This is a genomic window from Arthrobacter flavus (genome assembly GCF_039526005.1).
Classification (GTDB): domain Bacteria; phylum Actinomycetota; class Actinomycetes; order Actinomycetales; family Micrococcaceae; genus Arthrobacter_D; species Arthrobacter_D flavus.
The window spans coordinates 232903-284132 of sequence record NZ_BAAAIJ010000051.1 but is presented as its reverse complement, the minus strand read 5'-3'; the positions used below and the strand labels follow the sequence as shown (position 1 = coordinate 284132).

The following is a 51230-nucleotide window of genomic DNA, read 5'->3' as shown; positions in this document are numbered from 1 at the left end:
AAGAACATCCATCTCAGCAGGGCCACGAGCCCCTATACGCTTACGACACGAACCCGGCTTTCACCACGAACCACGGAGAGCCCCTTTAAGTGAAGCAGCAAGACGCTCAGCTGGTGTGTCCCAGTAGAGGGATCTACGGGGTCGCTCGTTCAACTCCGTCGCGACTTCGAGAAGATGTGCGACGCCGTACCGGTGGTTTTCCTTTACGAAACAGCATGGTCCAGTGCGGCTACGACGGGGGACGCTTTCATCCGCCTGTCCATGAAGTATCCGACGACCTGGTTCGAGCGCAGGTCTTTCATCCCGCAAAGGTGGAGCATGCCCTCGTCCATGGGGTGTTGGTGATGCCGGCCAGCCATTCCTGGTTGGGCGCCACCAGAGTGACCCCCGGTCCACGAGGTCATCGTGGACCGGGGGTCACTCTTGATCCCGGAGCGGAGCCTGAGGTGGGCTAACCGAGAAGATGCCAGTTCATGAAAACAGCCGCCAGATCCTTCGCTCATTCACCAGCCGGTGAGCGCCATCGTCGATTCATCGGCAGTGAACGGGGCTCACCACGTTCATGCTTGATTAGTAGTCCGTTCCCGGCGTGAACATAACGGTTGATGGTATGGCAATACGTTGAGCATGGTTAGCGTGGTCGCCCCCTTGCAAAGCCGCGAATAAGTCCTCACGGCGTAGCCATATTCGGATCCCACCGATTAAGCGTTGACCAAATCAAAGGTGCTCTCGTGAGTCAGCGTTCCTGAGAAGGTACCGGTAAAGCTTAAAAACCAAGTCGGCTCCAGACTACGGTCGACTACTGATCGCCACCCAATCAATGGCTTCTCGCTACCTCGCAATATTCTTCTCCCGACTTCTGTAGCACTAGATTTCATTTTGGCGATTTCGCGGCCACCCAGATCGATGGCAAAAGAGTTGCTGCCGGACTCGACTACATTCAGATCTCCATTGACATTGAAATGGACAGAATAGTCGTGTAGCTCATCATCATCAGCAACGATAGTATCCTTAACACTCAGCCTTTTTCCTGGCTCGTACAGCAACTCACGGGTGTGACGCCACCCGGTTTGCGGAACTTCGGCCAAGATTCGAAAAACCCCGTTATCGGTTTCCGCGGAAATAAGTCCGGAACCATAGGGCGATCGACGGCGATCGTGATTCTTTCCGTCAATGGCCACGGTGTTGTGTGCCCAGACTGATTCGACAAATTGCCGTTTAGGATCGGCATAATAGTATCCTTGTGCTCTAAGCGGCGAGCTAGACGGCAATTGTGGCCCGTATCCGTACCGACCTCCGTCCACCAGAATTTCTAAGCCTTCGTCCCACCACACCAGCGAGAGGTCGTCACAGTGTTTATGCGCCCTCGAGTGAAATCCCGCTGCGAGGGCTAGATAGGAGCCCTCCGAAAGCTCAGAAGTCTTCAACGGTGCCGGTGTTCGACATATCGCGTACCCCGTCTCCTTCAATACGTACAGTTCCTCGCTGCTCGGCGAGCCCTCTAATCCGTCAGTGGTTATAAATCGCGTCGACATGTCAAGCGCCTTGGACTTTCGCGCCAACATGTTCCTGCCGGGCGAGTCCCCAAATTGCAGCATTCTGCCATTTGGCTGAACGAACCACCCTAAGGCTTCTGAAGCCTTCTTGATCCGATGCGCTACCTCTGAGTCTCTGATGACCCCTTGGTCGATCGCTTGCTGGAAAGAACCAAGCAGCATTCGATGATAGTCCGGCGAATGTTCAACGTGCCCTCCGTCGCCGTGAAACTGCTGCTCTGCCATTATCCTCATGCGGCCTTCAGCCTGGATCAAGAGTCTGTCCATATTTGGAACGCACATTGTGGATTGAGCAAGAACAGTTTGCCCTAAAGCTGCATAGAATCCGTGGTTGTTACGGGAAACGAAGGACTCCTCAGCTTCATGTGCGTCCTGGTGGGCTAGGACCAGCTCAAATATCCCCTTAAGCAGCTGGGACTCGACTTCTGCTTGCACAGCAAGATGCAGAAGACCTACTAGCCTCGGAGAACGAAGTGCAAGCGCCATATCGTACCAAGCCATCGAACTTGCAGCCACCGAGAATATCGCATCATTCTTCCAAGACGCTACTATCTCGAGCGCCCACCGCAAAAGAGATTGATCTCCTGTACTGATGTACTCACGAATCACAGGATCCAAAAATTCCCACGTGTGCAAGGTGAAAGCCCAGGTCCGGTTTTCTGTGGCTACATTCATCCAGTCAGTTGCTGGAGATAACTCTATGGGAGGGAACTCTTCAAATTTCCAGCCCACATCTCTTATTTCTCCCGATGACTGACCTTTCGAATAAAACCACTCGGCTACACCATGGGCCGGGTTTTCACGGAGCCACGAGGTCCAATCACTAATCTGGCTCTCTGTGACTCGGGTTACCGACGGATGCGTGGAGCGTTCTTTCTTCTTATTACCTTCAACAGCACCCAAAATGTCGGCATATAATCCAAGAGACCCTTCACCATTGATATCGTTGGTTGCAATAAACTTCCCCAGAGGACCGGCCAACGGGTTTAGGTCCTCGACCCACTTTAGTGAAGGTACTAAAACAAAGTCCGATAGCCCAATCGTCTCCGATTGGATTGAACGCTTCCATTCGATCAGGTCCGGCGGGTGTTGATAACACGCGGTCGATCGCATCGACTCACTGCGGCGTGGCCGAGGCTCTCTATCTGGCTCAGGCACAATCCATAATACTTTTGTTCCTGCGTGTGCAGCGGCTCGAATGACGGCGTTCGCCGAGTACAGGTCTGCGTCAACCTCCACGAGACATGGTCTAGTTTCCTGCAAGTATTCGAAAACCCTGTGAAATAGCTCCGAGTTCCCACCTCCAATCGCTTCAGGACCCTCTATTCCAGGCACCTTTTGGATAGGTGAAGAAGAATTATCATCCCCAATAGTGTCTTCGTTGCACACCGAAAATAGGTCGAGGTCGTACCCAAGCTCTTGGTACATCCTGGACTTATCTCGGATTTCCGCCAGGTCAGTATCCGAACGATGACGCTGCTGGACGTAAACTACCCGAGAACTCAATCTTGGCGCTCGGGTCGATGCTAGCCCTCTCGCCTGGTGGTCGCGAGATCCCCGAAGCACTTCAACATCTTTTCTAATTGCGGCCAGGGCTTGCAGGTCCGTTTGTTTTTCCGAAAGATCAGAAATTACATTGATGGCTGCTTCCGCCATCTTCAAATGTCCCGACTTTCTTAGTAGCCGGAACAAGATACGCCAAGATGTCAGACTGTAGGACCTCGGTTCACCAACATGTGCAAGAAAGGCTGGCATCAAACATGCATCGTCAACGCTATCTCGCAGTTCATCTTCAGAAAGAACTCCTTTCTGTTCTCGACCGAGGCGCTGCATTCGGTCGAAAAGCTGGGCGTGCTCTTCATCGAGAATTGCGCGTAAACTATGGATATTCAACTTGGACGCTCCCCTAAGCTACAGCACCAACGGCCCAGCACTAGATCTGGATCGGATGGTATTAGCAAATCACTGCTAGCCGGATTCAACTAAGAAACTACGGATCGTTCTCTCTTCAAATCATTATAAACTAATTGATAGGCCGGAACATTAGACGACCACGAGCGCTTTTCTTTCACCCAACGGGTACCACGCTCCCCCATCTGTCGTCTTTGGGCGGGGTCCTCGACTAGTTCGGTTAATACTTGCGCCAAACTGTCGGGATTGTCTGCGGCGAATATTCGAGCCGCCCCAGCAGAATCTTGGGCGATTTCCACTAGTGCGGCCACATCTGACATCACTACAGCCCTGCCCGTAGAAAATGCTTCAAACGGCTTTAGTGGAGTGACCAATTCGGTGACTCGAGTTCTCCTGCGCGGTACAACAAAGATGTCGATAGCATGGTAATAGCTAAGTACCTCTTCGTGTGGAATTCGTCCAGTGAAAACTACGTTCGGAATGCTGTTTTTCTCCGCGTGGGTACGGAGACGATTCAGATGAGGCCCATCTCCGACTATCAACAAATGAACGTTCTCCTGGGTATCGGACAATTTTTTATACCCATCAAGTAACGTTTCAATGCCCTCGTACTCGACTATAGATGATATGTAGCCTACAACGACTTGGTGATCGTCGATACCCAGGGTTTCGCGGGCTGAAGATGGTCCTGTCGGCGGGGGGAAGTCCTCCGGATCAACGGCATTCCTGGCCAGAGTTATGTGCTCACTCTTGACCGCTCCACCAGGGCTTTCTTCGAGAATGAATCTTTTCATGGTCTCGGCCAGGGTAATCACACGGTCAGCACGCTCGCGAACCCGCCGTTCACTCTGGCGACGCAGCTCGTAAAGTTCCGGTGCACCGTACATACGCATGTGAAGATCGATGTCGTCCCAGCTTTGTGCTTTCGCGATTCGGGATAGCCAGGTCTCCTCCCAGAAACCCCGAGCTTCGTAGACCACGGGCACACCGGTGGCGCTTGCTACATGCGTGGCCAAGGCACCGTTCGTGAAATCCGAATGGGCGTGGATCACGCTCGGGCGGACCTTGGTGACCAGTGTGTAGAGCTCCTCCGCATTGCGCCTCATCCAGTCTGAGCGGGCCGCTTTGTTCTTCGATGGACCGGCAAGCATCACTGTGCGGACATTGCCAAAGGTATGGTCTACCTCTTCGTCCAGACCATCTTCATGATTGCCACCCACTTGCACTGCAATGATGCACTTAGTCCCCCCTGCTGATAGAGCCTCCGTCGTGTATCGCGTCCGGACGGTATAGCCCGTTTGCTTCTCTGGGAGAGCTTTTCCTACGAAGTGTAGTACTGGTCCGGCTGGGTCGAAGGCCGAAGCGGGCGCAAGGTCCGGCAGCATCCCCCACGGATCGCGATGAAATTCATATTCAGCATTGAGCAGGTCACGAGCAGCGCTGTCTTTCACACTCTGGGTCCTGAAGACCACTTCGTCCAGCGCCCTGATCGCGTGGACAAGGTATCCCGTCCTTCGACCGTGCCAGAAAATACGTCGGAGTTGGGAAGTCGTCAGATCCGAATAGAGATCAAAATGCTGAATGATCTCCTTGGCCTCCAACATGTATTCGCCATCGATAAAAAGCTTTACTGCCTCTACGGCTTCTTTACGAGTGAACAGGACTGACAGCGGCGTGCCATCGTATAGGGCCCTTCGAAGCGGAAGAAGCCACACGTATGGGTCCCGTTCCTGCGCTTTCGACCGCGCAGCGGGCTCTACGACTACTCCGTGTTTATGGAGACCGGGCGCCGCCGTTATAGCCGATGCACGGTTGAATTCAACACCACGAACCGTCATGGTGCCTCGACCCGTAGTCCTCAGGGAAATCACTAGCGATGCAGTCCCAGGCACCGGAACATACAGCACACGCTCAAGGTTCTCAATGGGCAATCTGGATGTTCTCGTCCCAGAACTGTCGAATTCATGGATAACTAGCTGGACATGGACGCGATCTTCGGTCCGCGCGTTCAGAGCGACAGTATATGAAGTGTTTTGGGAAACGGGCACCCCTTGCCCATCAGAAAGCACTTCAAGATCAGACACTTCAGCATTCAGCACGGTGTGTAGCGTAAATTTCTCAACTTTTGTTAGAGAAAAGTTCCCTGAATCATTTAGATTGACGGAGACCGGTTGGTTCTCACAGATATTCCATCGGTTCCCCCACTCCGGGTCTGCTATAAATCCGGGAATAGGAAGATTTTCTAAAGTTTTCATGCTCGCGCGCTGCTCCTTGCTTCTTTCGAACGCATTTTCTCGAGACCACCAGTCAAGGGTGCGCTGGCGCGCAGGTGTATCCAGCATCGCCGACGACCATCTGCTCATTCTACGTGGTTGTAACCGCCTAGCAGTCCACGTTTTGAACGATGCGAGTCCTTGCCTTGCGATCCGCTCTGGGCTTCAAGAAAACTGAGGTTATTCGATTTCAAGACTCCAGCACACCCAGATCGATGCGCCCCGCCGTTTCGCCATTCCCATCTGAGTCAGGGAAGATGGGTCGAAAGTCCGCACTGCCTCTAGGAGCACCCCATGGTTGAGTACGCCACCCACGAGCCCGCTGTGGAGTTCATTCCTTCAGATGTGTCCTCTATCGACACACAGCCAGACTTCAGTCATCTGCGCTTCAGCCGTGGCTATGTCCTCCACGCGCCAGGCTTGAATCCTGACGTTCCCACGTTTTGGAAGACTCGGCCTTTTGCGGGCAGGACCTTCCGATGGGATCCACGAGTTGGGGTATCCGTTGTCTCGGACGGCGAGAATGAAATTCTTCTTTGCGGGCACAGTCTTGATCCAACTCTGGAAACAACTGATCTCGGGTTGATTTCTAAAAATCTGCATCTGGCCCTCCGTGAGTCACGTCGAAAGTACCTGAACGCGCTCGAAGAACTGTTTGGACAATATGTGGTGCTTGATTACCACCAGGGTATCCTTCGAGCGCAAACCGATGCCATCGCGTCCCGTGCCATCTTTCATGACACCGAAGCGGCGATCATCGCTTCGCACGTAAATCTGGTGGGTAAGACACTTGAACGGGAGCCGAGTATCTACGTGAAGTGGGTCGGCCGTCCCACTTCTTTGGATTTCCCTGGACGCACGACAGAATTTGATGGAGTCTGGCTGTTGACGCCAAACACAGAGCTTACTTTGGGCAGCGGCCTAGTTCGTCGTGTAGGCCCGCTCCCCTACGAGCCGCTTACTGTCGCCCAAGCAGCAGACCAGATGATGCCGATTCTCGAAAAGCAGGTGAAGGTGCTGAAAGAGAGCGGTCGTGAGATTCTGGTCTCGGCGAGTGCAGGCGTAGATTCGCGTACCTCCCTAGCCGCCTTTGCTCGCCCAAACGTGGATGACGCGGTCCGAACATTCACCTACACCAAAGCACCAAACTCGGGACGGCAAAGTGCCGAGCTCAATAGGGACAAACTCGCAGCTACAATGTCGGCCGATCTGCTGCTGAGCCACCAGATGTTCGACCTAAACACGGCTGAGCAACCTCCGGCCGACTACGTGACCATGCTTGGTGAGCTCAGTTCCCGACGCTCTAACACGGTTATTTCCTGGGTGTATCATTCACATCTACCCCACAACGCGTTGCATATTCGCGGCCAGATTAACGGAGTGGGTAAGTGGCATTTCGCCCAGCGGCTCCATTTCGCCGAAAGCATGGAGATCTCTCCACGACGCATGGCAAGTTTGACTAAGCGAGGTAAGGACGTCAAGCGCCCTCTGACCGATCCATGGTGGACGCTAGGCGAGCGTGGTTTTCGGGAGTACATCAAAACGACAAAGTTGAGGTCCGCACCAGCAGGGTACCGCATGACGGATTTGTTCCTCTGGGAACACCGCGTAGCGAACTGGAATCACGCTCATATCGTGGAATCAGATGTCACCTTCGACACATACCAATTGTTCGGTTCCCGCAAGATGATAAGGCTGATGCTATCGGTCCCAGAGATCGATCGTGCACAGCTGTCCTTGTTCCGGGAGATCATTGGAAGGATGGAACCGAGTTTGTTGGATTACCCCTTGAATGGACAACCCTGGGATCCTCCAACCTACGAGCTTCCTCTCAGCAGCTACCAGCAAGGAGCCGCGGTCACCGCAGCAGAACAGAGCAGTCTGCGTCAACGGCTCGCCGCCGCTAATGGAACGCTTAGATGGCGCAAGGAGGAGATCGCGCGCCTGCGTTCAGAATTGGCCTCAGCTAACGCTGAGAAGGAAGACCTGCGGTCCATTCTCGAAAACCTTCGGGGGTAAGCTTCGAATCTGTCTCATGAATCGAAGTAGAAGCCCTGCATGACTACACCGTTCCATCGCTCTTTGCTGCCCTCGTCCACGGCCAATCTCAAAGACTCGGAGCGAAGAAACTTCCGAGTGCCCTCCTCGGTGCCCGATAAAAGCAGCCGCCCTACGCCACCCACCTCTTCTACTCGGCCCGACACCCCAGCGCGGCGTGCCGCGAGGTGAACCAGGTTTTTATCTGGTGCTGAAAAGGAACTCGGGCCACGAAGCCCATAAGACAACCTCGTCGGGTAGGCATGGGACGGCATCGTGTTCGCAGTCACTTCGTTCGCCGAGGCACCCTGCAGTGGCGCGAGTAACTGTTCCAAGTTCAGCCCTAGCTTCCCGATTTGGGGAGCTTGACGCCTCATAGAGGATGGAAAAAACGCGTCAAGAATATGAAGCGGCACGTCTTGCCCGGTCCCTTCCCACGGGTACATATTGATCTCTATTTCGGGCCTTGAGTTCATCTCGATCACACGGAAGCTGTCCTCGACGGGAGTCCTGCTGGAATCAAAAAGGACATCCACACCCGCGATTGCCAATCCAGGCACTGCAGCCACAGCCCGGACGGCGGCGTCTTTGACCGCGTCCGGTAGCTCAACGGTCTTGTCGATACTGTCGCCACCCTGGCTGGCGTTTGCTTTGCCCCGAAGCATCACCTCGCAGCCCGTTGAAGGGACATCACTCAAGTTGTAGCCATGACGCTTCAAATACTGGTCAACCTCTCGGTCACGTTTGATCAGCTTCTTGCAAAGATAAGGATTTGCTAACCTGACCGAGTTCTTTTGGTCGATTAGCTCTTGGATGGTGCTGGTGCCGTCACCGACCACGTTTGCCGGACGGCGGAGGCATGCTGCCACGACACGATCTCCCACGACAAGCACCCGGTAGTCCTCTCCTGTGAAGTGACTTTCAAGAACCAGCTTTTCCCCATCCGCACATCGTGCCGCCAGATATTGGAAGGTCTCAACCAGTTCCACAGGCGTGCTCAGATTAGTAAAGACATCCCGTCCCATACTCCCGCGGAGTGGCTTCAGCACTAAAGGATACCCCGTGTCCTCTGCGAAGATCAGGAGTTCTTTTTCGGCGTCAGCAGCAAATGGGTCCAGCACCCGGCTCGTGGGAACCGGGACTCCTGCCTCATGGAGACGGGAGTTCGTTAGGTGTTTGTTTTGCTCCACGGCAATAGCTGCGCGCGTCGTCAACGATGGCCGTGTCTTGTCAAACCGAATTCGGGTGCTTCCGTCAGACAGCTCATATCTCCTCAGCTGGCTGTCGAAGAATCGAACTTGGAGGCCCCTACGCCATGCTTCTAAAGCAATTGTGTAGCCTCCAAGCCTTGTACCGAAAGCCTCACGAACGACGTCAGCTTCAAACTGGGATGGCCAGGATGACGCCAATTGATGTCCCCCAGTAGCATCGAGTGGTTCGATCACATCGCTCCCCATGAAAGCACCGGAGTGCATCCGACCCGCCTGACCAGCTTCGCCATTCTAGAGGACTGAATCATTGCGTGCGCTGACTCCGAGCCCGGCCAAGCGTCTCAAGTACGCCTCCGGAGTACATTCCTGCTGGATAAACGCCACTGCGCGTTGCTGCTGCAACCCATAGTTGTCCGAGTCCCATAGTTCGTTGATGACGTCCTTCACCTGGTCCGGCTCCGCATAGACCGCTGCATCCTTAAACACTGGCGCAAAGTGACGGGGCAGAACACAAACTACGCCGTAGCTCATGGCTTCGAGGATGGCCATGCCGAACGCTTCAAGCCAGCCGTCACTGTGGAAGTAGACGAAGAAGTCGAGTTTCTCCGAAAGGTATTCCTCGACGCTGATCTCGTTGAACGCGTAAATTTCCCAGGACGGCGGGTTCCGAGAGAGAAAACCCTTCTGAACGGGCACCTTGGTACCGCCAAGAATGCAGACGTTTGCAGAACCGTCAGCTGGATAAACCTGATTGAAGACTTTTCGATCTGAAGGCCATTTGGCCGCGTCATCTCGGGCGTGCCTGCCAATGACCGGCCGACCAGTCCTGTACCGATTCTTGAAGGCTTGTTCCTTGAGCTCAATGATTCCCTTCCAGGAAAAGCTCGTTAGATCCGACGCCGGCATTAAGGGCGCGATCATCGCCCCAATCTGCTCACTTTGCGGGGCCCATTGCGGTCTGACGCCAAACAACCCCTCGACATTGCGAGTAACCACGCCGATGTCATAGCTGCGCCGTTCGCCGCTAGGTTCGAACGGCGGATGGTTGGAGACAATTACCGCCCGTTTAGGCCTCAACCCGGCGTCTCCATCCTGCACGACTTGTACCGCGGTAGGCCACCGCACGACTAGGAGATCGGTTTCAGCGGGGGTTTCCAAGGACAACCGGTCCACCTGACCAGTGAGGATTAGGTCGTCAATCTTACGGCTAAACTGACGCCTCGAAGCCGAAGGGATCAGACCGTTCTGGAGCGGAATGACACCTACCTTAAGGCCGGCGTTCAGGCAGACGGAGATCTCGTTGAAGAGCGAGGTCGAGTTGCCAGCGAGGAAACCGAACTCTGATGCGAAGACGACATCGTACTTCGTCGGCCCAGTTAGTCGGGCTCCCGGGAGATAAGAGGCTGGAGCTACGAAACGGCGATCGGCAGCGGACTTAGGCATGTAGGGCGATTCGCCCGATTCGCGGATCTCCCGGTGCCAACTCTTATAACCACGTAAGTACGCTCGGCGCTCGGGCGCGAGGTAGCCTACCCCCATGTCATCGCGGGTAAGGTTGGCACCATCCATAAGAGCGAAGGCTAAAGGGGCCCTGGTGATCGGCTCAACTGTGATGCCGTAGTAGTTCTCGATACGGCTCTTGAACTCCGAGTCGCCCGATTTGCGGACGGTGTCCCAGTATCCGAGGTCCTTCAGGACAGGATCACGTCGAAACATCAAAGACGCCATCGAGGGATAGAACACCCGTCCAGTAGCGGACCGCAGCATCAAAGTGAGTTGCTCGTCCACACGCACCCAGTTGGTCATATTCGCCACTCGCTCAGGAGCCTTCATGAAGTCACGAACCTGCAACTCAATCTGCTGGGGGTGGTGCCAATCGTCTTTATCCGCCACCGTTACCAAATCCCCGGTCGCCAGATCAAGTGCTTCATTCCGGACGGAATATGACCCACGGTTCACCTCACTAAGCACCAAACGAATGCGCGAGTCCTGGTCCGCAAGGTCCTGAAGCTGCTGTCGGTACCGAGTGGGAGAACCGTCAGCGTTCTGCTCGGGTGAACAATCGTCAATCATGATGATCTCAAGCTTGCGCCAGGTCTGCCTCAGCAGAGAATCCACCGCAACGTTAGTGGCCGCGCTTGGCTCATAGATTGGCATGATCACCGTTACCAGTGGCTCGTCCGGGCCGATCTCGGCTGGGGGTAAATCTGTGGTGAGATCGTAAAAACTTATCTGATCCTCCTGCATCGAGATCGGGGCGATGCTGTCCTCTTCTAGCATTTGATTGAACCCGGCAAGCCAGGCAGTTGAGTAGCTTGAAATTCCTGTTGCATGAGGGTTTATCGCGTTTAGCGCCAACAAGTTTTGGGAGAAGTCATGATCGATGTCGCTATCTTCCGCTGCGAGCACGCGGGCGGATTCTTCGAGCTCGCCTCGCCACCGAAGGAGCTCCCCATAGAAGGCACGATCAGAGCCGCTGATACTCTCCAAGCCCCGCCATTCCTCAAGCATTAGATACAGTGTCAGAGCATCGAGCTGATCGGTCTCATCACGCGGCGCGGCGAAGAGAAACCGTGCCATGGCGAGCACGCCGGATTTCCAATGATTCTCCCTTAGCAGCTCAACGGCTGACTTGCGAAAGAGTTGCGCCCGGTAGGACTCGAGAATTCCATGAAGCTGACCAAATTCATACTGACCCTTGGAAGCGGCATATGCCAGGATGTCACGCGCTCCGCCATTGCGATTTCGGATTGCATTAATCGTGAACCATTGGAGCCGACCTGGATTGGTACGCAACTCCTCGACCCAATACCAGACCGCCCCTCGAACCGGCGCGAGCGATTCGCCGCCGCTGTGCCTCTGCGAGAAGATCGACGCTTCTAACTCTTCGAGGCTTATTTTTGCCTTGGAGTGCTTGTAAGTTCCCAAGAACGATTCGACGAAGTCTTTTCGTCCCGCTCGCCGAGCATTTTTTACGAGTTCGAGCGCATACGAAGAGGAGGAAGACTGAAGCGCCTGCGCAAGCAAGAATTGGTTGGAGGCGTGAAATTCTCGGTCCTCCCACAACACCTTTTCCCCGCGGCTATGAACGGCCAGCAACTGCAGATGAGTAGTGCGTCGCGTCAGAACCGAGTAAGGAAGTGCAACCCCGTATCCCGCGCGCGAGATCCCGTGCTGCAGTTTTGTGTGCTTATTCTTCAGGGATGCTGAACTGCGGTGAGTCTGCGTATCCCCTTCCTCCGTGGTTTCTCGAAGGACCAATTCCACGGGGTAGTCAAGCCCCGCTGTATGAAACGCCCACCCAGTCAAAACCCCACCATCAAGCACTGTTTTGGAGCACAGGAACTTTCCTTCGGCATTTAGGACGATAGCCTCCGGGAGAGCTTCGGGCCGGCGTCCCGTGCTATCTCCCAATCGGAGATCATAGGTGCTGGCAATGTCGGACCCCGGGGTGAACAGCTGGATCGGCTCGTTGAACCTGCCCTCGAGTGGTATCTCGCCCGCATAACGCCGAGTCCCCTCGGCCGCTGAGTTCCCCTCAACAGGCTCGACTAACGCCGTCAAGGTTACCTCAGCCTCGCCCAACCGGATGACCAGCCGTCGATGCGAGGTGTCCCCCGCCAGAGTGATCGACGCATAACACTCTGTGAACTCCAGGTGGGACACGCTAATACCGGGGCGAACTCGGACAGCACCAGCCCAAGTGGACGAATCATCAGGTGCGTGTGGTTGCAACCGCTCCGCTTCGCGCGCTGCATCCTCGCTATACTCGGCCGATAGCTCAAGCAACTGGTCCAACACAGAAACCGATGCGTGCGGCTCACCACCGATAAAGACCTGCACTTGATGCTCCCGGCCATCGAAGAAATCCGAAGCAATCTGGGTGCCGAACATGTAACCGAACGGCGCATTCAATTTCACTGCATCGCGCTTCCACGGCAGCACATGGCGGTCAGCCCTCGAATGCGCTATCGCTTTACCGTCCACGGTAATCCGAGCATATGCTGGCTGATTCTCTGCGCTAGCCCACCCTGCGATCTGGCCAAGCGGCGTGAGAATGAAGTCCGCGCTAAGGCCTTTCTCACCCTCGATCCGCGAATCAGTCGTGCTCATCCGCTTCCGAAGAAGAACATCCCCTGTCCTTCGATGGACAAGTGCGACGTCGTGCTCCTCCCCAGTCCAGAACAGCGGGGGCAGACTGCCCAGGAAGCCTACGTTACGAGTGCTGAAGTCCTCAGCAGATAGTTCGTCACGAAAGATGTTGCAGGTGAGAGTGGAGACCGTCTCCCCGTTAATAACGAGGTCCAGGACCGTACTGCCCTTGTCGGTTCCCGGCTCGTACACCCAACCGCTGATCCGGTGGGCCTGATAGTTGACAATCTTGAACTTCATAAACCTGCAATCTCGTGAGATGCCATTCGGCGAGGAATCGACCCATACTGCGATAGCCAGGGTGACCGAGAGCCCGATCAAGCATTGAGTCGGGCGCTAACGGCTTTCACACCCGACAGTACCTTGCCCACACTCCTAGCGTGGGCAAGGTACAAATTTTTCTGAAGTTGCCTTTAGCTCTTGCGGCCGAGTGTTCTTACGACCCAGCCGGAGTCTTCCCAGGTATCAGTGTTAAGAACGTTCCGACCGTCAACAATTCTTCTATGAGAAACCAACGAACCGACAATCTCGGGGTCCATCTCAACAAACTCGTCCCACTCGGTCAACAGCAATACCACGTCGGCTCCAGCAACCGCATCTTTGTAAGATGCGCAGTAGTTTAGGCGGGGAAACCGCTTTGAAGAGTTCTCGTTCGCCTGAGGATCATAAACGTTGACGTCTGCTCCACTGTTATACAACCTCCCGGCAACATCCAGGGCTGGGGAATCGCGTACATCGTCACTATTCGGTTTGAACGCCGTCCCAAGGACTGCCACGGAGGCACCCTCTAACCCGTCCAATAACTCACTGACAATGTGGACCACACGATCTCGACGCCGAAGGTTAATCTCATCCACTTCGTTCAGGAATCTCATCGTGCTATCCAACCCCAGCTCTGAAACACGCGCCTGAAGGGCACGAATATCCTTCGGCAGACAGCCGCCTCCGAACCCAACACCCGCGTTCAGGAACCGACGACCAATTCGTTTGTCGTAGCCGATCGCGTCTGCCAAGACTCTTATGTCGCCACCGACTGTCTCAGTTACCTCTGAGAAAGCATTAATGAACGATATCTTTGTAGCGAGGAAGGCATTCGCAGCCACCTTGACCAGCTCTGCTGTTTCGAAGTCAGTTGATATGAACGGCGTTTCGCGGCCCAGAGCATAAGCATAGACAGCGCGAAGCTTTTCGACGGCTGAATCCGAATCAGTACCAACTACCAGACGGTCCGGCCGAAGAGTATCTTCTACGGCGAATCCTTCGCGCAGGAACTCTGGGTTCCATGCGAAATCAATCTTCACACCGTTTCTGGCTTCCGATTGAGCAAGATCCTTCAGACGACGAGCGGAGCCGACAGGCACTGTCGACTTGCCTACTATTAGGGTGTCGCGTGTAGCGGCCCGAGCGATAGCAGAGACCGAAGCATCCACATAGGTCATGTCCGCCCCGTGCTCACCCGCACGCTGTGGCGTACCAACCGCGATGAAGTGAACATCAGCAAACTCGCCCGCCTCTGCGAAAGACGTCGTAAACCGTAGTCGCCCACTCGCAACGTGCTTCCGAAGAAGTTCGGGGAGGCCTGGCTCGTGGAATGGCAATTCACCCCGGCTCAGGCTGTCGATTTTCTCTTGATCAATATCCACTCCCAGTACCTCGAAGCCGAGTTCTGCCATTGACGCCGCGTGGGTGGCACCAAGGTACCCAGTGCCGATCACCGAAAATTTCATATCACTCATTTCTAATATTCTAAGATTTTAAGACTATTCACAGTAGACTATTTGCCATAGAGAAAGGACAGTTTTGGAGCTCTTCGTCTCACAACCTCATCGAAGGCAAGCCTGCTGCTTCTAAGTTCAGCGCCCAAAGACATAAACGCGGCATAGAGATTCCTAGAATTGTACCCGACCATCGAGGGCACAGCCAGATCCGCCTCAGACATTGACAAGCTACCCCAGGTGCCCATTCGATGCTCCCAGTAAAAAATGTCATTAGGATCGAGCCCATGAATTGCTTCACTGGAAAAGCTTGTCGTCTGAATCATTTCTTCAAAAAAAGACCTCGTCACAGAGGATCCGGCGTTTATATCATACGTATCAGACAGCTGTACTGGATTAATTCGACGAATCTGTTTGGTCATTTGCTGATAAAACCCCCTGAGAATCTCACCTCCAAAGCCACGAATAAAAACCGAGTTCATAGGATCGAGATTGTGTGACCATAACTTCTCGACCCAAGCAGAACCTGCGCCCCGGTAATATCCCGTCGAACGCCTGAAAGCATATCCCATATCAGTGTCAGAATCGTTCAGCGATTGGCGGTTCGAGAGGGGCCATACCTTGACCTTCAGATCATAGGCATTCGCTAACTCAGCCGCTTTGCGAGAATCGTCCGAAGATACCTGCCTACCATCCTGACTACGAATGTATGTGAATATGAACGGATTATCTTGGCATACAGCAGCAAATATTCCTCGGCTATCTGAGCCACCAGTGAGCCCTACGACAGGCCTTCGCCCAGAGTGCCGGAGATAACTGGCTAGACCAGCGAGGTGGGCATCCAGCATGTCTGTCGCTGAATCAGCACTGGATCGGGCTAGAGAATTTGGGCGAGGCCAAAAACGTTGGACTTCCTGTGACGGATAACTGATTGAGGTGTTGGGTGTTAGCTGTCGAACATCGTCATAGGATGTCGCCACTCCTGGCAAGTATTTGACATCTTTCTGGACATAATTCTTAGATGTCAGAAAGGGAATAATGAAGTCTGCAAATCCCACACCGGCGATTTTTGCTACGAGTTCCGCGTGCGACGCAACGACAGAAACCCCTCTTTGGGTGTAAAAGACCGATCTGGATCCCATGGCGTCTTGAAATATCTCGAAGACACCATTCATTTCGATAATTAGCACGAATCGCCCCGCTAGGCAGTCCAACTTCGATAAGAATTCTCTACGCTGGGGGTAGGACTTTACTAAGCTGTCAAGGATCGGTGCTTCCTCAAACATCCCTGACTCTGGATCAAAACACATACCCAGGAGGAACGCCCGCACACCTCCAGATTGCGCCTCGTTCATCGGAGTCTCGGGATGGACCGCCAAAATCGAAGATCCGAAGTTCACGCGACGCCATGCACTTGGACATACCTCTGGAGATTTCGATTGACTAAGTACAAAGCCGTTGCGATAGAGCAACCCACCAACGTCGGCCGGATGTTCTCCTGTAGAGCTATACATTGCGAACACCCCTTGTTGATATCTCGATGACCGTGATTGCGTACGGATCATCAGACTGACGAACGTTCAGGCCAAAAGGCCGCATGCCACGACGACATCTCATTCAATAACCAACTTCCCCCCGAAAAACTCTTCATGAGCTTCGGATATATGCCTTCGGAAATACGACCTAGGGGGCGGAGCATGACCTTTTTCATATCGTGCAACGACAAACCGCCCTCTACCGGAAGGGGTCGGACCCGCACCTTCGGGCGAGACGCCCTGGGCCAACGCGAAGGGCACATAGTGACCTTCGTAATGAAATGGATCCCCGATGTTCTGAACGAAACGGAAGTAGTTTAAATTTTCCGTACCGTCGTACAGCCTGCGAAGATTGATTCGCATCCCAAAATCTCTTTCAATACGATCGAACGACCCAAAGTTCGGGAAAACAACATCAGAGAACTTTCGAACATGGCCAGGATGGTATGCGGCGATCGTGGTTTGAGGTGAGAAAGCAACTGCGCAGGAATCAGCAATTTTACGGGACATGGATAAGGCCGCGAATCCCCCGGCACTGCTGCCGACAAAGAGCACCCGTTGGTATGATCCTATTACTTTAATGTGCCGCACAAGCGCGCTATACCGTTCGACCAAATCATCTTTTTGTTGACCGAAATACCAGCCAATTTCTAGATTTGCGCTCTGTGAGACCGTTGAGTCACTGAGGTACAACTTAGATGCCCGAACGTTTTGCAGGGTGCTGCGCCATTCAAACCGGGGGAGAACGAACTTGTTTCGTCCCAGTGCACCGTGAAGCACTACCACCAAGGTGCTGGAGCTCTCCGGCTCATAAAGGAAATCTAAGTCCAGTCCGGCATCGATAGAGCTAGGCGATATATATCGGGTCTTATGATTACCTGGATGGACGATTTCGGATATACCGGCAACTCTGAATATTGGCACTTCATGCCGGCTGTCCCAGTTTGTAGACGAAGGTTCCGTATTTTCAGGATGATCGACCATATCAACTCCCTACATTCACAAAGTGGCCACGATTATGTTCGAGTATCCGAAACACATGTGACATGAGTGGTTCACTCGGGCCCTCCTCGGGCGCACCTGCCTCCGCAGCTGTCTCGGAATCTAAGACCCTACCCTCGGGCAGAGGAATTATGTCGCTATCTGCCACCAGCCTAGACAAAATTTTGTTCGCGGAACTCGAAGTTGGCACCCATACTGGACGGACGCCAAATTCCCTGAATAGATTCTGCGACACGGTTGACACCTCAAATGTATGTCGCTTCTTCAACGAATCATACGGTGGCGTTTCCGTAGTGACGTAGACCGACCGGGGGACTACTGCCCCTGATGCAAACAGTTCAAATTGGAAAGCACTCGGATCTTTCACTATTATCGTTCTAACTTCGGCTTCATCGGTCTGTTGCACCCGGGTCAGCCGACCACTAGAGAATAGTTCTTGGAGCCGGTCGTTCACCCTGGTGGCTGACGAGCGCCCTGTCGCGATAGACGGATGATCCATAAGCCCCACCTCATGTCCTGCCTCCAAAAGGACTTCGAGGCACTCCATCAACTCTTGGGCGTCTTCGGCACTCTCGGCAAAATCAGCCACAAAGAGGACATCCAAGTGCGGATGCTTAGGTTGATTTGGTAGGAATCTCACCGGTGCAGGGAAGGGACGCCTGTCCAAGGGAAATGGCAGATAGCCACTTTCATGACCATCTCGTACCTTCCGGTGCCAGTGCTCATATGCGGATCGATACGAGATTCTGTCTGGCGCCCTGAACCCGAGCCTGAAGTCATCGACTGAGAGATTCGCTGTACCGACCAAGGAAATCGTCAGCGGGGCTTCGGACACCTCAATTGGCTCGGCTCCATTGATCAGCTGTTGGTAACGAAGGATGAACTCAGTGTCGGCTGCCTTTCGCACGGTATCCCAGTAGCCCAGCTTTTCTCTAACCAGTTGGATTGGAAATAGAGCCGAGACATGAGCGGGCGTAATGTAGGCACCTTTCCATCCTCGATATTGGAAGAAGAGCGCTTCATCGACCCGAGCCCACCGGGCGCTAACAAGCCTGGTATCAGAGTTCATCTCAGCCTTCTCAACAAGAAGCTGGATTTTTTGGGGGTGCTGCCAATCATCTCCATCAAATACAGTTAGGTATTTCCCGGTTGCACGCTCATAGCCAATATTCCTCGAAGTGTATGCACCTGAGTTCGTCTCATTTTTCACAATGGTTACGCGGCTATCGAGGACAGCCCACTGATCTAATGCGTCCGAGTACTCGCCGCCCGAGCCATCGTCGACGACAATAATCTCTAAATTGCGATACGACTGGTCAAGTGCAGACCTAATAGCCAGGTGGGTGGCCGCATCCGGCCGAAAGACCGGCATAACGACTGAGACGAGGGGTCCTTCGGTAATCGGTTTTACATCCCCCGCTTCCAATCTCAGAAAAGCGGACTGAGACCCGGGAGCCAACTGAATTTGGGTAAGGCCTGCCGAGTCGTATACCCGGTTTATGGCGGCAATCCAATCACGTTCGAGTTCACCCGACTCTCGGCCGGGATGCTCGACGTTAGCCATGTACAGCATCCGGTCAGATCCGCTGACACCCTCACCATCTAGAAGGTGAAGAAGGTCCCGAGCCCTGGCCGATTGCCCAGTTCGGGACAATGCGTCCAAAAAAAACTCGCTACGCTGCCTGCTTTGGAACTGGCGAGGGCCATCAAATTGATAGACCAACCAGTAAAGCGTGGCTACATCCTCAAGATCTTGAGGTAGACAGTTTTGACGGAAACACAGATCCCCAAGTTGAAGGAGGCGCATACTCGAAGACCCTCGAAATACCTTGAGGACATTCCGTTTGGGTGTCCCGCCCATTCGGTAAGCTTCCAGAGCACGCCGCACATCGCTCCACGTCCATTGGCCGTTGGTAGCCATTTTCGCTAATAGATCCCGACCTGCAACCGAACGCATGACAGTAAGCTGATGCACCAATTTAGCAGAACTTAGACCGGCCGAATTCGACCAATACTCAAGGGCCCCAATCTCGGCAGAGTAGCTTCTATCTGCATACTCAGCCGCCTTTTCACTCAGCACTCGGGCGTGGACAGCCTCAGTGAGGGTTCTTTGTGCAGCGCGATGGGTCTGACGAGTTGTACTAATTAACCGCCTGTAGCCAACAGCTGCTGCAGCAGCGAAAATCAGGACCAAGAGGCCCGAGGCCAAGGTGAAAAGAATCGGTGAGCCAATTAGAGCGCCCATGATCGCCGAAATTCCCGCAAGCACCGCAACAATGGCGCTCCCGAAATAGACCGAGCGCCGCGTCCCTTTGCCGACGGAAACCCGATATGCAGCGGTCATGCGAACTCTCCTAATACTCTGACATAGTCAGAATGGGAACAAATTGTATGGTGGAAAAGACTGAGGTGTTTCACTCGCAGGCGTCACTATTGGAGAAGATACTTTTCCTATGCATACTTCTTACGGGCGCTTCCCCTGTCCATGATGACTCTATCTGAGGTGGAAGCACGAATCCGTCCCATTGTTGGACCGAGTTCTGAACGAAGATTTCAGTATCCGGAGCCCACGTGTGGCCTCCGTGGTTACCCTCCTGGGCATGCCTGTGCATCATATAGTTTTGACCGTGCCCGCGGTATGTGAGGCCACCGACCGCCTCGACAGCATTCAGGAGGCAGCGGTCCACCGCTCGATGCACCGGGCGCCATCCCCCAACCTCGCGCAACGTCGAGCGGCCTATCAACATGGTTCCACCGGCGACATGGTCTGAATATCGCTCGCCCTCGGGTGGCCGGCGGGTGGTTATGTCCAGTTCCTCGAGATAGACGAACTCGACCTGGGATCCTAATAGATCTGCTCCTGAATAAACCCGCGCCTGCATAAGATCCTCGAGATGATGTGATCCATACCAATCATCGTCATCCATCTTCGCAATATAGCTGCCGCTTGCCGCTTCGACGCCGAGATTCAATACCTCACCAAGCATTAGATTTCCGTCTGCCCTCACTACGGTGACGGGCCGCTCAGCTGCGCTTACCAAATTACTTAGGTCCGCTCCAGTCATATCGAATCCGTGAAGGACTAATACAATCTCCACCTCGGGCCAGGTTTGCTCGCTCACTTGCCGGACCGCCTCTGCCACCCTGCCTGCGCGCTTAGTCGCCAGGATCACGCTGACAGATTCGGTAGCCGGGGCAAGACCTGATCTTTTCACCCAATAAGCCCACCGTTGGCTCGGTGCGAAGTATTTGAGCGCGGTTCGGCGCATCAGAATCGATTTCGACTCTCGAACCATAGCGGTATCTTCCTCGGAGAACGTTGAGAGAGTCTCAACCAGATCCTGCCCGAGCAGAAGACCCTCCCTGTGTTGCGAGGAAATCAACATGGGAACTCCCCCAACCGCTCCCGCCGAAACGAGCCTCGACATTTGGATTAGGTCAATGTCCATCGGAATCCGCGAAAAATCGAGGTAGCTTCGATCCCTCATTAGTTCAAGGGTGAACTCATCGAGGGCTGTTCCCGCCCCGATGCTAGCCAATAATTCCCCTCCGCCGTCGACGAAATCCAGCGCACCTGATTCCCCCAAACGGACTTCAAGACGGCCCTTCGCGGGATAGGGCTCGAAGCCCTGAGGCGAGACAAACCGAGTGTTGATCGGAGGCAATGCGGTGCTCCAGCCGTCGGCACGCGGTGACTCGTCAATCTTCAGAATAGTCCGTGGTCCTCGTTGGTTGTCGGCGAACGTGGCGGTGCCGGATATCAATACATCCACGGGAAAGATGTCGCTTGGGTCTACTCGCAGCGACGACTCCGGCAGGAAGCTCGATAGCGTATCTCCTACTGCCCAGGGAGCATGGGTAGGTTCCGTCACCCCCACCCGAAGCCCGTGCAAAAGGGACCCCGCCTTGCCCGGGGTCTGATGAGTCAGCACAGCCGCTACGGCGCGGTGCACATCAACCCAGGTGCCATCGATCACCCGAACGCAGAGGTAGCCAACTGGACCGGAAGCATTTCCGCAGGCTAGGCCCGTAGCCAGCTGAGAGGCGGTGGGGGGCCCAGCCGCAGGAAAAGGACGAGCTTCACCCCGAATAAGCACAAATACTCGATGGGCTTTTCCCATCTGTCGCAGGAGGGGCAGCCACTCCCACGCCTCGACATATGAGGAAGCAACCAGGATAAAGGAGTCATGCCAACGAGGCTTACCCAGGTCGTCACCAGTTAGGTCTTCGATCCTTGTGAGGTCGAGTTGATGCCAATGAGGGGAGAGCAGATTGAGGCTTGACTCGAGCTCTGTGAGAGCGAAGTTGTGCTTCCCCGTAACGGTAGTCGGTATCATCCGCGCTTCACGAGCGAACCCACCCGAGACGCAAACCTGCCGAAGGCGTATCTCGGGCCCTTACGAATTAGTGACACGAGTCGTCGTACGATCCGCGGGCCAGATCGTGCTGCTTGCTGACCTCTCCGCAGTCGCTGCAACTCCGACTGCAGTGAGCCAATCTTCGCCTCGTAGTCGAATCGTGTTTTCGGGTCACTTAGGTCCCGGACGACCAGAATCTGCTCCAGCTGTCCGGCAGCACCTTTCCGCAGAAACTGCTTCGGGGCTGGTTTCCCCATATACCTCAGCCCGAGACTGGAACCAGAGACCCATCTTTCTCCGCCCCGCTTCCGGACCTCCGCTTCGGCTGTCGAACGATCCTTCGCCCTTCGCAACGGTTCAGCTGCCCAGAGTTCACCGGTCCCGTTAGATCCGTCTATTACCGTTCTCAACAGTTCGCAGGATGCTGCACTCTTGGCTTCGACGGCCGCCTCAATTGAATAACGACCGAAAATTACCCCGGCTGGAACTACGAGTACGAGGTCAGTCTGTAGGTCAATTGCCTCGGGTCCTCCAATGAAACACACACGGCTAAGGCCGGAGATCCAATTCTCAACCTCACCCGGTGGAAGACCGCCTTGCCGGATGATTTGGACGGCACATCGCTGAACCGTCCCGGACATTAGGGTTGCGAGAGTCAGGCAGAGCGCTTTCTCACTGGCATTTCGTGCGTCAACAACGATCACCATACTGAAGTTCTGCACTACTGAAGGGTCGTGGATTGCGCTGAGCGTGACAGCTTCCTCAGCAAACCACGCTTTCATACCGAGCGCTGGCCGATCTTGAATCACCGTGGTTCGAACCCGCTAATTGGCTCAGACACCAATCCGTCAGACGACAGTGCGAGGGTACTGGCGCCGACAATGCCGCGGCCCTTACCTGCGAAGGTTGCGCCAGTCGGCAGGCTAGCGTGCCCTCGCGTAACGCTTGTGGGGTCAAACGTTTCGTACCGCATCCACTACTCCTAAACGAAAACCTGTTCTACGGAGTCTCCGTAGAATGCCACTTCTGATGTTGCCAATATCTCGTTCGCCGTTATCTTCCAGGTGTGTTCCTCTGGGTTCTCTTGGCGCACCTGACAATAGTTGAACTTGTCGGCGGCATAGACGCTCCCGCCACCGTCAAGAACTGAACGCAAAAAACCTGTATCCTCGCCGGTCGTCGTCGGCGGAAAAGGATTCAGTCGGAATACCTCGCGCCGTCCGACAAGGGTGGGTCCAGCGACGAAGTGCGTGAATCGATGTTCGAAGGCTTCGTTCCTGAGGACTGTGAGATCCATCCCTACCAATCGCATAAAGTGAGCGCGCTTTCCGACGACCGAAGCGCCGGAAAAGTCTAAGGCCATCAATTGATCGTGAAGGTACCAGGGAGCATAGATGTCGTCGTCATCCCATTTTGCGACGAACGAACCGTTTGACTTCTCGACCAACACATTGAGGCATTCCCCGAGCGAAAGCTCCTTGGGAAGCTCCACAGCCACAACGTCTTCCAGTTCAAAGAACCTGCACTTTGCGCGGAATGCCTCTTCGTCTAGTGGGAGCCCGTGCAAACCATAAACAAGCTGTATCTTCACATCTCTTTGGGCCGCAACCCCAGCCAACACATGGTCTAGCTGGTCCGGCCTGATACTCGAGACAATCACCGAAACGATCGGGTTGATGTCATCACCAAGCGCAATCCCAACGGCTTCAGTGATCTGCCTTGCTCGGTGCCGATAGGTGTGATGACGCCAGATCTCGCGTTGGCCACGGTGGATCTGCCTAGCGGCGAAGGACGGATTTCGTAGTAGAGCTCTGATCACGCTTGAGGCATCACCGGCATTAGCGACGATCGCCATCTCGGAATCACTGAAGAAGGTATTGATAGCCGGACTCGGCGTTGTCACGACTGACGCTCCGGCCGCGGTCATCTCGAAGACACGACGCGAACACATGGTTGGAGAGTCGACTACCGAGTTGACGTTGAGGAAGATCTTGTAGCGTTTATATGCCGCAATCATTTGAAGGTAATTTAGTTCCCCCAGGACGTGCCTCTGCAACTCCCCCGGGAACTTGTACTCCGGGCTCGCCGCAGCACGCGAGAAAATGTCGAACTTTTTGTGGTCAGCCTCGCAGGCAGACACGGCCGCCGGCAGCAGCATCGCCATTTGCTCTCGTCGTTCGGGATACTTGTGGCTAAAAAACATCCCCGCGAAGGCTACGTCCCGATCGTGCCATCCACGGCGCTGCCGAACCGGATTGTGGATTTTCGGCTGCGCGGCGAACGCCAAAGCTTCGACCCGGTCGTGCCCCAGATCAGCCCGATAACGCGGAATCATATTTGAATCGCTCGTGAAAACCAGATCGCACAGGCGAGCCAGGGGCAGGAAATCTTCGTAATGCGGGGGGTCCTCTTTGTTCCAGAATACGATTGGAAGCCCTTGGGCTTTGGCGATGTCGATCAGCGCTCGCACTTGCTCCCCTGGCCCGGCGCTCCCCTGGAGTTTATACTTCCAGTCTCCTTTGTTCCCATGCCAGGCCGATTCAATGAGGATGAAATCGAGGTTGAGATCCGCCAATGCATCCACACTGATTCCGGGGCGTAACGGGATGCAACTCCATTCCCATTCAAACCCGGCATGGGAGAAGGCATCAAGAATTGTGCCCACGCGAATCTCAGGCTTCGATGGAGTAGCCTCGGCTAGCTCAACCTCGGGGAAACTACTGCGGCGAAGCAATGGAATTGCACCGGCTATGCGCCGCCCTGCATTCTCCTTGGTCTTGGAGGACCAGGAGTTCTGCCGGGCGCGAAAGGCGAACTCGCGATATTGCGTCATGCCACCGTGTCGGAGGTGCCAGATTGCCTGACGGACGTCCCGCAACTGCATCACTAACGGGGACCTTTGGCGCTGCGCCAACCACGATCAACAATGACGGTCTTGAGGGGCGGACGGCTTTGCATCAATTCTGCCCGTATTTTTTGGCCATACTCTTTACTACCTTCGGTCATCCGCCAAACGAAGTTGCGGTACTCCTTAGTGACAGTCTCGGTGTCCCCATCCATGATGAAGTCACCTTTGTCCAGCCAAATGCACCGGTTGCAGTTTGCTTTGATGGTGCTCAGGCTATGGCTGACGAGGAATACCGTTCCAGCCTGCTGACGAATTTCGTCCATGCGTTGCTTTGAGCGCGCTTTAAACTGCGCGTCACCCGTATTCAGGGCTTCGTCGATCAGCAAAATCTCCGGATCCACTGCAGCCGCAATCGCGAACCTCAATCGCGAGGACATTCCCGAGGAGTAGGAGTTCATCGGGTAATTGATTTCGTCCTCCAAACCCGACATCTCGACAATCTGGCTGTACTTGCGGTCGATCTCCGATTCCTTCATCCCCATGGCCAGACATCCCAGACGAACATTCTGAGCACCCGAAAGTGACGAAATCAGCGCCGCATTGACGCCAAGAAGAATGGGCTCACTGGCGGCGTATACACCGCCCTTACTGGGTTTAGTAAGTCCCGCGAGAACCTGCATCAGAGTGCTCTTTCCCGATCCATTCCGCCCAATGACTCCGATTGAGTCTCCCCGGTAGCCAACGAAGGATACCCCTCGAAGAGCTTCGTTAGTTGTTTGCCGCCCGCCCGAGGTTCGGCGACGTAGGGCTCCGACAGCACCTCCGGATTTGCTCTCGTCAGCAGGCGCATAGCGCTTGGTTCGATAGCTGACGGATATGTCATCGACGATGATCGATGCAGCGTTGGCATTCTCAATCCCGCTAAGAGGCTCGTCCATAGGACTCCTCCTGTCGCCAAAAAAGAGCAAATCCTGCGATAATCGCACCAAAGGCCCACAAAGCTAATACTCCCCAAGTTTGGAGATCGGGAGTTGTGTTATAAAGAAGGCAATCCCGCAAAATGTCGATGACACAGAACAATGGGTTCAACTCAAGCACAGCCACCAGAGTTGGGTATGCCGCAAACCTATCGAGACTGTAAAAGATGGCGGAACTGTACATCCAAAGCCGTGTGGCGAACCCGAGCAAGTTGCCCACATCGTGCACCTTCAAAACGAGAGGCGCCAGGAGCATACCAACGCCGAGATTGAACAAATGCTGAAGTGCTATGGCGGGAATGATTAAAAACCATCGCCATGAAATTTCTTCTACAGGGGGCGCTAACACGATAATCAAGAGCATAACAATAGTCGACGGAATTGACGCCAGCAGTTGACGCAAATTCACGGCGACCGGGAGAGAAGCCCTCGGGAAGTTGAAGGCTCGAATGACGGAAGAGTTGGAAGAAAGGCTTTTCGATCCTTGAACGACAGCCTGCGCAGAAACCTGAAAACTAAATATGCCAATGACCAGGTAGCCCAGGAAGTTCTCAATACCTCTACTTGTTTCGAGAAGGACCCCAAATATAAAGTAGAAAGTCAATCCTAAAAGGATGGGGTTTATTATCAACCATAGGCTGCCCAGCCTGTCTTTATCATTAGCCGACTGTACCCGGGCTCGGGCATCGTAAAGGATGAACTGGCGTCGGCCCCACAATTGGACAAGGTAGTCGGGGAAAGAGGGTTTAGCCCCGATTCGCCTCATTTTCGACAGGTTGACCTGAACCGTTACCGGTTTCGACTTGTCGGAGTCTTCCACGGCTGTCATACCGGAGAGCACCTCAGCTCATCGTATCCCTTGAGCACAGCATCCGCGGCTTGGCTCCAGATGCGTTCCATCAATACTCGACGACGCCCCTCAGCGCCCAGCGTGTTTGCATCCGGTAGAACATGTCCATCCGCCGAAAGAAGGCTAGCGATTCCCGTAGCGAGTGCCTGAATATCTTCAGCAGCCGTCAGCACACCCGTGACGCCATTTTTGACAATCTCACGCAACGCCGGCAGGTCGCTGGCGACTACCGGCCTGGCGCAAGCCATCGCCTCAACAGGCTTCAGCGGAGTTACCGCCTGTGTCACTGCAAGATCTTTCCGCGGAACAACGAAGATATCGATTGCCTGATGGTGCAGGCGCGCCTGGTCTCGCGGCACCCTGCCGGTGAAGACAACCAAGTCCGCAACACCGAGCTCCCTGGCCAATGCCTTCAACGAGGGCAAGGCAACCCCATCCCCCACAATCAGGCACCGTAGCTCAGGATGAGTAGCGGATAAAACAGCAAAGGCACGTAACAGATCATCAAGACCCTCGTAATCGACGATGCTGCTCACTGTCCCTAAATAGACGCCGGTCGAAGGCAGTCCAAGAAGTTCACGTGCATCGCCAGAGGCCATTGGCTCGTCCAGGTATTCCTCACCCACGGCATTGGGACACAGCAGAATATTGCCGGGATCCACGCCCTTGTCCATGATGTCCTGCTTCATAACCTCGCCTAATGTCACCACCAGGCTGGCACTCTGCATAACCTGCGCTTCACTTTCAGTGAAGAGCTTATAGCGCTCGCTCTGCTTTGCCGCATCCGGCCGGCTCGACGCCCAGGTATCGGCGAGCTGGCCCCGCACCTCGTAGACCCAGGGAATACCGAGAACCCGCGCAACTTCGCGGACCACCAACCCGTTGGTGAAGTGAGTTGTGGTGTGTAACACCGTGGGCCGAACCCGTAACGCCAGCGCCAACAATTGTTCCGCCTGCTGCTGAAGCCTGGCATCAAAACCCTTCGCAAGTCGCGTAGGAAGCAACCGGTGGTAGACAACACCATCAATGAGATCGATGTCGGCAGCGAACAGTTTGCCGACTTGCACCGGGTACCCCACGCGCGTGGCGGCGTGAACATGCCAACCGGCGTCGTGCTGTGCCTTCAGGATTGAATGCGAACGCTGAGCGTAACCGCTGCCGGTATGCGGCAAAGAGTTGGTCAGCACATGCAGTACAGTGCATGGCAGGGGGGTATACCCCTTCACCGGGGTCAGCGTCGGCGTCCACCCCTCAAAGACCCGGCGCTCGGAGGCAAGACGCTCCGCGGCGCTGAATCGGTCAGCGGACTGAAGCGATTCAATGGCACCGCTCATATCGCCGTCGTACCAGCGCCGACGCGCCACTGTTCGACTAACATCCCGGGCACCGGGAACCTGCGCCAAAGCAATGAGTTTGTCGGCCAGGGCGGTGTTTCCAGCTGCCAAGGCTACCTCGGCCAGTAATGAAGGCCGAGACGGTGGCTCACCTGCCTCAAGCGCGGCTGTCAGCACCTGCTCGGTGCGTGCCTTGTCCCCTTGCAGATAGGACGTTACAGCCTGCACCAGAGGGCCCCGCCCAGCGACCGCTGCCACTCCCGCCGCACGATCAACCACACCGCTAGGCATCCTCCGCGAGACCTGCAAAAACAGCAGGAACGGGTCGTCTCCTAAATGGCGAAATGCTGTGACACCTAATAACCGAACATTGCGCAGCACCGACAGTGGGTTCACCGGTGAGGACCTCCGGCTACCTCTGCCAACAGGTCGATATAGCTCTGGGCCAAGGCCTCTACATCTGCGTTGTTCTCCACCCAGGTACGGCCGGCACCGTTCACCTGAAGCAGCGATCGATCGGCTTGGAGTGACTTCCACATTTCAGCGAGTTCCTCAGGCGAGGATCGGACGACATGACCTGATTCTGCGTCCTCGAGAATCTTCCTCGCCTCGCCCAGCACAATGCCGGTGATATGCCGTCCCAGCGACAAAACCTCATAGGTTTTGGAAGGAATGGTGGTCTCAAAGGATTTCCAGTCGTCCCGTAGAGACACGATGCAGCTATCGGTCCTATCGTAGAAGCCCATTACTTCGGGGCCGTGGACCGGCTGGTGAAAGTCGACGGGGGCGTTCAATTGCTCTGCCAGATGCATCAGGTCGGCGCGCTGTACCCCGTTGCCCACCATGGTGAGTCGCATCTGCTGGCCCACTAGCGCAGCAGCCCTGATCGGTACATCCAGTCGCTGGCTCTCGCCATGGTTACCAAGGTAGAGAACCTCGAGCCGGTCCGACTCCATGGGTCGCGGCGGGAGTTTATCCAGGGTATGCAGGTCCACCCCGTTGCTCACAGTGGCTACGTTCTTCAGGCCGCGATCACGCAACGTTCGAGCGAACCCGTGGGTGACAGTCACCACGAGTTCGGCCCGGTCCTGAATGGCCATGATGATCCGCTCGACGACGCCTTTCGCACTACCCTGAACGAGCCGAGCGTCCCGAGCAATGTCCGGCCAGGCGTCCCGCATATCGACAACGAGCGGTCGTTTAAGGATCCGAGAGACAACATAACCGGCCCCAAGGATAGGAAGACTGGGCACAGTGACGACGACGACGTCGGGCTTCCTCGACAGCAGAGCGGCCGGAACAGTGCAAGCCGCCGAAAACAAATGGTTGCCTAATCGGCCCAGGCGAGTGTTCTTATGCCAAAGGAACGGCACCCTACGGATTCGCTCGCCATACTCGCCCAGGGCACAGAGAAATGGTCTTCCGGCGACGCTGCGGGGCAGTGTCCGACGTCCGTGCGGCGCATGAGCCACCGGAGCAACAACATCGACATCCCATCCGGCGGCGCGGAAGGAACGAATGAACTGTGTCCACCTTCTTTGCGGCGGACTGTGCTCCGGGGCATAAGAATGCGTCAACAATAAGATACGCAACGTACACCCCCAAAGTGCTCAGTTTGCTTCGTGTCAATCAGGACCAGGATCAAGTGTAGACCTCAGGCAACCATTCCCTTGTCCCGGCGTCTTTTCCCATGATGTTCGCCTAGGGCTGCGTGTTGATCATGAGGGCATACCGCTTCATGAAGGCGGCCATGGCGTCACGATTGATCGCGGCATAGGGCTTGAAGGTGCTCGTTCCGTCAGCCGAGGTCCACCCTCTACTGATGCCGGTCGACGCCAGCCAGGAGATCTGCTTGAAGTAGACGTTGTCAGTTGGTACGTCTTCAAACGGCGCAGCTGCAGTATCCTCAAGGGCGCCTCGATCGGCGAACCGATAGAGAAAGACAGCCATAGCGTCCCGCGCCACCGGGCTCAGCGGCCGGAAAATCCGGGAACCACCATCCTGGGCCCAGCCCGTGCTGATTTTCTCGGCAGCCAGCCAGGCGATCTCTTTGTAATACACGTTGTCCGTTGGTACATCAGCGAACGGGGAAACCTCGGGCGGCGTGTATTCCGGGGATCCGGCCAGTCGATAGATGAACACGGCCATCGCGTCCCTCGCGATGGGTGTCACCGGCCGGAAGGTCGCTGCCCCATTACGCCCGGTCCACCCTGTACTGATGCCAGTGGACGCCAGCCAGGAGATCTCTTTGGAGAATTGCACGGTCTTCGGGACGTCAGCAAAGGACCGAACGGGGAATGCGGTGGCACTCGGAGCGGCGACAGATGCACCGGCTTCGACAGTCACTAGCTGAGCCGACGTCTTGAGGGCCTTTCCGGGCATCCACTGCGGTGCGCTCGTCGAAGTCGATTCGTTGGGCCGGGAATCCTCGAGGTAGAGCCGGTAGGAACCGGGGTTTAGCCCCTCTAGGGTGTAGGAGCCGTCTACCACCAGCTGCGACTTCACTGCGAGCGGCGTATCAGCACAGGGGCCCTGGGTGGGAGGCGGCACGATAGGTTTCAGCTGGCCGACGGACGGCGCAACGCCAGTCTCCGAGTTCACGGGAGCGGGCAGTGCATAGACACAGAGCTGATCGTCCGCTTCCAGACCGAGTACCGTACCGGTGATCTGGCCGACGTCGTGAGTTGCAGAAACCGGAGAAACCCCTACCCCCATCATCAGGCTTGAGACGACGAGGCCAGAAAAAGCGACGGTGATCCGCCGTCTGGCGCTTCGTTGAATCGATGACTGATTGCCTGGACGTGCCGATTCCGCACTGGTCATACTGCCTCCCCTACAGATACGAATGATCGATTCATCGTAGGGGTGGGATCCCGGCTAAATGTGTCGTAAGGGGCTATTGGGGCGAAGCGTAATCAAAACGTCACCCACGAAACCGGTTACTTGCCCGGCTTTGGACGGACAGCATTCCCGCCCCGAAGCTTCGCGTAGTAGAGCACACCCAGACCAACAAGACCGATAATTACCAGTCCTCTGGTGATGGGGCTGGAGCCAATCGAGGTCTCTTCGGAGGCGGCGCTGGCATCAACAACGGCTGCCTCACTTGGGGAAGGCGAGGGCGACGGCGTTGCCGAGCGGGTGGGCGTAGGCGTCGGTTCAGGCGACTCGGACTCTTCAGGCTCGGCCGACTCGGATTCCTCGGGTGACGGCGTTTCCTCCGGTTCCTCGGTCTCCTCATTCAGGTCCACCACGGCGCCGGTCTCCGCGATCCAGCGGAAATCCGTATAGAAGAAGTTCGACCGATCGATGAGGTTGCCGGTACCCGGTTCGATCAGGAACCCGGTTGGGGGATGGATCAGGTACCCGGTGGTCGGGTCGATCGTGAAACCGGTGGCCGGATCGGTCGCCGCTGGCGGGGTTTCCGGCTGTGGCGGTTCAGGCGCTGGTTCAGGTTCCGGTTCAGGATCCGGGGCGGGGGGCGGAGCCGGGGCCGGAGCCGGCGGCGCTGGCGCTGGAGCTGGAGCTGGAGGATTCGTTGTTGGCGCAGGTGCCGGTGGTGGCGCAGGTGCCGGTGGTGGCGCCGGCTCGGCGGTCGGCGCCGGCAAGGGCGGCTCTTCCGTGGCGTGGACAACCCCAACACCAGCTCCAACACAGAGCGAAGCCGCGGCTAGACCGGCGAAAGCACGGCGCATCAATAATCCCATGGGTCCCAATTCTACGGTGCAGCGGTCTGGAGATAGTCACCCAGGGTGTCGTTGTCTAGCGCTTCGGCAATGTCCGCGATTGCGGCGTCGTCCTTCAGAATAATCGACTGACCATCTGCGGAGGTGCCGATTCCCAAGTTCGGCAGCGTGAAGAATTGCACATCATCGCCACGAATATTCCGCAACGACAGCGCCAATCCGCCGGCAGTCGTCGCGTCCAGACCCTCGTCAACGCTCAGGTATGGCGATGCCTGATCGACAATCTCGTTGATCTTGATCGGATTGGTCAGGGTTTCAGCGGTCAGGAACTTGGTCATGACCGCCTTGATGAACAGCTGCTGGTTCTTCACCCGCTGGAAGTCGCCATCAGTGAAGGCGTACCGCTCACGAACAAACTTCAACGCCGAATCACCCTGCAGATTGATCTCGCCCTGATCGAAGAATTCTCCGTCGGCACCGCGTGACTGGAACGCGATCTCATTGTTGACGGTAACCCCGCCCAACGCGTCAGTGAGCCCGGTGAACCCCTCGAAATCGATGATGGCAACGTGGTCAATGGGCGTATCAAACATGCCCTCAAGCGTCTGCACCAGCAGCGGCACTCCCCCAAATGCTGTGGCCGCGTTGATCTTGTGCTCGCCATAGCCTGGAATGTCAGTCCAGGTATCCCGCATGATCGACATGACATACACACCCTCGCGGTTGGCGGGAAGGTGCATCAGCATCATGGTGTCCGAGCGGCCCGCATTCGGCACACCGGGCAGGTCTTCGGTTTCGCCGCTGCCGCCGTTCTCGTCACTGCCGAGCAGGAGGATGTTGCGGGCCTCCTCGGCGACCGGAGACCGGGTGGGGCGGTCGGTGCCTTCGGGGAAGACTTCCTCAATGGTCTCGGTCTGCGTGTTGTACGTGTTGGCAAGGTTGAACAAGTACCCCCCGGCAACGAGGCCAGCCACCAGCACCAGTGCGAGCGCGGAGATGAGCACAGTCCGGACCGGGCGCTTCTTGCGGGCGCTCCGCTGGACGGGTTCTTCGAGATAGTTTGACACGACTGGTTTCCCCTGACATGAGACAGCTCCTCATCCTAACCTTCAACCGTGGGAAGAAGCTGGGAGGCACAACCAGCAGGATCGGCCGCCGGTGGTGTGACCACTAAACTGGCACCATGCGTGCCTCCCGTCTCTTAGCCCCGTTCGCCGTCGTCGCTCTAGGCCTGACGGCGTGTTCGCCGATTGTCGGCGTGGAGGCAGCCGCCGACGCCGCCAACCCCGAGTGCGCGTCGGTCATGGTCTCCTTGCCAGACCTCGTTGCCGAAAACGAGCTGCGAGAAACCAACAGTCAGGCGACCGCGGCGTGGGGCGACCCGTCGCAGGTGGTCCTGAGGTGCGGGGTTGCCGTCCCCGGCCCGACCACCGATGCCTGCGCGTCAGTGAACGGCGTCGACTGGATCATCCTGGAAGAGGAAGAGGTATGGCGAGCCACCACCTACGGCCGCGACCCGGCGGTGGAAGTGCTGTTCGACCCGAACGAAGTGGCGTCAAGCACCATCCTGGTTGACCTGGGCACGGCTGTCTCGGTAATCGAGCAGGATTCCGAATGCCTCAGCGTCGAGAATGAACTAGAACTACCCTAGGGGTCATGATGGATCACGCCGCCACCACTCCCCTGTCCGGACGCCAACTGCACCTGATTCACGGTGACTACAGCGCCGTCGTCGCAAGTGTGGGAGCGTCGCTGCGTGAACTGCGGTACGGCGGACGCGACCTGATCCGCTCCTACGACGCCGACGAGATCCGCCCCAACTACCGCGGCGCGATTCTGGCCCCGTGGCCTAACCGGGTGGTCGACGGCGCCTACTCGTTCGGCGACGCCACGCACGTGCTCAGCCTCACCGAGCCCGAGCGTGGCCATGCCCTGCACGGGCTCCTCGCCTGGGAGGACTGGGAGACTGCCGACCAGAGTGACTCGTCGGTCCGGCTCCGCACAACAGTGGCGCCGCAGGAGGGCTACCCGTTCCGTCTCACCGTCGAAGTGACCTACACGCTCGACGACGCCGGCCTCACCACCACGGTGACCGCTCTGAATGCTGGCCCCGATGCTGCTCCGTACGGCGTGGCACCCCACCCCTACCTGGTGGCTGGCGACGGACTGGTGAATGAATGGACCCTGACCATTCCCGCCGACACCGTCCTGGAAGTGACCGAGGACCGACTCATTCCGACCGGCCTGGCTGCCGTGTCCGGCGACTTCGACTTCCGTACGCCGCGACGGGTCAACGACACGTTCCTCGACCATGCCTTCACCGGCGTGACTTACGACGACGACGTCGCCACGGTTTCCGTGACCGGTCCTGATGGGCACGGCGCAGCGGTCTCGTTTGGTGGCGGCTGCCCCTGGGTGCAGGTGCATACCGCAGACCTGCCCAAGGATCCGGCCGGCAGCAGGCGGGGACTCGCCGTCGAACCCATGACCTGCCCGCCGGATGCGTTCAACTCGGGAACCGACCTGGTGACGCTCCAGCCCGGTGCTGAGCACACGGTGAGCTGGCGGATCCACTCGATCTAAGACCCTGCAGGGCATGAGGCACTGGGCCACTGGCCAGGCTAGGCGTCAGGGACGCGTGACGGACCGGTCAGCCGACCGTTCAAGGGCCACCACGTCCCGGCCAAACGAAACACCCAGCAACAACAGCGACGCCGCCGCCACCGGAACCGCGAGCGCGACAGGAGTCACCGGGACCAGGATGACCACCAAAACCACCCCCTGGGTGGCAGCGACGACCCGCCTGAAGCTGCTGAACTCCAGTTCGCCTCTGAGTGCAGGGCGAACCCAGGATGCCGCGACATAGAAGTACCTCATCAGCCCAATGAGCAACGCCCACCAGCCGACGGTCAGCGCCACCGGGATTGACAGCACCAGCAGCAGAATCGCGTCGGTTTCCATGTCCAGGCGAGCGCCAGCCTTGGTGGCTGTTCCGGTGCGTCGGGCCACGGCACCGTCCACGGCGTCGAGCAGCACAGCGGTCGCCGCCAACAGCACCAGCCACCAGGACCGGGTGGGCACCGTCCCCCACAACGACAGCACCACGATGGTGGCACACCCGCCCGCGAGCACCGCCCGAAACAGCGTGACGCGGTCGGCCGGGCCGGAATAGGACGGCCGACGGCGCACCACACTGAGCGCTGCAACGGCCACCAAGGTGAGACCGGCGACCACCGCTGCCAGGTTGGTGACGTTATGGGAATCGTTCAGGGCCAGCAGCGTGATGCCGACGCCGATGGAACCCACGACAGCGGTGGATGCATCGAACAGGGCACGCCTACTGATCTGACCCACTGGACTACCTGCCGGAACTAGACGAGCGAGTTCAGTTTGTCGCGCAGCCCGTTCAACGCTGGGTCGCGCAGCGTGTTGAAGGCCGGCTTGAGGAACGGCTGGGCAATCCGCCGGAATCCGTTCAGCTGGAACTCGGCCGTGTAGGTGACGTCGCTGCCCGAACCGGAGGGAACGACGTCGATCGAGTCGAACGAGACCAGCGTCTTGTTCTCGCCGCGCAGCTTGATGTGGCCCTCGCGCAGTTCGGTCACTTCATACTCGATGGGCTGCCGCTTGCCGCGAAATTCAGCTTCGGCGTGGTACCGGTGGCCCACGGCTACCGGGCCGATGGAGCGCTTCTCGACCACCGGTGTCCCTGGATCCCATTCGCTGGTGTTCTCGAACTCTTTCAGGAAGGCGAAAGCCTGCGCGGGTGAGAGGGGTGTGCTGATGGTTCCCTTGACAGTAATCATCTGCCCAGTCTACTGATGAACTGTGTCAACAGGCTGGGGCGCGGCCGTCAGCCTGCAGGGCATAATCGAGTTATGTCTTGCACCCCCTCCGACCACAGCCAGTCATACTGGACCACCCGGCCCGGACATGGCGAGCTACGGACCGCTCCCCTGCCCCAGCGCGAGACCGAACAAGCGCTGGTTCGCACCCTCTATTCCGGGATCAGCCGAGGCACCGAGACACTGGTCCACGACGGCCGCATTCCTCCCGAGGTGGCAGCCCTCATGGAGGCCCCCTTCCAGGAAGGCACCTTCGGAGGACCGGTCAAGTACGGCTATCTCTCCGTTGGCGTCGTCGAGGAAGGACCCGCCCCGCTGGTGGGCCAGCGGGTGTTCTGCCTCTACCCGCACCAGGACCGCTACGTGGTCCCGGTGTCCGCTCTGACGGTGATTCCCGACGACGTCCCCAGCGAGCGCGCCGTGCTGGCGGGCGCCGTCGAGACCGCCGTCAACGCCCTGTGGGATGCACGGCCCTGCATGGGCGACCGGATCGCCGTCGTCGGCGGTGGCATGATTGGCGCCGCACTGGCGACGCTGCTGCGCCGGTTCCCGCTGGAACGCCTCCAACTGGTGGATCCTGATCCTTCCCGCGCCGCGCTCGCCGAGGAGTTGGGCGTGGACTGGGTACATCCCGACGATGCACTGGGCAACTGCGACATTGTCTTCCACTGCTCCTCCACAGCGGCCGGCCTGTCCCTGGGGCTGGGCCTGCTCGGCGACGAGGGCGAGGTGATCGAACTGTCCTGGTACGGTACCCGCTCCCCCGAAGTGCCCCTCGGTGCGGACTTCCACGCGCGCCGGCTGAGCATCAGGGCAAGCCAGGTGGGAGCCATCGCCGCACCGCGCCGCGCCCGCCGCACCCATCAGGATCGGCTCGCCACCGCCCTGGACGCGTTGAAGGACCCGGGGTTTGATGCGCTCCTCAGCGGCACGTCGCCGTTCGAGGACCTGCCGAATGTGATGCGGGACCTCTCCAGCGGCGCCCTGTCCGCGCTGTGCCACGTGATCGCCTACCCCGGCGCCGACGAACCGGCCACCTAAGCCCTATCCGCACCGCCCACTGTCCTCACCACTTCCATTAGTCCCACCGCTCTCACTACAACCCCAGGAGACCCATGTACCGTCTGACCGTCCGCGACCACGTGATGATCGCCCACAGCCTTCCCGATCCGTTCTTCGGCCCAGCCCAGGGGCTGCACGGTGCCACTCTGGTGGTGGAGGTGACCTGGCGACGTCGGGAGCTGACCCAGCACGCCGTCGTGATCGATATTGGCGAGGCGACTGCGATTCTCGGCGAGGTGCTGGACGGGCTGCGGTATAAGAACCTTGACGAGCACCCCGACTTTACCGGCGTCCTCTCCACCACCGAAGCCGTGGCCCGCTATATCGCCGACCAGCTGAGCACCCGCTTCGACACCGCTCCGTTCGCCGGGCTGGACGTGGTGCTCCGCGAACACCCTGATGCGTGGGCCGGCTACTCGGTGGAGTTCGACTCGGCGGATGTCCGGGGCTAGCCGCAGCATGGAGTTGGGTCTGGTGATTCCGGGCGCCCTGCCCGGACCGAGCGGCGGCACCATCTACAACCACCACCTGGCCGCCGCGCTGGGTGAAGCCGGGCACCGCGTAGCCATCTCCCCGATCCGTGGCGACTGGCCCAATGGTTCGCCGGCCGATCACCAGAAGCTGGCGCTGGCGCTTCGCCAGGAACCGGTCGTGGTGGTGGACGGGCTCATGGCGTCGGCCGCCCCGGAGACGATCCGGGCAGCAGTCGACGCCGGGACTACCGTCTGGGTGTTGCTGCACCTGCCGCTCCCCGCTGAAACGGGCCTGACCGATCAGGAGATGAAGGCTTTCGCTGCGTCCGAGGAAGCGGCCCTGCGACACGCCTCCGGTGTGATCTGCACCAGCCAGTGGGCCCGGGATGACCTGATCCGGCGCTATGGGCTGGACCGGGTGCACGTGGTGCCTCCCGGCACCGAACCGGCGAAGGTCGCTGCGGGCACCACCCCGCCGCACCTGATGATGCTCGGATCACTCACGCCCCGAAAAAACCATTCGATGGTGCTGTCAACGCTCGCCGACCTGACCGACCTGCCGTGGACCGCTTCCCTGGTGGGCGGCGCCAGTCCGCTGGGCAGCTCCCACGTCGCCACGCTTCACGATCAGGCCGCTTCCTTCGAGCCGGGTCGCGTCACCTTCCCGGGCGTCCTCCAGGGGCCAGCGCTCGACGCCGAATGGGCTCGGGCCGATCTATTGCTCCTGCCGTCACTGGCGGAAACCTTTGGGATGGTGGTCACCGAGGGTCTGGCCCGCGGCATTCCTGGCGTGGTAGGCCGGGGCACTGGCGCCGTCGAAGCCCTCACCGGTGGTGCGGCAGGTGAGCTGCCGGGCGCCGTCGTCGACCCCCACGATTCGCAAGAACTGGCTGCGGTGCTCCGGGGCTGGCTCACCGACTCGTCGCTGCGCCGGTCCTGGCGGGCCGCCGCCCTCAGCCGCCGCGATACACTGCCGACATGGGCCAACACAGCGACAACGCTTCTGGAAATCATTCACCCGTGACCGACGCCGACGCGCCGCGCCCGATTGCCAGCGACTGGCTCTCCCTGCGCCGTCCCGCCGACGAAGCCGCCCGGCAGGCAAGCCTTCCCCTCCTCACAGAGTTACAAGACTTCCTGGCCGCTCGGGCGGTGCCTTCCAAAGGTGAGGAGAAGGACGCCGACGACCAGGCGGTCCGAATCTTCGACCTCGGTGCCGGCACCGGAGCCAATCAGGCATGGCTCGCACCGCACCTCGACATGCCGCAGCACTGGACGCTCATTGACCACGACCCGGACCTGCTGGAACTCACCATGGGCGCACCAGCGATCGACGGCGTGATCGGCACCGAAGCCGTGGTCGCGGGCATTGAAGACCTGGGAGAAATCCTCGACGCCGATCCCCAGACGTCCCGGCAGCGGTTTGTCACCTGCTCGGCCCTGCTGGATCTGCTGACACCTGAACAGCTCAACACCCTCTGCTCGGCACTGGTCGAATCACAGACGGCCGCGCTGTTCAGCCTGAGCGTCACCGGCACCATGACGATCGATCCCGCGGATCCCCTGGATAACGCCCTGAACGACGCGTTCAACCAGCACCAGAACCGCGGCGGCCGGGCCGGAGCACGGGGCGTTGACCTGACAGGGCAGTTCCTTGCCAGGGCCGGCTTCACCGTCACCACCGTCGACACGCCGTGGGAGCTGACCGGGGATCACTCGGAGCTGATCACACGGTTCCTGAACGACCGGGCGGATGCCGTCCTCGAGGAAGAGCCGGGTCTCGCCGGAGACGTCAGCCAGTGGCTGGAACGTCGATCCGAGCAGGCCGCCGACGGTTCGCTGCAGCTCACGATCGGCCACCGGGACCTGCTGGCCCTGCCGCCCCGGCAGTAACGATTCAACAGTGACTCCCGTCCCGTGAGACGCCGCCGCTGGCTCGCACTCCTCCAGGTCCTCTGCGCAGTCGCCCTGATGTATTACCTGGTGACGGTCTTCGGCACCGGACCCTTCACCGCCGGGTTGGGAGCCTTGACCCTTCCCTCGGTCACCGCCGCGCTGGCCCTCGGGCTCATCGGGACGGCCGCACAGGCCCAACGCTGGCGGCTGGTCTCCAGCGGATTCCAGATGCATCTGCCCCGAGGCGGCGCCCTTGCGCAGTGCTACGAAGCGTCGTTCCTCAACGCCGTCCTCCCCGGCGGCCTGGCCGGGGACGCTATCCGCACCGCCCGGCAACGGTCGGCGCACCGGTCCAACTGGCTCAGCAGCATCGGCTCGGTGCTGGGCGAACGCCTCGCCGGCACGGTGATCGTGCTCCTCGCTGCTGCTGCAGCACTGCTCACCGCAGACTGGCGGCTAGCCGCCGTCGTCGCCGCTGGGGCGGTGCTGGTGCTGCTGGCCGCCCGACCATCGCTACGACGCCTCCCGAGCCGGACATTGGCCGCGGTGTGGGCGCTCTCGGTGCTCGGCTGGGCCTCGTTTGTGGCCCTGTTCGCCGTCTCGGCGGCGCTGACCGCACCCCACCTGGCAGTGGCCGACGTCGTCGGGCTCGCTGCGATCTGCCTGGCCGGGATGTCCATTCCCCTGAGCCTGGGCGGTTGGGGTCCGCGGGAGGGTGTCACGGCGCTGGCCTTCATGATGTTTGGTTATTCGGGCGCGCTGGGGGTTGAGGTGTCGGTGGGCTACGGACTGCTGGCCCTGGTGTCGGTGCTGCCGGGAGCCGTGCTGCTGCTGGTGCTGGCTATCCGAGGGTTCCTAGGCGACCGGGGTGGGAACGGCGGCCGAGAAGTGGAACTCGGTGCAGATGTCCCTGCCGAACTCGAAACGCCGGACCGGCGCGGAGAGGGCGTCTGATAGGGCGTCGCTGCCGGTGAACCGGATACCCGGGACGCCGTCCCCGACCAGGATCGGTGCGCAGGTCAGGTACAGCCGGTCGAGCGCACTGGCTTCCAGGAAACGTGACACGGTGTGCCCGCCGCCTTCCACCAGGACCCGCGGGAACCCGCGGTCCGCCAGCACATCGAGGAGACGACGTGGTTCAAAGTCTTCAGCAGCCAGGCGTCGGACGGTCACATGCTCGGCGAGGCTGATCGGGACAACGGCCTCGAGGCCGACCAGCCACAGGGTGGGTGCTGCGCCGTCGGTGAGGACGGCGGACCCCTGCGGGATGCGGCCACTCGGGTCGAGGACCACTCGGACAGGATTGGGTCCGTCAACCGCCCGGACCGTGAGGAGGCAGTCATCGGCGGTGACCGTTGAGGCGCCGATGACGACGGCATCCACGAGGGCCCGCAGCCGGTGCAGGTGCTCCCGGTCTTCGCTGCCCGTGACGAAGCGGGCGTCCCCGGTCCGCGAGGCGATGAACCCGTCAAGGCTCTGGCCGAGCTGACCGATCACCAGCCGGCCATCGGGACGTGTGTCCTGGACCAGCGGGCCGTACCGGGTGAGCAGCTCCGCTGCGAGGCCGTGAACTGACCCCTGGGGAACTGTTCCTTCGGTGAGGTGACGCCAGACATCCTGGGCCGGTTCGCCGTCGTGCCTCATCCTGGCCCGCTTGGTGGCGATATAGCTGGCATTCTCGGGGCGCTGGGCGATGTTGAGCCCGCTGCGCGCCAGCACCGTGATTCCACCGCTTTCGAGTGCCTCCTGCTTGGCTGGGTTGGAGGAGAGCAGACGGATGCGGGTGACGCCGAGGTCGAGAAGAATTCCAGTGCTCTGCTGGTAGTCACGCGCGTCCACCGGGAGGCCCAGCGTGGTGTTGGCGTCCACAGTGTCGACGCCCTGGTCCTGCAGGGCGTAGGCGCGGAGTTTCTCGAGCAGGCCGATCCCCCTGCCCTCGTGGCCCCTGACATAGATGACGACGCCGGTGCCCTCTTCGCTGATGCGCTGCAGGGAGGCATCGAGTTGTTCACCGCAGTCGCAGCGGTAGGAGCCGAGCGCGTCCCCGGTGAGGCACTCGGAATGCACCCGGACCAAGGGAACGGATCCCTCAATGTCACCCTGGATCAGAGCGACATGCTCGTTGCCCTCGGAATCGCGATACCCGACCATCCGGAATACGCCATGACGGGTCGGCAACACCGTCTCGACAACACGCTCTATTTGTGAGGCACCCCAGCCGGGAGCCGATTCGATCGACATAAATCAACAATAGGCGACTGGGCGCTCCTGTCATCTCCTGAAACTGCTCCGGCGCACTACCCGTTAGCGAACACCGCCATGATTCAGCACCAACGGGACCGGATCGATTACAGTCAGATAAAGAAAGCATGCTGACTATTGAAGGGTCCTGATGGACTCGCTAGGGTCGAAGGCAGGAACCGGCTGGGCCTTCGGGACGTTGACCCCACTAGCTAAGCCAACCGGCAACAACCAATCACGCCGGTGATGCACGACGGTCAGCCCGCTGGGGTGCTGACTCAACTCGACGTAAGGCAGCATGGAATCGAAACGGCCATCACCGGACACTGGACGCCGCCTGGCACGGTCCTACGCAGCACAGGCAGGTAGTTTAGCGATCCGCGTTGACGCCCCCGAATTTCCGACGGCCTCGCGAATCCAGCGCGCCCGGAACGAAACTCCCGAAAAGCGGCTGTCCGGGCTGGAGGCCTTGCGCCACCCGCTGGTGCAGGCAGTCATGGACGCCCGCGAGTTGTGCGAACGGACCGCTGAGGCTCCGCTCGATCCCATCGTCTCGAGTGCGGTTGGCAGCGCACCCGTCCCCGGAACTCCAACCTTTGGACAACTGCTGCTCTGCGCAGCGGTCAAGGATCTTGAAGAACTCGACGACCGGCTGCATCAGGCGAGACTCCGGAGCTAAAGCTCTGGGCTGATCGATTCCCCGGTTCAGCCGCTGGCCGACCCCCAGGAACCAGGGTTCCTGGGGCCGAACAAACATCACACCGGAGTCCCCCACCCCGAGCAAGAACATGTTCACACCGTGTAGATCTAATTAGTTCCGCACCGTACGTAATTATGTTAGCGTGACTGCTATCCGCAAGGAATAGGGGAATCGGTGGACGCGCCAGTCGCTGCAGGCACTCAGGCAATGCGAGAAATGAACTCCTGGGCCATTCTGGCTCGGCTCAAATCCGCGCCTTCGATGAGCGTCTCTGCTCTCAGCGCCGCAACCGGCTTGTCCCGTCAGGCTGTTGGTCGCTCCCTCGAGGGCCTCGCGTCCGCAGGTCTCGTCCAATTCCTCCAACCCGATCGGACGGCTGCACGGTCCGGCCGACCTGCTCAGCTTGTCCGGTTCAGGGCCGAAGCAGGCAAAGTGCTGGGTGTTTGTCTTGGCCCCAAGGAGATCCGCGTTGCCGTCGCCGATCTATTAGGGAATGTCGTCTCCTCAGAAGTCACCCAGCTCCCGGCGAACGCTCCCGCCCAGGAGGCGGTCGCTTCTCTGCTGGCTGCTATCGAGACGGTCCTGCTTGCTGCGGGCAGTGAGCAGCAGGATCTTTGGTGGGCCACCGTTGGGACACCCGGCATCGTGGATCCGGAAACCGGCTTTATCAAGCTGATTCCCAGCATGACGGGACTTGCCGGGAACCTCCTGGCCCGGTCCCTCCGAGACGCACTGACTTGCCCCGTGTATCTCGACAATGACATTAAGTTGGCAGCTCAAGGCGCGCATCGCCAGGACGCACAGGACGTTTCCCCGTCTCTGGTGTTCATCTCCTGGGGTGAGCGAGTAGGTGCCGGCATCCTGCTAAACGGCGAACTGTACCGCGGCTCGTCGAATGACGCCGGAGACATCGGTTTCCTGGATCTAGTCGTGGACACCCGGCAAGCCATGACAGCTACGGCCCAGACTGAGCGGGCCGGGCTCGGGAGATTCGAAGCTTGGGTTGGCACCGCTGAACTCCTGCATCTCGCGCGCATCTCGGCGAATGAACACTTTGACTCGAAGCTGCTGACACATCTGAAGACTGTTGATGACTATGCGGCATTTGATGCGTTTGTTGCAGCCGTCCGAGCCGACAAACCGGCCGCCCTTGCAGCCCTCAATGAAGTGTGTCGCAGATTCGCGCTCGGCATTCTCGCAGTGCGAGCCATCCTGGATCCTGACCTTATTGTGTTGGGCGGTTGGATGGCGAAGTGCGGGGAACGCTTGATCGACACTTTGCTCGTGAACCTGAGCAATCAACAGTTGGGTGCGCCACGTATTGAGCTCTCTGAGCTGGATGACGACGCAGTGGTGCAGGGAGCGATCGCTCATGCACTCTCCGAACTCAACCGCGCGAAGTTCCACCGCCCAGGGGCTGGGAGGACGCCAGTTTAACCAAGCCAGGAAAGGAAGCTCCAGTAGGCGGATTCTCATCGAGTCTCTTTCCGCCTGCGGCAACGCAGAACCAAGAATTCACTCGGACAGCCAGAAAGGCAACCATGTCCCACACGCCCATCCGCATCGGCCTCATCGGAGCCGGGGGAATCGCAGACGCCCATATCTCGCATCTACAACGTCTCGGAGCCGAAGTCTATGTGTACTCCCTCGATGGCGCAGAAGAACTCGTAGCTCAGTTCGGTGGCACGGTGGTGCACTCCATCGAGGAACTCTTCGACCTGGTGACGATTGTCGATATTTGCAGTCCTACCTTTACCCATTTCGAACTTGCCAAGAAAGCACTTGAAGCAGGCAAAAATGTCATCTGCGAGAAACCGCTGACACGTCATGACGATGAGGCTGTCGAACTCAGTCGCCTTGCCGCAGCCAACGGACTCACGATCCTGCCAGCGCATGTGGTGCGGTTCTTCCCCGAATACGCAGAACTGGCCGCTGCCGTACATGCCGGTCAGCTGGGAGAGCTCGCAGTACTTCGCCTTTCCCGCTCAGGGGCCTTTCCGAACCGGTCGCCTTGGTTCGGTGATCGCCGCCTCTCAGGCGGCATCATCATGGACCAGATGATTCACGACATCGATATCGCACGCTGGTTGGCAGGGCCGGTGGCACAGATTTCCGCGATCTCAACAACCGTCGGGGACGAGACCGAACCGGCAGAAACGGCTCATGTCCTGCTCCGGCACGAGTCGGGGGCGATCAGTCAGATTTCGGGCGTATGGGGGCCACCTCACACAACCTTCACAACCGAGTACTCGGTCACCGGGACGCTGGGCCGGCTGGAGCACCACTCCGGGAAGCAGCAGAATTTTGTAGCCAACCTCCAGATTGACGAGAGCGGCGGCGGTCTCATTCCCGCCGTCGATCCACTCGCGAACCCTTACTTCCTGGAACTCAGAGAGTTCCTGGAAGCTCTGACCGACGGCTCATCGGCGCGGGTCGACTGTGAAGACGGGGTGGAAGCTGTACGTCTGGCCAACGCCGCACTTCAATCCTTGGAAACAGGACAGCCAGTTACCCTCTCGAAAGCAGGAGTCTGACTAGATGAGTACAAACTTTGGCACTACGCCAGCACTACGAGTCGCGATCCTTTCCTTCGCACACACCCATGCTCAAGGGTACGCAGCAGTACTCAAGAACTATCCGGGGGTTGAGCTGCTCGCATCCGACCCGGGAGATCATCCAGAGGGGGAGCTGCGCGGAGCCGCGCTTGCGCAGCAACTAGGTCTTCCCTATGTGGACACCTATGAGGAATTGTTCGCTTGGTCCCCTGACGCCGTGATCATCACGAGTGAAAACACCAATCACCGCGCGGATGTTGAACTCGCAGCATCCCATGGGGCTCACATTCTGTGCGAAAAGCCGTTAGCGACCACGGTGTCGGACGCCCGCGCCATGATCGCGGCTTGCGAAGACGCACGGGTCAATCTCATGGTTGCCTATCCGGTTCGATTCTCGAGCGCGTTTGACCGTTTGAAGAAGACGAACGATGCAGGTCACTTGGGACGGTTGCTCTCCATCAGGGGAAGCAACAACGGCAAGCTGCCGCGTGAAAGAGAATGGTTTACCCAACCAGCCTTGTCCGGCGGAGGCGCACTTGTGGACCACGTCGTCCACATAGCCGATCTGCTCGATGCGCTGATGGGATCGTCCGTGACTTCAGTGACAGCAGTGGCAAACCAAATACTCTATTCGGATCGGGCCGAAGCGGAGACGGGAGGGCTGGTCAACCTGACTTACGAGAACGGAACGATTGCCTCCATTGATTGCTCGTGGAGCGAGCCAGACTCAGCCCCTACCTGGGGTGGGCTGAAGATCAATGTCGCGGGAACCAAGGGCAGTGTCGACGTGGATTTCTTCGGACCCCGGATCAGGGGCCTGGAGACAAGCACAGGCAAACCTGTCGAACTGCCCTACAGCCCTAATCTCGACGCCACGCTGCTGGAGTCATTCCTGACTTCGGTGCGCACAGGTCACCAGGCTCAGCCGGACGGATACGTTGGACTGCGGACTCTGGAAATTGTGACAGCCGCCCAGAGGTCGATCCAGACAGGAGAGACCATCTCTCTGCCGAGGGCCACTGACTAAGTCGCCCCAGTGCGTCATCGGGAGTGCTATGGCTGGTCGGCGGGTCGCTGACCAGCCATAGCACCCCCACCCCCTATTTCAGGCCCGAATGCGCCAATCCGTCGACGACACGGCGTTGCAACAGGATGAATAGAAGCAACACCGGTGCCATCGCCATCAAACTCGCCGCCATCAGGACCGGATAGTCCGTTGTGTACTGTCCCTGCAGATTCGCCAATCCCACGACCAGGGGCATATCGGCGGCATCCGTGGTGATCACCAGAGGCCACAGCAGATTATTCCAAGCGAACAGGATCGTGATGATCGTGAGCGCGCTGAGCGATGGTTTAGTCAAGGGCAACAAGACTCTCCAAAAGAGCTGGAATGGGTTAGCCCCATCGATCCGGGCCGCCTCCTCCAACTCGTGGGGCAGTCCCAGGAACGCCTGACGCATCAGGAAAGTGCCAAAGGCGCTGAAGACTCCCGGCAGCACAATCCCCCAGATGGTATTCAGTCCCCCGAGGCTCTGCACGATCTGGTACTGCGGAATCAGGTACACCTGAGTGGGAACCATCAGGATCGAAAGAACTATGGCAAGGATGGCTCCGCTGCCCCAGAAGCGTAGGCGAGCGAAAGCATAACCTGCCATCGAGCAGAAGATCACTTGGCCGACCACGGTGAGGATCGTGACCACCACCGAGATGAGGAATTGCCGCGCAAACGGGACGCGGTCGAAGACCGTTGCATAATTTCCCCATTGTGCGACCTCCGGCCACAGGCTGGGTGGAACTGACATTGACTCTGCCTGCGAGGAAAGGCTCATCATGATTTGCCACAGGAAGGGGAACACCATGACGAAGCCACCGGACATCAGCATCATGTGTACAAAGAAGTGCGGATGCCGATTCAAGAAGCTTCGCTTTTCGGGTTGAGATGGCGACTGCCCGCCTGGCCGCACCTCACCCACTGCATCTACTGTCTGTCTAGACATGGTTCACCCATCGTCTCTGCAGTCTAAATTGTACAAATGTGATGATCGCTATAAAGGCCATAATTAGCAACGCGATTGCTGAAGCGTACCCCTTGTCATTAATGAGGAACGCCTCAGAGTAGAACAGGTAAACCAAGGACTGTGTTTCGCGCATCGCTGGGTTACTGTCCCCCATCAAGGCAAACAGCAGATCAAACAGCTGGAACGCGTTGATCGTAGAGACAATAACCACCAGGAATATGCTTGGTGTCAACATGGGCACGGTGATAGAGATGAACTGCCGCCAGGAGCTAGCTCCATCGAGTTGCGCAGCCTCGTAGAGTTCAGTCGGAATGCCTTGCATTCCAGCACTCAGAATAATCATGCTGAATCCCAGCGCCGACCACAGCCCCAGAATTCCCAGTGCTGCAAGCGAGAATCCCGGCGTCGACACCCAGTGTGGACCGTCGATTCCGAAAACCGAGAGAAGAGAGTTCAAAATGCCGTAATCGCCATTGTAAATAGTTCGCCAGACGATTGCTACCGCTGTAGGCATTGCCACGTAGGGCATAAAAAATAGAAGGCGGTAAAAGGTAGCGAAACGCAATCCAGGGCGGTTCAGCAGGCTTGAGAAGAAGATTGCTATTGGAATTCCCAGGAGCACAATGGCCGTATAGATGACCGTATTGAAAAGACTCCGGGGTATCTGGTCGTCCTGGATGAGCTGCCGATAGTTGTCAAGCCCAACGAATTCGGTCCCTCCGAAGACGCCGAATGTGGTGAAGCTGAAGTACACCGTCTGAACGATGGGCCACAGATAAAATGCTCCCAGCCCGATGAGAACCGGCGCAAGGAAAAGCCACGGCCAGATACCGTCATTGCGGATCCGGTTATTGGCGCGCATCCCGCGAACGGGCGGTGCAGAGGCACCGCCCGTTCGCTTCTTAGTAGGAATCAGTGTCATTTTTCATTCGCGAGATGCTCGTTCACTGCCTCAGCCAGCTGGGACAATCCCTCTTCGACGGGCAATTCGCCGGAAAGGATCCGCGGGAAGTATGTGCTCTCTTCCGTCAGCCAGGCCGAGCTGTTCCGCGAGACCGGGTAGGGGAAGGCATACTCATCGGCGGCATCGATGAAGATCTGGAGGTCAATCTCCGGAATTGAGTTGACATAGGCGTCCTGTGTTCCGACGTAAGCAGGGTTGGCCGCACCAGATTCTGCCTGAAGTGTGGCTGCTTCTTCACCCCCGAGGTAGGTCAAGAAGGCCGCAGCGGCTTCCTTGTTCTCGCCTTCGGCCGCCATCGCGTTTCCGACCCCGTGGATCACTGTTGCCTGACGTTCATCCTTGGGCAGTGGCACGACGTTAAAGCTCTCAAAATCCGGGGACTCTGCGAAGACATTGGATCGCTGGTTGTGATCCCAGATCATTGCTGCCTGACCGCTGGAGAAGAGGGCGGTCGGCTGAGTTTCGGCCGTTGTTTCAATGGAAGGCGACGATCCGTCGGCAACCATGCCAGCCAACATTTCAAAGGCCTTGAGCGCTTCGGGACTGTCATAGCCGGATTTTCCGTCCTCAGTGATGATTTCACCGCCGGCCTGAAGTACCGCATCGTAGACCAGGCTCTGGTTAGAGGTGCCGCCTGCATACCCGTAGACGCCTTCATCTTCGAGCTCGGTGCTAATGGTCTTCGCCGCGCTCGTAAAGTCCTCCCAGGTCCAGTTTCCGGTCGGAACGTCAACTCCGGCCCGCTCGAACAACTCCTCGTTGTACCACAGGGCAACGGTGTCATAGTCCTTTGGCACCGCATACATGGTGCCTTCATAGGAATACAGGTCGTTCATAGCGTCCGGATAATTTGCAGGATCGATTGCTCCAGCTTCGACCAGCGAGCTCAGAGGCTCGATCATTCCTTCCGCCGCGTACGTCTGGAAGTTCGGACCATTCAGCCAGAAGACGTCGGGGAGCTCGCCACCGCCGGCCTGCGTCTGCAACTTCGTGAAGTACTGGGCGAAAGGCGTGGTGGTGATACTGACGTCAATGTTCGGGTATTCCTCATTGAAACCCGCAATCAGCTCCTCCATCGCGGGGCGCTGAACATCATCCCACAGGCCGTAGCTGATCGACGCCGCCATGTCCTTGTCATCCGGAAGTGAAACATCAGCGCCGTCACCACCGCCTTCGGCTTCTGCACCACATGCACTCAATGCGAGTGCGGCGCCCGCGGCCAGAGCGGTCAGCTTGTAGCTCTTTCTCATTGGTTTCTCCTTGTTGTGTGTTCTTTCAGCCCAGCTAGGTCGATGCGCGGAGTCGTCGTCGCACCACCGGCATACAATTTGTGTGAGGCCTCGTCGAGCCCTCGCACAATGCCTCCAACAGCGACGCCAGAAACGCCAATCGTGGAAGCAAGAATGTGGGGTTGCATGTGTGCCGGAATGATTTCGGCCAACGCTTCCCGGAGTGGGTCCAGCAGGAGGTCCCCGGCGCCGGACACACCGCCGCCAATGATCACGACGTCAGGGTCAACGGCTAACATCAGCGACGAAACCCCTGGGGCCAACGACCGGGCAAAATCCCTCACCCATACGGTGGCTTCGGGGTCCCCGATCTTGGCGCGCTCGAATCGATGGGCTGCAGAATCATGCGGGGGCAAAGCGTTTAGGTCCACCCCGAATTGATTCCAGCCGGATGAGGGCAGACCGCCGACTTCCCCGGTCGCGAAGTGACGGCCTCTGCGCAGCTGACCACCGAGAATGAGCGCTGAGTTGGTCCGGTGTCCGACCTGAATATAGGTAACATCCGAAGCTAGTCTGGCGGCGCCAATCGCGTGTTCGGCGAGAGCGGCCATGTTGATATCGTTTTCGACCACCAGCGTTCCACTCATCCGCTGACGAAACTGGCTGGCAAGATCAACACCGACCCATTGAGGTAGCGCGTCCGAGAGCAGCATGTTTCCCGTCAGGTCAACAATCCCCGGAACGGCGACCGTCACATTGCTTACACCCTGCGCCGCAACTCCCGCAACTCCCAGGAGGGACCGGGTGAGATCGGCGAAAAAATCGAACCGCTCAAGGTCGTCAGCGTCGTCCGGTACGTCCCAGACAAGCTCATCCGTGACCGTCCCCGCCAAGTTGGCCAGCATCGCGCGCATCCGGTGGATCCCGACGTCGACGGACATGATGCGTCGCGAATCTGCGAGGAAAGCAAATCGCCGGGCAGGTCGGCCGGCGGCATGAGTGGCCCCTTGGCCCGACGGGAGCTCCCCCACCAGCCCTTGGTGGATCAACTCCGTAACGACACTTTCCACAGTTGGCCGAGACAGCCCCGTCGCCTTGGACAGCGCGGTGAGCGTCACGGCATTCGTACTGCGGATCTCCTGAAGGCATGCAACGACGTTTTTACTGCGAACATCGGAAAGCAGTCGCTCATACACTCCATCGTTGGCTGTCATCCGCGTCTCTTTCGCCTGAGCCGTCAGGGTGGATCCATAAAGAAAACGAATATGAAACCCACCTGCGTAATTATTTGTAGCGTAGCCCCGGATTTATTCGCGAGTCAACAGCATTCCATCCGACGATGCGTGAACGTTACCTGCTCCTCGGGGATTCCGGGGGGAATCATGCCGGAACCGGCGAGCAGAACGGCGTCCATTGACGTTCCCCAATGGGCAGCATTAGGCTCAGCAATTAGCTAGGCAGGTTACATAACTACGAATAGACGCCCAGTGCGCCGGAAGAGAACGACGACATGGCACTTCCCGGAATGATCGCACTGGATCTCGATGGCACTCTCATGACCCCCAACGGAATCAGCCCGTCGGTCAAGCTTGCGGTCAGGGCTCTGGACGATGCGGGGTGGGTAGTAGTCCTGGCAACAGGCCGGTCCATTTCAACCACGTTGCCGGTGGCCCTGGAATTGGGGCTAGCGGCGAACTACCTGGTGTGTTCAAACGGGGCCGTGGTCGCCAAATCTCAGAAATCAGAGCCAGCGGGATTTGACATCCACCACAGAGTCACCTTCGATCCAACCGAGGCCGTCCACACCCTTTTGGCTGAGAATCCCAATGTCCTCTGCGCAGTGGAACTGAAGAACGGGTACTTCAAGACCAACGCCGAATTCCCTCTCGGCGCACTGGGTCAGGATCACAACGTCGTGGCCCTCGAACAGCTGGTCGAGGACCAAACCACTCGAGTAGTCATTCACGCACTCGAGATGTTCTCCCAGGATTTTCTGTCAATCGCCGAGAAATTGGGCTTGAACGGAGTGCCCTATTCCGTGGGTAGCAATGGCTGGCTGGACCTCACTGCAGCCGGGGTGACCAAAGCCTTTGCCCTGGAACGCCTGCGTCTGGAGTTGGGAATCGATGCGAGCAGAACTGTGGCGATCGGTGACGGCTTCAATGACATCGAGATGTTTCATTGGGCAGCTCGTGCAGTGGCGATGGGTAACGCTCCCGAAGCGGTAAAGCGGGAGGCAGACGAGGTCACCGGGACCATACACGATGACGGTGCGGCCCAGATGATCCACACCTTGATCTAACGGCCAGTTCACAGTGCTTTCTGAAGCGTGCTACCCGGTTCCTATCCTTGCGGAGCTAAAGCTCTGGTAGGACTGTTCCGCGGTGAGAAGAGCCTTCTCTTCCCACGCTGTCAGTGGCTCGAACCGATCGATGAGAAGGCCACCCGACCGGTCTGTGGACCGGCGCCAAGTGCCGGTGACGCGGCCATTTACCACCACGGTTGGCTTGAACACACCGTTACCGCCCGGCACGATGCGCTGCGCATACTCGGGCCGGAGCACCGGTGTCCGGTCCTGGTAGCCGATCACGTACTCGTCGAAGGCAGGCAGCAGGGCCAGTCCTGACACGGACGGTGGGTCCCCTGGGCGGTCCGCAGCCATCCAATAAGAGGTGGCATCGTAGGTCAGCTCTGTCAGCTGGTCGCGGACCAACGCCAACCCGATCTTCGCGTCGGCAACCGTCAGCTTGGACCACCAGACAAAGTCCCGCAGTGTGGCCGGACCATGCCCGGTGAAGTACCCAA

The 51230-nt window shown here is 58.1% G+C and carries 38 protein-coding genes (1 of these 38 running past the window's edge); 13 read left to right on the top strand and 25 right to left on the bottom strand.

Going from position 1 to position 51230, the window contains the following annotated elements; translation table 11 throughout:
• Positions 1-701: 701 nt before the first annotated feature.
• Positions 702-3449 (bottom strand): heparinase II/III domain-containing protein, encoded by a 2748-nt coding sequence (locus ABD059_RS14010; protein ID WP_343881069.1) that lies wholly within the window; start codon positions 3447-3449, stop codon positions 702-704.
• A gap of 89 nt (positions 3450-3538) precedes the next feature.
• The gene (locus ABD059_RS14005; protein WP_343881067.1) at positions 3539-5830 is read right to left on the bottom strand and encodes a glycosyltransferase; all 2292 of its coding nucleotides are present in this window, start codon (positions 5828-5830) and stop codon (positions 3539-3541) included.
• A gap of 204 nt (positions 5831-6034) precedes the next feature.
• Between ABD059_RS14005 and ABD059_RS14000 the strand changes: the two genes are divergently transcribed.
• Positions 6035-7759, top strand: a complete 1725-nt coding sequence (locus ABD059_RS14000; protein ID WP_343881065.1) for a hypothetical protein — start codon at positions 6035-6037, stop codon at positions 7757-7759.
• A gap of 14 nt (positions 7760-7773) precedes the next feature.
• On the opposite strand, the gene ABD059_RS13995 is transcribed toward ABD059_RS14000, so the two are convergent.
• From ABD059_RS13995 to ABD059_RS13925, 15 genes are all read right to left on the bottom strand, one after another.
• The gene (locus ABD059_RS13995; RefSeq protein ID WP_343881063.1) at positions 7774-9222 is read right to left on the bottom strand and encodes a hypothetical protein; all 1449 of its coding nucleotides are present in this window, start codon (positions 9220-9222) and stop codon (positions 7774-7776) included.
• Positions 9223-9279: 57 nt separating this feature from the next.
• Positions 9280-13380: a glycosyltransferase gene (locus tag ABD059_RS13990; protein ID WP_343881061.1), complete on the bottom strand. Its 4101-nt coding sequence runs from the start codon at positions 13378-13380 to the stop codon at positions 9280-9282.
• Positions 13381-13553: 173 nt separating this feature from the next.
• Positions 13554-14867 (bottom strand): UDP-glucose dehydrogenase family protein, encoded by a 1314-nt coding sequence (locus tag ABD059_RS13985; protein ID WP_343881097.1) that lies wholly within the window; start codon positions 14865-14867, stop codon positions 13554-13556.
• 47 nt (positions 14868-14914) lie between these two features.
• Positions 14915-16369, bottom strand: coding sequence for a hypothetical protein (locus ABD059_RS13980; protein ID WP_343881059.1), 1455 nt, complete (start codon positions 16367-16369; stop codon positions 14915-14917).
• Between the two features lie 99 nt (positions 16370-16468).
• Entirely contained in the window at positions 16469-17374 is a 906-nt protein-coding gene (locus ABD059_RS13975; protein WP_343881057.1) for a hypothetical protein, read from the bottom strand.
• A 1-nt stretch (position 17375) separates the two neighbouring features.
• The gene (locus tag ABD059_RS13970; RefSeq protein ID WP_343881055.1) at positions 17376-19736 is read right to left on the bottom strand and encodes a glycosyltransferase family 2 protein; all 2361 of its coding nucleotides are present in this window, start codon (positions 19734-19736) and stop codon (positions 17376-17378) included.
• Between the two features lie 70 nt (positions 19737-19806).
• Entirely contained in the window at positions 19807-21165 is a 1359-nt protein-coding gene (locus ABD059_RS13965) for a glycosyltransferase family 2 protein (protein WP_343881053.1), read from the bottom strand.
• Between the two features lie 1567 nt (positions 21166-22732).
• Entirely contained in the window at positions 22733-24583 is a 1851-nt protein-coding gene (locus ABD059_RS13960) for a glycosyltransferase family protein (protein ID WP_343881051.1), read from the bottom strand.
• A gap of 53 nt (positions 24584-24636) precedes the next feature.
• Entirely contained in the window at positions 24637-25536 is a 900-nt protein-coding gene (locus ABD059_RS13955) for an ABC transporter ATP-binding protein (protein ID WP_343881049.1), read from the bottom strand.
• Positions 25520-26404 (bottom strand): ABC transporter permease, encoded by an 885-nt coding sequence (locus tag ABD059_RS13950; protein WP_343881046.1) that lies wholly within the window; start codon positions 26402-26404, stop codon positions 25520-25522. The genes ABD059_RS13955 and ABD059_RS13950 overlap by 17 nt, the downstream gene beginning before the upstream one ends.
• Positions 26401-27870 carry a glycosyltransferase family 4 protein gene (locus tag ABD059_RS13945; protein WP_343881044.1) on the bottom strand — a complete coding sequence of 490 codons (1470 nt, stop codon included), beginning with the start codon at positions 27868-27870 and terminating at the stop codon, positions 26401-26403. The genes ABD059_RS13950 and ABD059_RS13945 overlap by 4 nt, the downstream gene beginning before the upstream one ends.
• A gap of 281 nt (positions 27871-28151) precedes the next feature.
• Complete coding sequence (locus ABD059_RS13940) at positions 28152-29336, bottom strand: glycosyltransferase family 4 protein (RefSeq protein WP_343881095.1); 1185 nt, start codon at positions 29334-29336, stop codon at positions 28152-28154.
• A 124-nt stretch (positions 29337-29460) separates the two neighbouring features.
• A complete protein-coding gene (locus tag ABD059_RS13935; RefSeq protein ID WP_343881042.1) occupies positions 29461-30582 on the bottom strand; it encodes a hypothetical protein in 1122 nt (373 codons plus the stop codon).
• A gap of 116 nt (positions 30583-30698) precedes the next feature.
• Entirely contained in the window at positions 30699-31463 is a 765-nt protein-coding gene (locus ABD059_RS13930; RefSeq protein WP_343881040.1) for a hypothetical protein, read from the bottom strand.
• Between the two features lie 11 nt (positions 31464-31474).
• Positions 31475-32509 carry an LCP family protein gene (locus ABD059_RS13925; protein WP_343881038.1) on the bottom strand — a complete coding sequence of 345 codons (1035 nt, stop codon included), beginning with the start codon at positions 32507-32509 and terminating at the stop codon, positions 31475-31477.
• 116 nt (positions 32510-32625) lie between these two features.
• On the opposite strand from ABD059_RS13925, the gene ABD059_RS13920 reads away from it, so the two are divergent.
• Both ABD059_RS13920 and ABD059_RS13915 read left to right on the top strand, forming a co-directional pair.
• Entirely contained in the window at positions 32626-33093 is a 468-nt protein-coding gene (locus ABD059_RS13920) for a DUF3515 domain-containing protein (protein WP_343881035.1), read from the top strand.
• Positions 33094-33101: 8 nt separating this feature from the next.
• Entirely contained in the window at positions 33102-34025 is a 924-nt protein-coding gene (locus ABD059_RS13915) for an aldose 1-epimerase family protein (RefSeq protein ID WP_343881093.1), read from the top strand.
• A 45-nt stretch (positions 34026-34070) separates the two neighbouring features.
• Here ABD059_RS13915 and ABD059_RS13910 read toward each other — a convergent pair whose 3' ends face one another.
• Both ABD059_RS13910 and ABD059_RS13905 read right to left on the bottom strand, forming a co-directional pair.
• On the bottom strand, positions 34071-34796 hold the full coding sequence (locus tag ABD059_RS13910) for a CDP-alcohol phosphatidyltransferase family protein (protein ID WP_343881033.1): 726 nt from the start codon (positions 34794-34796) through the stop codon (positions 34071-34073).
• Positions 34797-34813: 17 nt separating this feature from the next.
• Positions 34814-35248 (bottom strand): SRPBCC family protein, encoded by a 435-nt coding sequence (locus tag ABD059_RS13905; RefSeq protein ID WP_343881031.1) that lies wholly within the window; start codon positions 35246-35248, stop codon positions 34814-34816.
• Between the two features lie 72 nt (positions 35249-35320).
• Here ABD059_RS13905 and ABD059_RS13900 point away from each other — a divergent pair, with 72 nt between their 5' ends.
• The 5 genes from ABD059_RS13900 (at position 35321) to ABD059_RS13880 (ending at position 39672) form a co-directional block, all read left to right on the top strand.
• Complete coding sequence (locus ABD059_RS13900) at positions 35321-36328, top strand: zinc-dependent alcohol dehydrogenase (RefSeq protein ID WP_343881029.1); 1008 nt, start codon at positions 35321-35323, stop codon at positions 36326-36328.
• A 74-nt stretch (positions 36329-36402) separates the two neighbouring features.
• Positions 36403-36801 carry a 6-pyruvoyl trahydropterin synthase family protein gene (locus tag ABD059_RS13895; RefSeq protein ID WP_343881027.1) on the top strand — a complete coding sequence of 133 codons (399 nt, stop codon included), beginning with the start codon at positions 36403-36405 and terminating at the stop codon, positions 36799-36801.
• Positions 36788-37846 carry a glycosyltransferase family 4 protein gene (locus tag ABD059_RS13890; protein ID WP_343881025.1) on the top strand — a complete coding sequence of 353 codons (1059 nt, stop codon included), beginning with the start codon at positions 36788-36790 and terminating at the stop codon, positions 37844-37846. Before ABD059_RS13895 ends, ABD059_RS13890 begins: the two co-directional genes overlap by 14 nt.
• Positions 37801-38715, top strand: a complete 915-nt coding sequence (locus tag ABD059_RS13885; RefSeq protein WP_343881023.1) for a hypothetical protein — start codon at positions 37801-37803, stop codon at positions 38713-38715. The genes ABD059_RS13890 and ABD059_RS13885 overlap by 46 nt, the downstream gene beginning before the upstream one ends.
• Before the next feature lie 24 nt (positions 38716-38739).
• On the top strand, positions 38740-39672 hold the full coding sequence (locus ABD059_RS13880; RefSeq protein WP_343881021.1) for a lysylphosphatidylglycerol synthase transmembrane domain-containing protein: 933 nt from the start codon (positions 38740-38742) through the stop codon (positions 39670-39672).
• Here the strand turns inward: ABD059_RS13880 and ribA are convergent.
• The gene (gene ribA, locus ABD059_RS13875; protein ID WP_343881019.1) at positions 39574-40959 is read right to left on the bottom strand and encodes a GTP cyclohydrolase II; all 1386 of its coding nucleotides are present in this window, start codon (positions 40957-40959) and stop codon (positions 39574-39576) included. The genes ABD059_RS13880 and ribA overlap by 99 nt on opposite strands.
• Before the next feature lie 298 nt (positions 40960-41257).
• On the opposite strand from ribA, the gene ABD059_RS13870 reads away from it, so the two are divergent.
• From ABD059_RS13870 to ABD059_RS13855, 4 genes are all read left to right on the top strand, one after another.
• Positions 41258-41638 (top strand): hypothetical protein, encoded by a 381-nt coding sequence (locus tag ABD059_RS13870; protein ID WP_343881017.1) that lies wholly within the window; start codon positions 41258-41260, stop codon positions 41636-41638.
• Between the two features lie 195 nt (positions 41639-41833).
• On the top strand, positions 41834-43096 hold the full coding sequence (locus ABD059_RS13865) for an ROK family transcriptional regulator (protein WP_343881015.1): 1263 nt from the start codon (positions 41834-41836) through the stop codon (positions 43094-43096).
• Between the two features lie 104 nt (positions 43097-43200).
• Positions 43201-44193 carry a Gfo/Idh/MocA family protein gene (locus ABD059_RS13860; RefSeq protein WP_343881013.1) on the top strand — a complete coding sequence of 331 codons (993 nt, stop codon included), beginning with the start codon at positions 43201-43203 and terminating at the stop codon, positions 44191-44193.
• 4 nt (positions 44194-44197) lie between these two features.
• Complete coding sequence (locus ABD059_RS13855) at positions 44198-45241, top strand: Gfo/Idh/MocA family protein (protein ID WP_343881011.1); 1044 nt, start codon at positions 44198-44200, stop codon at positions 45239-45241.
• A 73-nt stretch (positions 45242-45314) separates the two neighbouring features.
• On the opposite strand, the gene ABD059_RS13850 is transcribed toward ABD059_RS13855, so the two are convergent.
• From ABD059_RS13850 to ABD059_RS13835, 4 genes are all read right to left on the bottom strand, one after another.
• On the bottom strand, positions 45315-46100 hold the full coding sequence (locus ABD059_RS13850) for a carbohydrate ABC transporter permease (RefSeq protein ID WP_343881009.1): 786 nt from the start codon (positions 46098-46100) through the stop codon (positions 45315-45317).
• Between the two features lie 103 nt (positions 46101-46203).
• Positions 46204-47154, bottom strand: coding sequence for a carbohydrate ABC transporter permease (locus tag ABD059_RS13845; protein ID WP_343881007.1), 951 nt, complete (start codon positions 47152-47154; stop codon positions 46204-46206).
• The gene (locus ABD059_RS13840) at positions 47151-48446 is read right to left on the bottom strand and encodes an ABC transporter substrate-binding protein (protein ID WP_343881005.1); all 1296 of its coding nucleotides are present in this window, start codon (positions 48444-48446) and stop codon (positions 47151-47153) included. The genes ABD059_RS13845 and ABD059_RS13840 overlap by 4 nt, the downstream gene beginning before the upstream one ends.
• Positions 48443-49639: an ROK family protein gene (locus tag ABD059_RS13835; RefSeq protein ID WP_343881003.1), complete on the bottom strand. Its 1197-nt coding sequence runs from the start codon at positions 49637-49639 to the stop codon at positions 48443-48445. The genes ABD059_RS13840 and ABD059_RS13835 overlap by 4 nt, the downstream gene beginning before the upstream one ends.
• Positions 49640-49935: 296 nt before the next feature.
• On the opposite strand from ABD059_RS13835, the gene ABD059_RS13830 reads away from it, so the two are divergent.
• The gene (locus ABD059_RS13830) at positions 49936-50727 is read left to right on the top strand and encodes an HAD family hydrolase (protein WP_343881001.1); all 792 of its coding nucleotides are present in this window, start codon (positions 49936-49938) and stop codon (positions 50725-50727) included.
• A gap of 30 nt (positions 50728-50757) precedes the next feature.
• Here the strand turns inward: ABD059_RS13830 and ABD059_RS13825 are convergent, their stop codons facing one another.
• On the bottom strand, positions 50758-51230 hold the 3' portion of the coding sequence (locus tag ABD059_RS13825; RefSeq protein ID WP_343880999.1) for a winged helix DNA-binding domain-containing protein. Its footprint extends 619 nt past the window's final position; only the last 473 of its 1092 coding nucleotides appear in the window; its start codon lies beyond the right edge, outside the window; its stop codon occupies positions 50758-50760.

Bases quoted from the DNA above. Each gene is read 5' to 3' on its own strand.
- ABD059_RS13985 (WP_343881097.1), bottom strand. From the start codon at position 14,867: ATGAAATTTTCGGTGATCGGCACTGGGTACCTTGGTGCCACCCACGCG.
- ABD059_RS13905 (WP_343881031.1), bottom strand. From the start codon at position 35,248: ATGATTACTGTCAAGGGAACCATCAGCACACCCCTCTCACCCGCGCAG.
- ABD059_RS13920 (WP_343881035.1), top strand. From the start codon at position 32,626: ATGCGTGCCTCCCGTCTCTTAGCCCCGTTCGCCGTCGTCGCTCTAGGC.
- ABD059_RS13970 (WP_343881055.1), bottom strand. From the start codon at position 19,736: ATGACCGCTGCATATCGGGTTTCCGTCGGCAAAGGGACGCGGCGCTCG.
- ABD059_RS13850 (WP_343881009.1), bottom strand. From the start codon at position 46,100: ATGATGCTGATGTCCGGTGGCTTCGTCATGGTGTTCCCCTTCCTGTGG.
- ABD059_RS14005 (WP_343881067.1), bottom strand. From the start codon at position 5,830: ATGAGCAGATGGTCGTCGGCGATGCTGGATACACCTGCGCGCCAGCGC.
- ABD059_RS13950 (WP_343881046.1), bottom strand. From the start codon at position 26,404: ATGACAGCCGTGGAAGACTCCGACAAGTCGAAACCGGTAACGGTTCAG.
- ABD059_RS13895 (WP_343881027.1), top strand. From the start codon at position 36,403: ATGTACCGTCTGACCGTCCGCGACCACGTGATGATCGCCCACAGCCTT.
- ABD059_RS13980 (WP_343881059.1), bottom strand. From the start codon at position 16,369: ATGTATAGCTCTACAGGAGAACATCCGGCCGACGTTGGTGGGTTGCTC.
- ABD059_RS14000 (WP_343881065.1), top strand. From the start codon at position 6,035: ATGGTTGAGTACGCCACCCACGAGCCCGCTGTGGAGTTCATTCCTTCA.
- ABD059_RS13845 (WP_343881007.1), bottom strand. From the start codon at position 47,154: ATGACACTGATTCCTACTAAGAAGCGAACGGGCGGTGCCTCTGCACCG.
- ribA (WP_343881019.1), bottom strand. From the start codon at position 40,959: ATGTCGATCGAATCGGCTCCCGGCTGGGGTGCCTCACAAATAGAGCGT.
- ABD059_RS13840 (WP_343881005.1), bottom strand. From the start codon at position 48,446: ATGAGAAAGAGCTACAAGCTGACCGCTCTGGCCGCGGGCGCCGCACTC.
- ABD059_RS13935 (WP_343881042.1), bottom strand. From the start codon at position 30,582: ATGACCAGTGCGGAATCGGCACGTCCAGGCAATCAGTCATCGATTCAA.
- ABD059_RS13975 (WP_343881057.1), bottom strand. From the start codon at position 17,374: ATGGTCGATCATCCTGAAAATACGGAACCTTCGTCTACAAACTGGGAC.
- ABD059_RS13890 (WP_343881025.1), top strand. From the start codon at position 36,788: ATGTCCGGGGCTAGCCGCAGCATGGAGTTGGGTCTGGTGATTCCGGGC.
- ABD059_RS13915 (WP_343881093.1), top strand. From the start codon at position 33,102: ATGGATCACGCCGCCACCACTCCCCTGTCCGGACGCCAACTGCACCTG.
- ABD059_RS13960 (WP_343881051.1), bottom strand. From the start codon at position 24,583: ATGACGCAATATCGCGAGTTCGCCTTTCGCGCCCGGCAGAACTCCTGG.
- ABD059_RS13955 (WP_343881049.1), bottom strand. From the start codon at position 25,536: ATGGACGAGCCTCTTAGCGGGATTGAGAATGCCAACGCTGCATCGATC.
- ABD059_RS13830 (WP_343881001.1), top strand. From the start codon at position 49,936: ATGGCACTTCCCGGAATGATCGCACTGGATCTCGATGGCACTCTCATG.
- ABD059_RS13835 (WP_343881003.1), bottom strand. From the start codon at position 49,639: ATGACAGCCAACGATGGAGTGTATGAGCGACTGCTTTCCGATGTTCGC.
- ABD059_RS13900 (WP_343881029.1), top strand. From the start codon at position 35,321: ATGTCTTGCACCCCCTCCGACCACAGCCAGTCATACTGGACCACCCGG.
- ABD059_RS13855 (WP_343881011.1), top strand. From the start codon at position 44,198: ATGAGTACAAACTTTGGCACTACGCCAGCACTACGAGTCGCGATCCTT.
- ABD059_RS13990 (WP_343881061.1), bottom strand. From the start codon at position 13,380: ATGAAGTTCAAGATTGTCAACTATCAGGCCCACCGGATCAGCGGTTGG.
- ABD059_RS13930 (WP_343881040.1), bottom strand. From the start codon at position 31,463: ATGGGATTATTGATGCGCCGTGCTTTCGCCGGTCTAGCCGCGGCTTCG.
- ABD059_RS13870 (WP_343881017.1), top strand. From the start codon at position 41,258: ATGGAATCGAAACGGCCATCACCGGACACTGGACGCCGCCTGGCACGG.
- ABD059_RS13885 (WP_343881023.1), top strand. From the start codon at position 37,801: ATGGGCCAACACAGCGACAACGCTTCTGGAAATCATTCACCCGTGACC.
- ABD059_RS13860 (WP_343881013.1), top strand. From the start codon at position 43,201: ATGTCCCACACGCCCATCCGCATCGGCCTCATCGGAGCCGGGGGAATC.